The following is a 57475-nucleotide window of genomic DNA, read 5'->3' on the forward strand; positions in this document are numbered from 1 at the left end:
TTTTTTTTTTAAAACACAATGTTGCGGCGGGTGGGTTTATACCCGGCCGCCCCCCCCGCGCCCCGCCCCCCCCCGCCTGGCCCCCCCCGCCACGAGGGGAGACCAACGTGACACCGCCGGCCGCAGCCAGCGCCGCCGCCATCCGCACCGACGACCCGACCACCGACCCCGCCGCGGCCACTGCCGCGGCCGCCGACGCCCAGGCACCCGCCCCCACGGGGCTGCCCGGCAACGGCGACGACGACCCCGACGAACGCACCGCGGCGGACTCCGCCGCCCAGCGCCGCGCCCACGCGGCCTCCCACCCGTCGCCCGCCACCGCCCTTCCTGCGACGGGCTCCGCCCGGCCGCTCTCGTCGCCGACCGGCACCCGCTTCACCAGGCCCGGGGGGATGTTCTCCTCACTGCGCGTTCGCAACTACCGCTACTACTTCGCCGGCCAGGTGGTCTCCAACACCGGCACCTGGATGCAGCGCATCGCCCAGGACTGGCTGGTGCTGAGCCTCACCGGCAGCCCGCTCGCGGTCGGCATCACCACCGCCATGCAGTTCCTGCCGATGCTGCTGTTCGGCCTGTTCGGCGGCGTGCTCGCCGACCGGATGCCCAAGCGCCGGCTGCTGGTCTTCACCCAGGGCGCGATGGGCCTGCTGGCCGCCGGCCTCGCGGTGCTGACCGTCGGCGGCGTGGTGACGCCGTACTACGTGTACGCCTTCGCGCTGCTGCTCGGCCTGGTCACCGTGGTGGACAACCCGACCCGGCAGGCCTTCGTCTCCGAGATGGTCGGGCCCAAGGACCTCGCCAACGCCGTCAGCCTGAACGCCGCCAACTTCCAGACCGCCCGGCTGGTCGGCCCCGCCGTCGCGGGCCTGCTGATCGCCGCGGTCGGCAGCGGCTGGGCGTTCGCCGTCAACGCGCTGTCCTTCGCCGCCGTGATCGGCGGGCTGCTCGCGATGCGGGAGAGCGAACTGCGCCCGACCGAGCCGATCGCCCGCGAGAAGGGTCAGCTGCGCGAGGGGCTGCGGTACGTCAAGGAGCGGCCCGAGCTGCTCTGGCCGATGGTGCTGGCCGGGTTCATCGGCACCTTCGGCTTCAACTTCCCCACGCTGCTCTCCGGCTTCGCGTACGACACCTTCAAGGTCGGCGCCGGCCAGTACGGCCTGCTGAACACCGCGATGGCGATCGGCTCGCTGACCGGTGCGCTGCTCGCCGCCCGCCGGGGCGTGCCGCGGCTGCGCCGGCTGGTCGGCGCGGCGCTGGCCTTCGGAGCGCTGGAGGTGGTCGCCGCGTTCGCGCCCGACTACTGGACCTTCGCGCTGCTGCTGATGCTGGTCGGGGTCTTCGGGCTGAGCTTCAACACCTCGGTCAACTCCTCGCTGCAGCTGGCCACCGACCCCGCGATGCGCGGCCGGGTGATGGGCCTGCTGGTGCTGGTCTTCACCGGCGGCACGCCGATCGGCGCCCCGATCGTCGGTTGGGTGACCGCCTCGTACGGGCCCCGGCTCGGCCTGCTGGCCTGCGGACTGGTGTCCGCGGCGGCGGCCGGCACGGTCGGCCTGGTGCTGGCCCGCAGCGCGGACCTGCGGGTGCGGTTCGACCTGCACCCGGGCCGCGGCGGCCGGGTGGTGGCCTTCGTGCCGCGGACCGCGCCGGCGGCCAAGTCGGAGCTGGCCGCGGCCTGCTGACCGTCCGTCGGGCCCCCGGGAGGCGTCCCGGGGGCCCGTGGCGGTTCAGAGCCGGATGGCGAGGACCTGGCCCGGCCAGACGCCGTCCGGCCGCTCGACCTCGAAGCCCTCGGTCTCGGTGAAGCCGAGCGCGCGGTACTGGGCGACCAGCCCGCGGTCGGCGCCGGCGTAACAGTCCACCCGGAGCAGGCCGATGCCGCGGCGGCGGGCCTCCTCCACCGCGTCGGCGATCAGCGCGGCGCCGATGCCCGAGCCCTTGCGGGTGCGGTCGGTGACCAGGTTGCGGACGAACAGCTCGCGCTCGGCCACGGCGGGGACGTACGCGCCGCGCTCCTCGGACAGCACGCAGGAGCCGACCGTACGGCCCCGGTCGTCCACCGCGAGACGGATCAGGAACGGCTCGGCGCCGTACTTCGCGATGTGCTCCACCCGGGCCGGGTCGGTGCTGAAGGGCCGGTCGCCCCACTGGCCGGTGCGGCCGCGGCCGGCCAGCCAGGCCACGGCGCCGTCGAGCAGGGCGAGGACGTCGGGGATGTCCTCGCGGCCTCCGGTGCGGATCTTCACGCCGCTGGAATCGATCATGGATCCGTTCTATCCCGAACCGGGGTGCGCGGGAAGATTGATCCATGAGGTTGTTCGTGGCGGTGCTGCCGCCCGTCGAGGCGCTGCAGGGGCTCCTCGACGCGGTCGCGCCGCTGCGGGAGCTGCCCGGGGCGGAGCGGCTGCGCTGGACCGGCGTCGACGGCTGGCACCTGACCCTGGCCTTCCTGGGCGAGGTGCCGGCCGAGCGGCTGCCGGAGCTGGCGGCGGGCCTGGCCGCCGTCGCCGAGGTCCACCCGGTGCACCGGCTGCGGATCGCGGGCGCGGGGCGGTTCGGCGACCGGGTGCTCTGGGCCGGGGTCGAGGGCCGGACCTGGGCGCTGCGCCGGCTGGCCGACGCCGTCACCGCGGCCACCGCCGAGGTCACCGGTGCGACCGACGACTACGCCTTCCACCCGCACCTCACCCTCGCCCGGGCCGGCTCCTCGCGCGGCCACCGCAGGGCCGTGCGGCGGGTCGCGGCGGCCGAGCTGGACGGCCTGGTGGCGGCGCTGGCCGACTACCGGGGGCCGGAGTGGGACGCCACCGGGCTGCACCTGGTGCGCAGCGACCCGGGCGGCGGCTCCGTCCACTACGAGTCGCTGCGCACCTGGCCGCTGGCGGACTGGGGCTGAGGCCCCGGGGGCGGCTCCGGGACCGGGGTCGCGAGGCCCCGGCGGCGGGGCCGGGAAGGCCCGGGGCCAGGGCCCGGGAGGAGTCCGGGGCGGGGCCGGAGGTACGCTCGATGACCGTGGATCCCAAGACTCGTATGCGCATCGTCTCCGGCACCCTGGTGCTGATGCTGGTCGTCGTGCTGATCAGCTCGCTGGTCGGCCGCTAGGGCGGCCCCCGGCGGGAGGACCCCCGGCCCGGCCCCGGAACGGCGAGAGGGCCACCGCCCGTCGGCGGTGGCCCTCGGCCGTGTCCTCGGGGGACCGGTCAGACCTGCGCGAGCTGCTCGACCACGTGGTCGATGCAGTGGGTGAGCGCCTCGACGTCCGCCGGGTCGATCGCCGGGAACATCGCGATGCGCAGCTGGTTGCGGCCCAGCTTGCGGTACGGCTCGGTGTCCACGATGCCGTTGGCACGCAGTGCCTTGGCGACCGCGGCGGCGTCCACCGACTCGTCGAAGTCGATGGTGCCGACCACCTGGGAGCGCTCGGCCGGGTTCGCCACGAACGGGGTGGCGTAGGCGGACTTCTCGGCCCAGGAGTACAGCCGGGACGAGGAGTCCGCGGTGCGGGCGACCGCCCAGTCCAGCCCGCCGTTGCCGTTCAGCCACTCCAGCTGGTCGGCCAGCAGGAAGAGGGTGGAGAGCGACGGGGTGTTGTACGTCTGGTCCTTCGACGAGTTGTCGATGGCCGTCGGCAGCGAGAAGAACGGCGGGATGTAGCGGCCGGAGCCGGCGATCTCGGCGGCGCGCTCCAGCGCGGCCGGGGAGAAGGTCGCCAGCCACAGGCCGCCCTCGGAGGCGAAGGACTTCTGCGGGGCGAAGTAGTAGACGTCCGTCTCGGTGATGTCCACCGGCAGGCCGCCGGCGCCCGAGGTCGCGTCCACCAGGACCAGCGAGCCCTCGTCCGCGCCCACCGGACGCCGGATCGGCATCGCGACGCCGGTCGAGGTCTCGTTGTGGGTGAGCCCGTAGACGTCCACGCCGGCCTCGGCGACCGGCAGCGGGTGGGTGCCCGGGGCGGTCTTGATCACGGTCGGCTCGCCGAGCCACGGCGCGGCCTTGACCGAGGAGGCGAACTTCGAGGAGAACTCGCCGAAGTCCAGGTGCTGGGACTTCTCCCGCACCAGGCCGAAGGCGGCGATGTCCCAGAAGGCGGTGGAGCCGCCGTTGCCGAGGACGACCTCGTAGCCGTCCGGCAGCGAGAACAGGCTGCTCACGCCCTCGCGCACGCGCTTGACCAGGTCCTTGATCGGGGCCTGGCGGTGCGAGGTGCCGAGCAGGGAGGTCTGGGTCGCGGCGAGGGCACTCAGGGCCTCGGGGCGCACCTTGGACGGTCCGCAGCCGAAACGGCCGTCTGCGGGCTTGATGTCAGCGGGGATCTGGATCTGAGCCACGCGCGCAGCCTACCGGCCGGAGGGTTCGGCGGGGTACGGCCGTCCGCCCGCTGAGACCGTGATCACTGCTGCCCGGAGGCGGGCCGGAGAGCTGCGGCAGCGGGCCCGGCCGGAGCCGGACCCGCTGCTCAGGGGCACTGTCCGGACGCTCGTCCGGTATTCCCTGGGAGGGGATCAGTGGACGATGGCGTCCCAGCCCTCGATCTCCTCGGGGCGGCGCGGGCCGGGGCCGATGTAGCGCGCGGAGGGGCGCACGAGCCGGCCCGTGCGCTTCTGCTCCAGGATGTGCGCCGACCAGCCGGCAGTGCGCGCACAGGTGAACATCGAGGTGAACATGTGCGCCGGGACCTCGGCGAAGTCCAGCATGATGGCGGCCCAGAACTCGACGTTGGTGGCCAGCACGCGGTCGGGGCGACGGTTGTGCAGCTCCTCCAGCGCGGCCTTCTCCAGCGCCTCGGCGACCTCGAAGCGCGGCGCGCCGAGCTCCTTGGCGGTGCGGCGCAGCACCCGGGCGCGCGGGTCCTCGGCGCGGTAGACGCGGTGGCCGAAGCCCATCAGGCGCTCGCCCTTGTCCAGGGCGTTCTTGACCCAGGCGGTCGCGTCGCCGGTGCGCTCGATCTCCTCGATCATGCCGAGCACGCGCGACGGCGCGCCGCCGTGCAGCGGGCCGGACATCGCGCCGACCGCGCCGGAGAGGGCGGCCGCGACGTCGGCGCCGGTGGAGGCGATGACCCGGGCGGTGAAGGTGGAGGCGTTCATGCCGTGCTCGGCGGCCGAGGTCCAGTAGGCGTCGACGGCCTTGACGTGCTTCGGGTCCGGCTCGCCCCGCCAGCGGATCATGAACCGCTCGACGACCGTCTCGGCCTTGTCGATCTCGCTCTGCGGGACCATCGGCAGGCCCTGGCCGCGGGCCGACTGGGCGACGTAGGACAGGGCCATCACGGCGGCCCGGGCGAGGTCGTCGCGGGCCTGCTCGGCGTCGATGTCCAGCAGTGGCTTGAGGCCCCAGACCGGGGCGAGCATGGCGAGTGCGGACTGCACGTCGACCCGGATGTCGCCGGAGTGCACGGGGATCGGGAACGGCTCGGCGGCCGGCAGGCCGGGGTTGAACTTGCCGTCCACCAGCAGGCCCCAGACGTGGCCGAAGGAGACGTTGCCCACCAGGTCGTCGATGTCGACACCGCGGTACCGCAGGGCGCCGCCCTCACGGTCGGGTTCGGCGATCTCGCTCTCGAACGCGACGACTCCCTCAAGCCCGGGTACGAAATCGGACATGCGACGGCTCCCTCAGTTCTGTGATCGGCGCTCCGCCGTGGTGGGGCGGCGCACCAGTGACCGAATGGTGTTTGGCACTCGGTGCCAGAGTGACAGGCACGGGGTGCATTGCGCCATACACCACCGTGGTGATGTTTCCCGCGGGCCCGCTCGACCTGCCCGCCGGGCGGGCAAGTCGAGCCCGGGGGAGCCCCGGAACCCCCGCGATCCCGGGAACCAAACGCCTTGTTCCGGACAATTCCCCACGGGGCGGGCGGTCAAGCGGCGGCGGGTCACCTCATCTCCCACCGGGGTTTGTCCGGAGGTAGCGGCGCCCGTTGCTTGTCGTACGGGATGATGTTGGCGTGCAGACCCCGGATCGCGCCCAGTCGACGCCCCCGAGCCCCGCCAACCGGACCCTGGCCGACGAGGCCCGCCCCGGACCGGACCTCACCGTGATGCGCAAGCACTACAGCCACGAGGGCCTGGTCGAGGAGCGGCTCGCGCCCGAGCCGATCGGCCAGTTCACCCGCTGGTTCCACGAGGCGGACGACGCCGGGGTGGTGGAGCCCAACGCCATGGTGCTCTCCACCGCCGACGCCGAGGGGCGGCCCAGCTCGCGCACCGTCCTGCTCAAGGGCTACGACCTGCGCGGCTTCGTGTTCTTCACCAACTACGGCTCCCGCAAGGGCTCCGAGCTGGCCGCCAACCCGTACGCGGGGCTGCTCTTCCCGTGGATCGCGCTGGCCCGCCAGGTGATCGTCCAGGGCCGGGTGGAGAAGGTCGGCCGGGACGAGACCGCCGCCTACTTCCGCACCCGCCCGCACGGCTCCCAGCTGGGCGCCTGGGCCAGCGAGCAGTCCAGCCCGGTCGGCGGCCGGGAGGTCCTCGAACAGCGCTACGCCGAGCTGGAGCGGCGCTACCCGGAGGGCGAGGGCGTGCCCGTCCCGCCGTTCTGGGGCGGGTACCGGGTGGTCCCGCAGAGCGTCGAGTTCTGGCAGGGCCGGGAGAACCGGCTGCACGACCGGCTCCGCTACGTCGCCGACCCGTCCGGCCCGACGGGGTGGCGGGTGGAGCGGCTCTGCCCGTGATCCCTTCGGCCCAAAGGCTCCGCGCGGCGTCCGCGCGGAGCTGATGGACCGTCATCCGTCCGGTAGGATGCCCGTCGCGGACCTGGGCCGATGCAGCTCCGGCCGGCGGCCCGCCGTGCCGACACGATCGAGTGAGGGACTGAGTGAGGGACTGATGGGCGTCACCGGTGCGGGAACCGCCGCTGGACTCGGCTCTGACCTGGTCGACGTCGCCGCCCTGCCGCTCGACGAACTCGACGCCCTGCCCGACACCGTCCTCGGTGACCTGCTGCGCCGGGTGGTCGCGGACGCCCTGACCCCCGGCGCGGAGCCGCTCGCGGCCTTCCAGTCGGCGCTCGACCGGTAGCACCGCGGGAGCCCGCGCCCCCGCGCCCGGCGCGTCGAGCCCGACGGGCGCCCGCGCCCCCGCCGGTGCGCCCCCTGAGCGCCGGAGCGCCCCCGGCCGGGGAAATGCGCTTGACCACCGGCTAAACCCCACGAGGCGGCCGAATCCGCCAACTCGCCAGCGTGGACGGTGGAGTTCGGGACATGCTGGGGTATGAAACCAGCGCCGTCGCGGACCGTTGGGCACGGGGGGAACAGGTGATGGAGCAGGAACTACACCGGCCGTACTTCTTCTTCAGCTACGCGCGTCGGGACTTCGAGGCCGAGGACGCCTTCGTCAACCAGTTCTTCAACGACCTGCGGGACGAACTCGGGCGGCTGGTCGGCACCGGCGTGCGCAGCGAGGAACTGGCCTACCGGGACACCGAGCAGCTGCGCCTGGGCGACGACTGGGCCGAGCGGCTGGCCACGATGCTCGGCCGCAGCCGGACCATGATCGCGCTCTACTCCCCGGCCTACTTCACCAGCCTCTACTGCGGCAAGGAGTGGACCGCCTTCCGCGGCCGGGTCCGGCGCCACCACGAGGAGACCGGGGAACTCATCCCGGCGCTCGTCCCGGTGCTCTGGGAACCCGTCGAGTCGGGCGACCTGGCCGACGAGGTCAACAAGATCCAGTGGGCCCAGCCGGACATGGGCGAGGCCTACGCCCGGTACGGCCTGCGGGCACTGCTGCGCACCGCGCAGGGCGGGGCGTACGAGCAGGTCGTCCGGGTGGTCGCGGAGCGGGTCCGGGACGCGGCCGCGCGCCGGCTCGGCGAGCTGCCCGAGTTCGACCTCGGCGCCGTGCGCGGCTACTTCCCGCCCCCGGCGGCGCCGCCCGCGGCGTCCGCCCCCGGGATGGTGCGGCTGTTCATCGCGGCCGGGCGTGCCTCGGAGTCCGCCGCCGGGCGCGCCTCGGAGTCCGCCGCCGAGGGCGGCTGGTACGGCTCCAAGCCGTGGCACTGGGCGCCCTACCACCCGCCCGTCCAGCCGTCCCTGGCGGCCCGCGCCCAGCAGGTGATCACCGGCGCCGGGCACACCACCACGCTGGAGGAGGTCGACACCGCCCTCGCCGACAAGCTCGACCAGGCCCGTGAGGACAGCCAGGTCAGCATCCTGCTGGTGGACCCGTGGGTGGCCGGGGCCGAGCGCTACCGCTCCGCGCTGCGCGCGTACGACGAGCAGAACCACCCCGTCACCGGTGTGATGGTGCCCACCGGCAGCGGCGACCCGGCCGACGGGCCGGGGCGCGACGCGCTCTGGGCGGGCGTGCGCGACGTGTTCCGGCGCAACTGGCTGCGCCGGAGCGACCTGGAGCACTTGTTCCGGGTCAAAGTGAGCCGGGAGAGCTTCGACAACGACCTCACCATCATGGTGACGGTCGCTCAGAACAAGCTCATGGACGACAACCTGGATTGGGGGGACGATGGCGGCGACGCCTTCGGCCTCGGCCCCGGCGGCCCGGACACCGGCCCGGCGATGCCCGGGCTGACCATCCCGGCCGGCCCGCCGGGGCCCCGCCTGGGGCCCGCACGCGTCAACCGGGGCCTCCCGGGTTCCACCGACCTGCCGCACCAGAGCCGGGGCAAGGACACCGCTGTCCCGCTGAGGGGGGAGAAGAACGATGACCACTGAGCCCGGCGCGGATCCGGAGCGCGGCGGACCGGGATCGGTCGTCACGTTCTACTCCTTCAAGGGCGGCACCGGCCGCACCATGGCGCTCGCCAACGTCGGCTGGATCCTCGCCAGCCGCGGCCTGCGCGTCCTGGTCGTCGACTGGGACCTGGAGGCGCCCGGCCTCCACCGGTACTACCACCCGCTGCTGGTCGACCCGGAACTGCACTCCACCGACGGCCTGATCGACCTGCTGCGCTCCTACGTCAAGCAGGCGCTGCCCTCCACCACCGGGCCGGTCGGGCAGTCCCCGGCCGCCTGGCTGGACGAGCCCGGGCGCCTGGACGGCTACGTCTGCGGCCTCGCCCTCGACCTGCCGCCCGGCGGCCGGCTCGACTTCCTGCCCGCCGGCCGGCAGAACGCCGCCTACGCCGCCGCCGTCACCAGCTTCAACTGGCGCAGCTTCTACCACGGCCGGGACATCCGCGGCGGCGAGTTCCTGCGCGAGCTGCGCGACCGCTGGGCCCGCGGCTACGACTACGTGCTCATCGACAGCCGCACCGGCGTCAGCGACACCTCCGGCATCTGCACCGTCCTGATGCCCGACACCGTGGTGGACTGCTTCACCTTCAGCGTCCAGAACATCCGCGGCGGCGTCGACGCGGCCCGCGACATCGCCGCGGCCGAGGAGCGGGCGATCCGGGTCCTGCCGGTGCCGATGCGGGTCGAGGACGCCGAGCAGGAGCGCCTGGAAGCCGGCCGCGACTACGCCCGGGAGGCCTTCGCCCCCTACCTCGGCCGCTGGCTGGCCGGCGACCGCCGGGCCGGCTACTGGGCCGACGTCGAGGTGCCGTACAAGCCCTTCTACGCCTACGAGGAGGTGCCCGCCACCGTCGCCGACCGGCCGCAGGAGGCCCGCAGCCTGCTCAACGCCTTCGAGCGGCTGGCCGGCTGGATCACCGACGGCCGGGTCCGCGCCCTGCGCCCGCTCACCGCCGAGACCCGCCGCCGGCTCTACGGCGCCTACCTGCGCTCCGCCCGGGCGGTTCCGCGCCAGGTGTTCGTCAGCTACGCCCCCGAGGACCGGATGTGGGCCGAGTGGGCCGCCGGGACGCTCACCCGCTTCGGCTACCAGACCTCCCTGCACAGCGCCGCGGAGCCGTACAGCGGCCCCCGGCCGCCGGAGGTCGCCGGGCCGGTCGACGGCCAGGGCCGGCTGCTCGCGCTGCTCTCGCCCGAGTACACCGCGCTGCCCCGTGCGGCCGAGGTCTGGCAGCTCCTCCAGGGGCGCGAACTCGCCTCCGGATCACCGTCGTTGGTCGCCTTCCGGCTCCAGGACTCGGACGAGCCGGTGCCCCGCCCGTTCACCGGGCCGCCGGTGCCCGACCTGGTCCGCTCCTCCGCGGTCGGCGCCGAGTCCCAGCTCTACGCCGAACTCGGCCCGCCGCCCGGCAGCAGCCGTCAATCGGACACCGACAGCGGGGAGTTCGCCGCCCCCGCGCGGTTCCCCGGCACCGCCCCGCAGGTCCAGGAGGCGCCCTCGCGCAACGCCGCCTTCATCGGCCGCGGCAAGCTGCTCGAACTGCTCCGCAACCGCTTCACCGGCGGGCCCGCCGCCGTGCTCAGCCAGGTGCTCTACGGCTTCGGCGGCGCGGGCAAGTCCCAGATCGCCGCCGAGTACGCGCACCGCTTCAAGGCCGCCTACGACGTGGTCTGGTGGGTGCCCGCCGAGGAGCCCGCCAACATCCCGCAGAAGCTCGCCGAACTCGCGCCCCGGCTCGGCGTGCCCACCAGCGACGACGTCGCGCACACCGCCGCCGCCGTGCTCGACGCGCTGCGCCGCGGCCAGCCGTACCGCCGGTGGCTGCTCGTCTTCGACAACGCCGGCACCCCCGAGGAGCTCGCCCCCTGGCAGCCGGCCGGCTCCTCCGGCGGGCACGTGCTGATCACCTCCCGCAACCAGGGCTGGGCCCGGCACGCCGGCCTGGTGGAGGTCGACGTCTTCCTCCGCGAGGAGAGCGTCCGGCTGCTGCGCCGCTTCAACGGCGGGCTCTCCTCGGAGGACGCCGACCAGGTCGCGCAGCGCCTCGGCGACCTGCCGCTCGCCGTCGGCCAGGCCGCCGTCTGGCTCCAGGAGACGTCGATGCCGATCGCCACCTACCTCGAACTGCTCGACGAAGAGCTCACCGAGATGCTGGAGCGCACCCGGCTGCGCGCCGCCGACTACCCGCACTCGGCCGCCGCGACCTGGCGCATCTCGGTCGAGGAACTGCGCCGGATGAACGCCCCGGCCGCCCAGATCCTGGAGATCTGCGCCTTCTTCGGCCCGGACGCCATCCCGATGCGGCTGCTCTACAGCCGGGCCGTCACCCGCGCCCTGCGGCTGCCCCCGCGCGCGCCCCGCGACAAGCTCGCGATCGGCGAGTTCCTGCGCGCCATCAACCGCTTCGGGCTCGCCCGCACCGACCAGGGCAGCGAGACCATCACCGTGCACCGGCTGGTCCAGGCGGTGCTGCGGGACCAGGTCGAGGAGGAGCGGCGGGCCGAACTGCGCGGCGTCGTCCACGCCGCGCTCGCCACCGCCAACCCCGGCGACCCGGACGTGCCCGTGAACTGGGCCGAGTACGCCGAACTCCTGCCCCACCTCTGGCCGTCCGGAGCGCTCGACAGCGCCGACGAGGACGTCCGGCAGTGGATCATCGACTCGGTCCGCTACCAGTGGAAGCGCAGCCTGCACGAGTCCGGCCGGGAACTCGCCGAACGGACCCTGGAGCACTGGCGCCAGGACGGCTACGGCGGGCCCGGCTTCGACGTCGACAACGACGCCCAGACGCTCATGCTGCGCACCCAGCTGAGCAACATCCGCCGCTCCCAGGGCGCCCTCCAGGAGGCGTACGAGATGGACCGGGACATCCTGGAGCGCTTCACCGCGACCCTGGGCCCGGAGCACTCCCACACCCTCGCCGTCGCCAACAGCCTCGGCGCCGACCTGCGCTTCCTCGGCCGCTACGACGAGGCCCGGGCGCTCGACCGCCGCACCCTGGACGCCGCCCGGCGCACCCTCGGCCCGGACCACCCCCGCACCCTGATGATCACCAACAACCTCGCCGTCTCCGACTACCTGGCCGGCGACCGCCGGGCCGCCCTGGAACGGCACCGCAGCAACTACCTCCAGCAGCGCGACGCGCTCGGCGCGCACAGCCTCTACGCGCTCTCCTCGGCCTCCAACTACGCCCGCGACCTGCGCGAGACCGGGCGGCTGCGGGAGGCCCTGGACCTGCTGGAGGAGACCGTCCGGATCTACCAGCAGACCATCGGCGACAGCCACACCGACACCCTGCGCGCCCGCAAGAACCTGGCCGTGGCGCTGCGCCGGGCCGGCCGGTACCACGAGGCCCTGGAGATCGACGAGGACATCTACCAGCGCTACCTGGACATCAACGGCCCCGAGCACCCCGACACCCTGGCCGCCGCCACCAACCTGGCCAGCGACCTCAACGCGCTCGGCGACACCGGGCGGGCGATCCCGCTGGCCGAACGGGCGCTGGCGCGGTACCGCGACTACCTGGGCGAGAACCACCCGGTGACGCTGGCCGGCGCCAACAACCTCTCGGTGTACCTGCGGCTGGCGGGGCGCGCGACGGAGGCGCGCGAGCTGTCCGGCCGTACGCTGGCGCAGTTCCGCACCGTCCTCGGCGCGCACCACCTCTACATCCCGATCGCGATGATGAACCACGCCAACGACCTGTCGCTGGCCGGGGAGCTCCAGGACGCGCTCGACCTGGAACTGGAGGCCGCGCCGCTGATGACCGAGGCCCTCGGCCAGGACCACTACGACTCCATCGGCATCAACTCCAACCTCTCGCTGTCGATGGCCGCCCTCGGGTACGCCGAGCGGGCGGCGGAGCTGCGGGCGGACTGCATCCGGCGGGCCCGGATCACCCTGGGGGAGGAGCACCCGACGACGATCGCGGTGCGGGCCGGGACGCGGCTGGACTCCGACGTGGAGCCGCCGCACGTGTGACGGACGGTCGGCCGGCGTGGCCTAGGCTCACCGGCATGGTGCCGTTCCGGCAGTTCCTGCTGAAGATCCACAGTCGGTGCAACCTGGCCTGCGACTACTGCTACGTGTACGAGGGCGCGGACCAGAGCTGGCGCGGGCGGCCGCGGCGGATGGAACTCGCGACCGTCCGCCGCACCGCCCGGCGGATCGAGGAGCACGCGGCCGAGCACGGGCTGGACGAGGTGTCCGTGGTGCTGCACGGCGGCGAGCCGCTGCTCGTCGGCGCGGCCCATCTGGACGCGCTGCTGGCCGAGTTGGCGGCCGTCCGGCCCCGGACGCGGTTCACCGTGCAGACCAACGGGCTGCGGCTGCTGGACGAACCGGCCCTGCTCGACGTGCTGCACCGCCACCGGGTCGCGGTCGGGGTCTCGCTGGACGGCACCCGGGCCGACCACGACCGGCACCGCAGACTGCCCTCCGGCGCGGGCAGTTGGGCACGCACCGCCGAGGCGGTGCGGCTGCTCGGCTCGGACCGGCACCGGGACCTCTTCGCCGGCCTGCTGTGCGTCGTCGACCTGGAGTCGGACCCGGTGGCCACCTACGAGGCGCTGCTGGAGTTCGCGCCGCCCCGGATCGACCTGCTGCTGCCGCACGCGACCTGGCGGGAGCCGCCGCCCGGCGTCCGGCCGCGGCCGGTGCCGGACGCGCCGCCGTCGGGCGCGGAGCCGGCGCCGTACGGGCAGTGGCTGATCGCCGCCTTCGACCGCTGGTACGACGCGCCGCGCCGGGAGACCGGGGTGCGGCTGTTCGAGGAGCTGGCGGTGCTGCTGCTCGGCGGGCGGGCGGCCAGCGAGGCGGTCGGGCTGGCGCCCGTCGACCTGGTGGTGGTCGAGGCGGACGGGACGATCGAGCAGGCGGACAGCCTCAAGGTGGCCTACGACGGCGCCCCCGGGACCGGCCTGGACGTGTGGCGGCACGGCTTCGCGCGGGCGGGCGCGCACCCGGCCTTCCGGGCCCGCCAGCGCGGCCTCGCGGGCCTCGGGCCGGTCTGCGCCGGCTGCCCGCTGGCCCGGGTCTGCGGCGGGGGGCTGTACGCGCACCGGTACGCGGGGGACGGTTTCGGGCACCCGTCGGTGTACTGCGCGGACCTGGACCGGCTGGTCCGGCACATCGCGGGGCGCCTGCGGGCGGGGGTGGCGGGGCTGGCGGGGAGCTGAGGACCGGTGCGGGGCAGGCGTCGGGCGTCGGGCGGTGGGTTCCTGGTGGGCGTCGGGCGTCGGGCGTCGGCGGGCGGCGGTTCGGCTCACCCGTCCGGGTCATGCCCGGCCGCCGTCCGGCTGATCCGCCCCGGCGCGGGGAGACTGCGGGCGGACCCGGCGGGTTGGGCGATGGGCCGGCCGACCGGGCCGGGAGCCGAACGGACGAGGAGGAGGACCGGTGGCGGGTACGGGCGAGGTGGTGGCGGCCGGGGTACCGGGCGCCCGCGGGGCGGACGGGCTGCCCCGGCACGGCGTGGACCGGGAGACGTTCCGGGCGATCGCGGGCGCGCGCGGCGGGCCGCAGGCCGTCCGGCTGCTGCGCGGCGGGCAGTTGAGCAAACGGGCGCTGCTGCTGCTGGCGCTGCGTCGGGCGGTGCCGGAGCACGACGGCTACCGGGAGGCGTACGCCCGGGTCCGGGCGCTGCAGCGGGACGACCGGGACCAGTGGGAGGAGGTGCTGCTGCGGCCCGAGTTGGACGCCTGGGCGGCCGACTGCCTCCGCGGCGCGGCGGCGGGGGAGGACGTTCCGCTCGGCGGACTGGGCGAGTTCCTCCGCCCCGGCTCCGGCACGCCCCTCGCGCTGGAGTGCGACGGGCTGCGCTGGGCGCCGTCGATCGACCACGCCGGCCCGCGCCGGGTGGACTACGGACGTCCGCCGGCCGGTCCGCTCGCCGACGCCGAACTCGGGCTCTGGGAACAGCGGTTGTCCGAGGCCTGGGACATCCTGGCGCGCCGTCACCGCCGTCATGCGGCGGCCGTCGCGGCCTGCGTGACCACCGTCGTCCCGCTGCGGCCCGCCCCCGGCGGGGAGGCGGTGAGCGCCGCCGCCCGGCGGGCCTACGGCGCGGTGGCGGCCTCGCTGCCGGGCGATCCGGTGCTGCTGGCGCTGGCCCTGGTGCACGAGTTCCTCCACGTCCAACTCGGCGCCCTGCTGGACCTGGTGCCGCTGCACCGCCCCAACGGCCCGGCCGTCCACCACGCCCCCTGGCGGCCCGACCCGCGCCCGGCCGGGGCGCTGCTCCAGGGGGCGTACGCGCACCTGGGCGTGGCGGACTTCTGGCGGGCGGAGGCGGCCGCCGGGGCGGGCGACGCCGCCCGCGCGCACGGGGAGTTCGCGCGCTGGCGGACGCACACCCTGGCCGCCGGGCGGACGCTCCTGGGCTGCGGCGAACTGACGTCGAGCGGGCTGGAGTTCACCGAGGAGCTGGTGCGGACCGTCCGGGAGCTCGGCGAGCCGGGGGAATGAATCCCGGACATCGGACGCTTGGCCGGATGGCGTGCTTGTCGGAGGGTTTCCCCGGGCACTCCCGGGGTGTGCCCAGGTACTGCTTCAGGTGCTGGTCCCGGTACGGGTTCTCTTCCGGATGCGGGCCCGGGCGCTCGTCCGGGTGCTCGTCCCGGCGGTGCGCTTCGGCGTGCGCCAGGGCGAAGTGCGCGACCGCTGAACGGGTGAATTCTGGGGGCTCAGCGCGCTGTCGTACGACGTGGACCGCCTGGGGAGTTCAACGTGAGTCCGCAAGGTGCCGCGCGGAGTCTTCGCTGGCACTACATTGGTCGCAACCGGGTGGGCTTACCCACCCTCGGCAGGTCCTAACCGCGCCTAAGGAAACGAATATGACCCCGGTAACCAGCACCAGGCCGGCCGGCAAGCTCACTGACCCTCAGGAGACGCCGGAACGCCCCTCCCTCGCCGATCTCGCCGCGCTCGGCGCGGAAGAGCTCGCCTCCCGGCTCCAGCGCGCGCTCCCCGGCGCGGAATCCGGCCTCGTGCCGGTCGCTGCCTTCAACTCCTCGATCTGACCCGACCCGGACCTCCGAGCGGAACCCAGACCGAGCAGACCGAACCGAGCCGAACAGTTCCATGACGACGTCGATTCCGCTGCCGTTGACGCAGTTCGTGGTCAAGATGCACAGCAGGTGCGATCTGGCCTGCGACCACTGTTACGTCTACGAGCACGCGGACAGCAGCTGGCGCTCCCGGCCGAAGGTCATCGCGGACGGGATCATGGCCAAGGCCGCCGAGCGCATCGGTGAGCACGCGGCCGCCCACCGGCTGCCCGCCGTCCGGGTCGTCCTGCACGGGGGAGAACCCCTGCTCGCCGGCCCGGACCGCTTGCGCCGCGCCGCCGGGACGCTCCGGGCGGCACTCCCGCCCGGCTGCGTGCTCGACCTGCGCATCCACACCAACGGCGTGCTGTTGAGCCGCGACTTCTGCTCGCTGTTCGCGGAGCAGGACATCAAGGTCGGCATCTCGCTGGACGGCGACCGGGCCGCCAACGACCGCCACCGGCGGTTCGCCGACGGACGCAGCAGCCACCCGCAGGTGCTGCGGGCGGTCGCGCTGCTGAACGAGCCCGAGTACCGGCACCTGTTCGCCGGGCTGCTGTGCACGATGGACGTCGAGAACGACCCGGTGGCCGTGTACCGGGCGCTGGCCGAACTCCGCCCGCCCGCCGTGGACTTCCTGCTTCCGCACGCCACCTGGGACGATCCGCCCGCGCGCCCCGCCGGACCGGCCACCACCCCGTACGCCGACTGGCTGCTGACCGTCCACGGGCTGTGGGAAGCGGACGGACGGCCGTTCGCCGTACGGACCTTCGAGTCCGTGCACCGGACCCTGCGTGGACTCTCCAGCCTCACCGAGTCGCTCGGCCTGGAGCCCTCCGACCTGGCGGTCCTGGAGACGGACGGGACCTTCGAGCAGGCCGACAGCCTGAAGACCGCGTACGACGGCGCGCCCGTCACCGGCATGAACGTTTTCGCGCACAGCCTCGACGACCTGGCCCGCCACCCCGGCATCGCCGCCCGCCAGTCCGGCCTGGCCGGGCTGAGCGAGGCCTGCCGCGCCTGCTCCGTGGTCCGCTCCTGCGGTGGCGGGCTGTACGCCCACCGCTATCGGAGCGACGATGGAGGAGGCAGCTTCGACCATCCCTCCGTCTACTGCGGTGATCTCATGACGTTCATCAACGGCATTGCGGGGAACGGGAGTTCGACTGGTGTTCCGGTGCGGGCGGCCGAGGCCGCCCGGTCCGGCGCCGAGCCGCTGCCGCCCGGCGCCCTCACCCCGTCGCAACTCGACGAGCTGGCGCGCGGATACGGGAGCGCGGAGACCATCGCCGCGCTCGGCCGCTCCCAACTCGCCCTCACCCGGGCGATGCTGGCCGCCGCCTGGGACGCCTCCGGACAGGGGCGCGCCGAGGCGTGGGCCCTGCTGACGGAGCTCGACGCGGCGGCCCCCGCCGCCGTGGACACCGTGCTCGCCCACCCGTACGCCCGCTCCTGGGCGGCCCGCAGACTCGCCGGGGACCTGCCGGTCGGGCTCGGCCCGCTGGCCGCGCTCGCCGCGGCGGCCGCGGTGCGGGCCGGGCGGGGGGACGCGGTGGCGGTGCCCGTCCGCGGCGGGTGGCTGCACCTGCCGACGCTCGGCCGGATCGCCGTACCCGACGGCGAGGCCGTGGTCACCGGGCGGGCCGACGGCTTCGAGGTGCGGGCGTCCGACGGCTCGGTGCGCACCGTGCCGGACGAACCGCTGCGGCGGGTCCGGCTGGCCGGCGGCTGGACGGTCGCCCTGGAGGACACCGACCCGCTGCGCGACAGCCACGACCACCCGGTGGCGGACCGCCTGTCCGAGGGCGAACTGCTCGACTGGACGGGCGCGTTGCGCGAGGCCTGGGAGCTGCTCGGGCGGGACCTGCCCGGGTACGCGGAGGGCATCCGGGCCGGCCTGGCGACGGTCACCCCGTTGCGGCCCGGCCCGACCGGCCGGGACGTCAGCTCGGCGGCCCGACAGGCGTACGGCGCGGTCGGCATCGCCCGGCCCGCCACCGCGCCGACCCTCGCCCTGCTGCTCGCGCACGAGTTCCAGCACGTCAAGCTCGGCGCGGTGCTGGACCTGACGGACCTGTACGACCGCGCCGACACCACGCTGTACCTCGCCCCCTGGCGGCCCGACCCCCGGCCGCTCGAAGGGCTGCTCCAGGGCACGTACGCCCACCTGGCCGTCACCGAGTACTGGGGCACCCGCACCCGCGCGTACGACGGACTGCCGGGACCGGCCGCCGACCGGGCACGGGAGCAGTTCGCGCTCTGGCGGCGGTACACCGCCGAAGCCGTGGAGCGGCTGGCGTCGTCCGGGGCCCTGACCGGGACCGGCTCGCGCTTCGCCGACGGCATGCGTGCCACCGTGGCACCCTGGCTCGCCCTGCCGCTGCCCGCCGCCGCCGAGCAGGCGGCCGACCGGGTACGGCGCGAACGGGCCGGGGTCTGACCTCCCACTCCCGCCGCCCCGGGTCCTCCCTCGCCCGGGGCCATCAACCCCGGGGAAACGCCATCCTCACCGAACCCCGCGGCGGCGTCGCCGTCGCCTCCCCCGTCCATCCCCTCGTCCGCGACCTCGCCGACCTCGGGGTCCGTCCGGGCACGGTGCTGCACGTCCAGGCGTCCCTGCGCGCCCTCGGACCGGTGCCCGGAGGGGCGGCCGGTGTGGTCGAGGCCCTGCTCGAAGTCCTCGGCCCCGACGGCACCCTGGTCGCCTACACCGCCACGCCCGAGAACTCCGCCACCTCCCGCGTCCACCAGCGCGCCACCGCAGGTCTCTCCCCGGCGGCGGTGGCCGACTACCAGGCCCGGATGCCCCGCTTCGATCCGGCCACCACCCCGGCCTCGCCCTCCATGGGGGCGCTGTCGGAGGCGGTCCGCACCCACCCGGGCGCACTGCGCAGCCACCACCCGCAGACCTCCTGGGCGGCCGTGGGCCGGCTCGCCCGGGAGATCACCGGGCGCCACCCGCTGACCTCCCACCTCGGCCCGGAGTCGCCGCTCGGGCGGCTCTACGAACTGGACGCCCGGGTGCTGATGCTCGGCGTGCCGATGGGCCGGTTCACCGCCTTCCACCTGGCCGACCTGCGCATGCCCGACGTCACGGTGCGCGAGTACCGCTGCGTCGGCGCGGACGGCTGGACCACCTTCCGGGCCCCCGACCTCGACGACCTCCACTTCGACCGCCTCGGGGAGGAGGTCCTGCGCACCGCCCGCGGCATCACCACCGCCCGCATCGGCACCGCCGACTGCCGGCTCGTCCCGGTGCGGGAGGCCGTCGACCTCGCCGAGGCCGTCCTGCGCCGCGGCCGCCCCTGAACCCCGCTCCTCGTTCGCACCCCTCAACACCTGATCCCGCCCCTCCTCCTCGCCCCGCCCCTCCTCCTCGCCCCGCCCGTCCCCGTCGCGTGCGCGGGGAGTCGGCCCGGCCGACTTCCCGCGAGACTTCGGTGGTTGGTGTTTCGGCGGAGGGGCCGGCGGGTGCGGGACGTCCGGGCGGTGCGGGGAAAATCCAGCGGGTCGGGCGTCCGTGCGGTGCTACGGTCGGGCGCCATGAGCTGGCTTCCCGATGACTTCGTCCATCCCGTCCAGGTGCCGCTGCCGGGCGGGGCCCATCACCTGCGGCCGGTCCGGGAGGCGGATGCCCCGCTCGACTACCCGGCCGTGATGGGCTCGCGCGAACGGCTGTGGACCCTCTTCGGTCCGGCCTGGGGCTGGCCCGCGGCCACCATGACCTTCGAGGCCAACCAGGCCGACCTGCTGCGGCACGAGAAGGAGATCGCCGCACACCAGTCCTTCAACTACGCGCTGCTCGACGCGGCCGAGACGGCCCTGCTCGGCTGCGTCTACATCGACCCGCCCGCGAAGGCCGGTGCGGACGGCGAGATCGCCTGGTGGGTGGTGGACGAGCTGGTGGGCAGCGAGGTCGAGCGGGCCATGGACGCCCTGGTGCCGCGGTGGATCGCCGCCGACTGGCCGTTCGAGCGGCCCCGCTTCCTCGGCCGTGAGATCTCCTGGTCGGACTGGCTCGCCCTGCCCGCGCACGCCGGCGCGTGAGCCGACCTCGTCCCCCGTGCCCCGGCCCACGCCGGGGCGCGGGGGACGAGCGTCATGGGCCCCTGAGGGCGCGGGCGTACCGGGCACGCCGGCGTGCACCCGGCGGCTACGGCCCGACCGGTTCCAGCCGGAGCCGCCGGGACGGCCAGGGGGCCGGCTCGGCGGGGCCGAACCAGACGCGGACGTCCTCGCCGGTGCGGACGGGCAGTCGGGGGAAGTCGTTCTCGGCGTGCTCGGTGCGGTGCAACGCATGCTCCGGGAGCAAGTGTTCGGTGGCGAAGGAGTCGAAGGCGCCGCCGTGGACGGTCGCCGAGGCGGCCGGGTGGCAGACGGTGGCGAGGACCTCTCGGCCGCCCGCACGCGATGTGAATCCGGGGCCGCGCAGCAGCAGGACGTCGTCGCTGTCGACCATGGTGGCGTTGGCCGCATCGCGGTGCTCCTGCCAGACCGGGCCGCCGTAGAAGGCCTCCAGGGCGCGCCGCCGGTCGGCCATGTCGGGGAAGGCGCGCAGCCAGACGAAGCGGTCCGGATCGTCGAGGTCGCGGAAGCGGCCGCCGACGGTGATGCCGACCGCCTGCTGGCCGGTCACGAACTCGCGCTCGAACAGCTCGATCAGGGTCTCCCGGGCGCCGGGGTGCAGGGTGTACTGGCGGAGTTCGACGATGAGGTTCATGCCGTGGCCGCGCCGGTGCGGGTGAAGTCGTTCATGCGCCGCAGCGTAGGAGTGCTCTCCTGACACCACCTGTCAGTGAATACTGGGCGGCATGCGCGCGAGTCGGCTGGTCGCCCTGCTCCTGCTGCTCCAGAACCGGGGCCGGCTGACCGCCGAGCAGTTGGCGGGGGAGCTGGAGGTCTCCGTCCGTACGGTCTACCGGGACGTCCAGGCGCTCGCCGCCGCCGGAGTCCCGCTGTACGGCGACGCCGGACACGCCGGCGGGTACCGGCTGGTCGACGGCTACCGGACCCGCCTCACCGGGCTGACCGCCGACGAGGCCCAGGCCGCCTTCCTCGCCGCACTCCCGGGCGCCGCCGCCGAGTTGGGCCTCGGCGAGGCGCTCACCGCCGCCCAGCTCAAACTGCGGGCGGCCCTGCCGGCGGAGCTGCGCGAGCACGCCGGGCGGATCCAGGAGCGCTTCCTGCTCGACGCGCCCGGCTGGTACGGCGCGGCGGACGAGACCCCGCACCTGGCCGCCGTCGCCGCCGCGGTGTGGGAGCGGCGGGCGGTGGTGCTGCGGTACCGGCGCTGGCGGGCGCCGGAGGAGATCGAGCGGCGGGTGGAGCCGTACGGGCTGGTGCTCAAGGCCGGGCGCTGGTACCTGGTCGCGGCCGGTCCGGGCGGGATGCGTACGTACCGGGTCGATCAGGTCGTCGGACTGCGCGCGCTGGACGAGGAGTTCGCGGTGCCGGACGGCTTCGGCCTGGGCGCGTACTGGACGGGCTACCTCGCCGACTTCCGGGCCCGGCTGCACACCGGGGAGGCGCTGGTCCGGCTCACTCCGGCGGGCGCCCGGCGCCTCGGGGTCGCCGCCGCGGACGAGGGCTGGACGGAGGCCCGGGTGCCGATCGAGTCGCTGGACCACGCGCACGGGGAGTTCCTGCGGCTGGGTGCCGACGTCGAGGTGCTGGAACCGGCCGAACTCCGTGACCGCATCGCCAGGACGGTACGGGCCCTGGCCGCCCGCTACGGGGGGTGATCCGCGGGCTCGGACAGCCGAGCGCCCGGCCGGCGGGGTGCCGGTCGGGCGGGGTCGGGCGGGTCAGGCGACGAAGTGGTCGAACTCGCCGGCCTTGGCGCCGAGCACCCAGGCGTTGAACTTGATGCGGGTGGTGGTGACGACGAGGGTGGGGTCGTCGGACTGCCGGATGTAGACGTGGTCGCCCTCGGAGGCGATCTCGATCCAGTCATCCTTGTCGCTGCTGGTGCTGGACCTCTGCCAGTCGAGGTGGTCCACGAGTGCCCTCCTGGTGGTGCGTGGCGGCCGTATCGAGGGTACTGGTCCCAGTGCACGGATGGCGGCATCGTTTCGGTCATGTCAATTCGTGCGAGACGTTGTGCTATTCCATTGGGGTGTCAGTCGTTCCTACACTGAAGCCCCGCCGCACGGGGGCTGCGGGAGGCAGGTTTGCCGACGGGCCCGGGGGAGGCGCGTGTGACTGACCGGGGCTGGGACGAGGACGACGCCCGGCCGTACTTCTTCCTCTCCTACGCGCACACCCCCAAGGCCGGTGCGCGGGGCGCGAGCGACCCGAACCACTGGGTCAGGCAGTTGTACCGGGACCTCTGCGAGGCGGTGCTCCAGCTCACCACCGTCCCGGACGGGGCCGCGGTCGGCTTCATGGACGAGTCCATGCACCAGGGCGAGCTGTGGGCCGAACGGTTGTCCGACGAGCTGGCGACCTGTCGGGTGTTCGTGCCCCTGTACTCCCCGAGGTACTTCAACAGCGTTCCGTGCGGCCAGGAATGGCACGCCTTCACCCGCCGGCCGGTCTACCCGGCGAACCTCGACTCCGAGCGCACCAGCGGCATCGTCCCGGTGCTGTGGGCGCCGATGAGCCGCTACCGGCTGCCGAACGTGGCCAGTGAACTCCAGTTCAACCACGCGAGTTTCGGGCCCGAGTACGCCACCGAGGGCCTGTACGCCCTGATGAAGCTCAGCTACTTCCGCTCCTCCTACGAGCTGGCGGTGCACCGGCTGGCGGCCCGGATCGTGCAGGTCGCGGAGGAGACGGTGATCCCGGTCGGGCGGCGGCTGGGATTCAACGGCCTGCCGAGCGCGTTCAACGTCACCGCCCCGACCAAGCAGCTGCGGATCTCCGTACTCGCCTACCACCAGAACGAGTTGCCCGCCGACCGCAGCCCCGACTACTACGGCGAGCGGCGCACCGACTGGCACCCGTACCGGCCGGTCGGCTCGCCGATCGCCCAGCACGCGGCGCGCCTCGCCCGGCAGTTGGGGTTCCAGCCGACCGTGCACGAGTTCGACGAGGAGGTCGAGTCGATCATCGGGGGCAACGCCGAGGCGCCCGGCCTGCTGCTGCTCGACCGCTGGGCGCTGCGCGACCCGCGCCGGCGCGAGCTGGTCCGCCGCTTCGACCGCTCGGACGCCACCTGGGTGAGCATCCTGGAGCCGTTCAACGGCGACGACCCGGAGTGCGCCGACCGCGCCGACGAGCTGGGCGACCTGACCGACGAGACGCTGCGCATCACCCGGCGGGCGAGCCGGCCGAGCTTCCTCGGCGCGACCGGACCGACCGGGCTGCACTCCCTGGAGGACTTCGACGACGCGCTGCCCCGGGCGGCGATGAAGGCCAAGTACGCGTTCGAGGGCCGCACCCGGGCCGAGCCGGAGGAACCGCCGCCGCCCCGGCCGAGCCTGCGGGACGCGTTCCGGCGCGGCGCGGGCGGGTACGGACCGGACGGATCCCCGTCGGACCCCTTCGAGGACGACCGGGGCGACGACCGCGCCGACGGAGACGGCACCGGCCGCACCACCAGCACCACCCACCGACGTCGGGACAACGGCGACGACCCGCACCGTGAGCGCGACCCGCACCGTGAGCGCGACCCGCACCGCGAGCACGACCCGTACCGCGACGACGGCGATGAACCCGATGACGGGATGGCGCCCTTGGGAGGACGAGGACCGCGATGACTGACAACCGCACCAGGAACCTCCGTCTCGGCGGGCTCACCTCCGCCGACCTGGCCGCCCAGCGGGAGGCCGAGCGGCAGGCGGCGGAACAGGACCGCAACGGCCGGATCATCACCTTCTACTCGTACAAGGGCGGCACCGGCCGCACCATGGCGCTCGCCAACACCGCCTGGATCCTGGCCGCCAACGGCTTCCGCGTGCTCACCGTGGACTGGGACCTGGAGGCGCCCGGCCTCGCCAAGTTCTTCCACCCGTTCCTCGACCCGGCCTCGCTGGCCGGGACCACCGGGATGATGGACCTGATCGCCGAGTACCGCGAGGAGGCGCTGCGCCCGGTCGAGCACGCCGAGGGCTGGCACCTGGACTTCGCCCGGGTGCACCCGCACGCGCTCTCGCTCACCTGGCCGCACTTCCCGGCAGGCGGCAGCCTGGACTTCCTCTCCGCGGGCCAGTTCAACCGCGACTACTCCGAGGCCGTCACCCACCTCGACTGGGACATCTTCTACGACCGCTTCGACGGCGGGCAGTTCTTCGACGCCCTCAAGGCCGACATGGCCAAGCGCTACGACTACGTGCTGATCGACTCCCGCACCGGCCTCTCCGACATCGCCGAGATCTGCACCGTCCAGATGCCCGACGACCTGGTGGTCTGCTTCACCCTCAGCGACCAGTCCATCGACGGTGCCTCCCGGATCGCCCAGCACATCCACGACCGCTACCGCGAGCGCGGGATCCGGATCCTGCCCGTCCCGATGCGCATCGACGAGGGCGAGAAGGAGAAGGCCGACGCCGGCCGCGCCCTCGCCCGGGTCCGCTTCGACGGGCTGCCGGCCGGCTTCGACGGCGAGGAACTCGCCCAGTACTGGGGCTCGGTGGAGATCCCGTACCGGCCGTTCTACGCCTACGAGGAGATCCTCGCCACCTTCGGCGACCAGACCGGCACGCCCACCTCGATGCTGGCCGCCTGCGAGCGGCTCACCTCCATGATCACCGAGGGCCGGGCGGCCGGCCTGCCACCGGTGGACGAGGAGGTGCGGCTGCGCTTCGTGGACGCGTTCACCCGCCGCCGCCCGTCCGTGCCCGCCGACCTCTACCTCTCCTACGTCCCCGAGGACCGGATGTGGGCGGACTGGATCGAGTCCGTCCTGACCAGGGCCGGCTTCCGGGTGCTGCCGCGCGACCTCAGCGCCGGCACCGACCCGCGCGAGGAGACCGAGCGCGGCATCGACTCCGCGTACCGGACGGTCGCCGTGCTCTCGCCCGCCTACCAGCGCTCCCCGCAGGCGCGGGCGCTGTGGGAGTCGGTGGTCAGCTCCGACCCCTCCGGCACCCGGCGCCAGCTGCTGCCCGTCCGGGTCGGCGACGTGCGGCTCACCGCGCCGTTCAGCAACCGCAACCCGGTCGACCTGGTCGGCCGCGACGAGACGCAGTCGATCCAGAGCCTGCTGCGCGCGCTCGGCCGCGGCGACACCCCGCTCGACGACGCGCCCAGCGGCGGCCCGCGCTTCCCCGGCAGCAAGCCCTCGGTGTGGGACGTCCCGCCGCGCAACCCCTCCTTCACCGGCCGCTCCGCCGTCCTGGAGCAGCTGCGCAACCAGCTGCGCGGCGGCATGGCGGCCGTGCTGCCCACCCCGCAGACCCTGTACGGGCTCGGCGGCGTCGGCAAGACCCAGGTGGCGCTGGAGTACGCCCATCGCTTCATGTCCGACTACGACCTGGTCTGGTGGATCGACGCCGAGCAGACCGAGCTGGTCGCGCCGGCGCTGGCCGAACTCGCCCGCCGGCTGGGCCTGCGGGTCGGCGACTCGGTGACCGAGGCCGCCGAGGCGGCCAGGGAGGCGCTGCGGCGCGGCGTGCCCACCTCGCGCTGGCTGCTGATCTTCGACAACGCCGACGAGCCCGCCGAGATCCGCCGGTTCTTCCCCGGCGGCTCCGGCCACATCCTGGTCACCTCCCGCAACCAGGCCTGGACCGGGCACGCCGAGGCGCTGGAGGTCGACGTCTTCACCCGCGGCGAGAGCGTCGAGCACCTGTGCCGGCGCGCCCGCAGCCTCTCCCGCCCGGACGCCGACCGGGTCGCCGAGGCGGTCGGGGACCTGCCGCTGGCCGTCGAGGTGGCCGCCGCCTGGCTGGACACCACCGGCACCCCGGTGGAGACCTACGTCTCCCAACTGCACGCCGAGGCCGCCCGCGCGCTGGCCGTCGGCCGCCCGGCCGACTACCCGACGCCGGTCGCCGCGACCTGGAACGTGTCGATCGGACGGCTGCGCCAGCAGTCCCCGGCAGCCGTCCGGCTGCTCCAGCTGTGCGCGTTCTTCGCGCCCGAGCCGATCTCGATGAACCTCTTCTACAGCGACCAGATGATCCGGGCGCTGGTGAAGTTCGACGCCGACCTCAGCGACAAGTTCATGCTGGGCAAGGTGATCCAGGCGATCGGCCGGTACGCGCTGGCCAAGGTCGACGCCGGCAGCAACAGCTTCCAGGTGCACCGGCTCGTCCAGGCGGTGATCCGGGCCGGGATGACCGCCGACGAGCAGGAGATCGCCGTCCACGAGGTGCACCGCATCCTCACCGGCGCCCGGCCCGTCCTCGGCGACACCGACGACCCGGCCAACTGGCCCGCCTTCGACGAGATCTGGCCGCACCTGTCGCCGTCCAAGGCGCACAACTGCGACGAGGCGGACACCCGCCAGCTGCTCATCGACCGGGTCCGCTACCTGTGGAAGCGCGGCGAGCTCGACCGCGCCCGCGACCTCGGCCACGCCCTGGACGTGGAGTGGACCGGCAAGCTCGGCGAGAACGACCGGCAGACCCTGCTGCTGCGCTTCCAACTCGCCAACGTGCTGCGCTCCCAGGGCAACTACGGCGAGGCGCTGGCCCTGGACGAGGACACCCTGGAGCGCCAGCGGGGCCTGCTCGGCGAGCACCACCCGTACACCCTGATGACGGCCGGCTCACTCGGCGCCGACCGCCGGGCGCTCGGCCGGTTCCAGGCCGCGCTCGACCTCGACCGCGAAATCCTCGACCAGTTCCGCGAGTTGTTCGGCGACGACAACCCGCGCACGCTCTCCATGGCGAACAACCTGGCGATCGACTACCGGCTGGTCGGCGACAGCGAGGCGGCCCGCGAACTCGACCAGGAGACCCTCGACCGGCGCACCGCCGTCCTCGGCCCCAAGCACCCCTACACCCTGTCCACCAAGTCCAACCTGGCCCGCGACCTGCGCGAACTCGGCGACTACCGCGGCTCGGTGGACCTGCTCCAGGAGGTCACCTCCGACCTCGGCGACGTGCTCGACCCGGACCTGCCGGAGAACCTGCGCAACGCCAAGTCGCTGGCCGTCTCGCTGCGCCGGATCGGCCAGCTCGCCGAGGCCCGCCGGATCACCAAGGAGACCTACGAGCGCTACCTGGAGCGCTACGGCGCCGACGCCCCCGACGCGCTCGCCTGCGCGCTCAACCTGGCCGCCGACCACAGCGCCTCCGGCGACAAGGAGGCCGCCCGCGACCTCTGCTCCACCGTCTTCGAGGGCCACCGGCGGCTGTTCGGCGACGAGCACCCGTTCACCCTGGCCTGCGCCAACAACCTCGGCATCTACCTGCGGGGCAGCGGCGACGTCCCGGGCGCCATCGAGCGCGGCCGGCTCACCGTCGAGGGGCTGACCCGCTCGGTCGGGCCGGAGCACCCGTACACCCTCAACGCGATGATCAACCTGGCCAACGCCTACGGCGACGACGGGCAGCTGGACCGCGCCGAGCGGCTCGGCCGGGCCGCGTACCAGGGGCTGTGCGACCGCTACAGCGCCCAGCACCCGGACGCGGTGGCCTGCGAGGCCAACCTGGCGATCACCCTGCGGTCCGGCGGGCGGCACACCCAGGCGGCCGAGCTGAGGGCGCGGGCTATCTCCGAGCTGATCCGGCAGGTCGGCGAGGAGCACCCCAACACGGTCTCCGCGCGGGGCTGGAAGCGGATCAACCGCGACCTGGAGCCGCAGCCGGTCTGACCGGGAAGGGGGCGGGGTGCGCACCCGAACCAGGGGTGCGCACCCGGCGAGGGATGCGCCGCCGGACGAGGGTGCGCAGCCGGACCGGGGGTACGCTCCCTGACCATGAGCACCCCGCCCCCGGTCCTGGTCACCCGGCGCCTCGCCCCCGGCGTCGTCGAACGGCTCACCGCGCACCACGCCGCCACCTGTCACGACTCCGACCTGGCGATGGACCGGGCCGCGCTGCTGGACGCCGTCCGCGGCCGGCGGGCCGTGATCACCACCCTGGACGACCGGGTGGACGCCGGGTTCCTCGACGCGGCCGGCCCGCAGCTGGCCGTCGTCGCCAACCACGCCGTCGGCTACCACAACGTGGACGTGGCCGCCTGCGCCGAACGCGGCGTCCTGGTCACCAACACCCCGGGCGTGCTCACCACCGCCACCGCCGACATGGCCTGGGCGCTGCTGCTGGCCGCCACCCGCCGGCTCGGCGAGGGCGAACGGCTGCTGCGCTCCGGCGCGTCCTGGGCCTGGGCGCCGAACTTCCTGCTCGGCCTGGAGCTGGCCGGCACCCCGCTGGGCGTGCTCGGCATGGGCCGGATCGGCCGGGCGGTGGCCCGCCGGGCCCGCGCCTTCGACATGCCGGTCAGCTACCACAACCGCCGCGAACTGCCGATCGGTCAGGCCGAGGGCGCCGACTGGAAGCCGCTGGAGGAACTGCTCGCCACCTCCACCGTGCTGGTCGTCACCTGCCCGTTCACCGAGGGGACCCGGCACCTGCTGGACGCCCGCCGCCTCGCCCTGCTGCCGCGCGGCGCGGTGGTGGTCAGCATGACCGCGGGCGTGGTGGACGAGGAGGCGCTGGCCGCCGCGCTGGAGTCCGGCGCGCTGTTCGCCGCCGCCGTGGACAACTTCGAGCACGAGCCGGCCGTCCCGTCCGCGCTGCTCGCCCAGGAGCGCGCGGTGCTCGCCCCGCACCTGGGCAGCGCCACCGTCCGCACCCGGCAGGCGATGGGCGGCCTGGCGGTGGACAACGTGCTGGCGGTGCTCGGCGGCTCAGCGCCCCTGACGCCGGTGGAGGTCTGAGCCCGGGCCGCCCCAGCCCGCGGCCCAGGCCAGCGCGGTGGTCATCACCCGGAACGCCCCGAAGTGCGCGGCGCCGGGCTCCAGGAACAGTTCGGCGTCCGGGATGTGGTCGGCCAGCCAGCGGGAGTGGTCGACCGGCGAGAACTGGTCGTCCGCGCCGTGCCAGAGCCAGGTCGGCACCCGGACCGACCCGACCTCGAACCCCCAGTCGGCGGTGAAGGCCAGCACGTCGTCGATCCAGCCGTCGGCGCCGTGCCGGAACGCCTCCCGGTAGTTGCTCTGGAGCATCCGCCGCAGTCCGCTGTCGGCCACCACCTCCCGGTCGGCGGCGGAGAGTTCGGTGCGCAGCCCGTTCAGCAGCCGGACCGGGTCGTCCTTGATCTGCCGGGAGCGGAACTCCATCGCGTCGGCGATCCGGCCGTGCCCGCGCTCGGCCTCCTGGTAGGCGCGGACGTTGGACGGCGTCATCCCCGCGTACCAGTCCAGGCCGGCCGCGTTGCGCGGCGCGAGGCCGACCAGCACCGCCGCCCGGCTGACCCGCCCCGGCAGCAGCGCCGCGCAGGCCAGCGCGTGCGGGCCGCCGCCGGAGCGGCCGAGCACCGCGAAGCTGTCCAGCCCGAACTCGTCCGCGATGGTCCGCACGTCCGCGGCCGCCGCGCTCACCCGGCGGCCGAACAGTCGGGTCGAGTCGCCGTAGCCCGGCCGGTCGTACGAGATCAGCCGCACGCCCAGCCGGTACAGCACGGTGCTGCGCGGGTGCGGGCCGACCCGGCTGCCGGGCATGCCGTGCAGCAGGAACACCGGACGGCCGCGCGGGTCGCCGAGGGACTCGACGGCGAGCGCGCGGTCGTCCGCCGTTTTGATCATCCGTAACGACACCTGCGGCCTCCTCAGTGCTCCGGGTCGGTTGCGTGCTCCCGGTCGGTGGTGGTGCGTACCTCCCGGCGGGCCTGCCAGGTGGTGTGCTCGCGGGAGATCGCGTCCTCGGCGTCCCGGGCCAGGCGGGCCCAGATCTCCTCGGCCTCCATCGACTCCAGGTCCAGCTGGGCGAGTTGGCGCTGGATCTGTGCCAGCTCCTCGGCGGCCAGGGCGTACGCGGCGGCCAGCGGCCGGTACTGGCGCAGCTGCGCCCAGGCGGTGACCGAGGCGGCCACCGCCGAGACCGTGCCCAGCGCGTCGTAGCTGAACGCGCCGAGCGCCCGCAGCAGGGCGAGCACCAGGCCGAGCGCGGGCAGCAGCACGCCCAGCACCCCGGCCCAGTGCCCGGCGCGGGCGCAGTAGCGGGCCTTGGCGCGGTACCAGTCGTGCTGCAGCTGGATCCGCTCGGCCAGGTACACCTCGCGGCGCACCGCCAGCGGCTGGCCGCGCAGGTCGTGCATGGCCGGGGTGATCTCCACCCCGGCGTCCGGGACGGCCACCGGGCTGTCCCGGAACGCGCCGAGCACCCCGGAGAGCTGGAAGCGGTACAGGCCCTCGGCGTCCGGCAGGGCGCGCGGCGGGGGCTGGTAGGCGTCGGCCCGGACGGCGTACTTCCAGGCCAGCGTCTTCACCGACTCGGCGGCGGCCCGCCCCTCGTACCAGAGGCCCTGCGGGTTCTGCTGGCTGATCACCACCGCCAGCACGATCGCGCCGAGGTAGGCGGCCGCCGCCGGCCAGGCCCAGGGCTCGCCGTCGGCCGAGCCGGTCGCCGCGGCGGCCACCAGCAGGACCAGTTCCCAGGCGGAGAGCAGCACCGAGCGCCGCTGCCCGCGCAGCGACGCCGAGTCGGCGGCCCAGAAGAACTCGGGCAGCAGGTCCCGCTCACGCACCCACCCGGTCCGTCCCGCAACAGACGCCATGTTCGGCCCCCACCAGTCGCTCCGGTCGCACCGCTCTCCTGCCCCGGGGGACTCGCCGGTACGCCTGGTGACGGCCGGGGCGGCCGGATGTGGCCGGGAAGCCCCGGTGGTTGTCCGGTACTCCCCGTGTTCGGGTCGGCACCCAGCGTGCGGGAGGTGGTGGGGGCGCGCACCGGCCGGCGGATGTGCGCGGGCGACCTGCCGGTGCGGCCCGGCGGAGTGCGGGCCGGTGCGTGCGGTCGGCGGGTGCGGCCCGGCGGGTGCCGCTCAGTAGGTGTAGAAGACCCGCTCGGTGTTCTCGGCCATCTGCTCGGCGTTCCACTCGGTGCCGCCCGGGACGTTGCCGGAGCGGAACAGCGGCGGCGCGGGGCACTCCCCGGCGGCCGCCCGGTCGGCCAGCCGGCCGACCGCCGAGGCGACCACGGCCTGCATCAGCGCGCTGGTCACGATGGTGGAGACCGGGCCGAAGGTGGTCTCGGCGCCCGGGTGGGTCAGCTCGCCGTCGCCGACCGCGATCTTGCTGTCCAGCACCACGTCGCAGTGGTCCTTCAGGTAGGTGCCGCTCGGGTGCGCCGAGGGCACCTCCCGCGGGTACGCCAGCGAGGTCACACCGACCACCTTGAGGCCGCGGTCCCGGGCGTAGCGGGCCAGCTCGACCGGCATCACCTGGCGGCCGGAGAGCGAGATCACGAACAGCAGGTCCCCGGCGGTCGCCGGGGTCAGGTCCAGGGTGGCGGTGGCCAGTCCGGAGACCCGCTCCAGCGCGCTGGACAGCGGCGCGGGCATCACCGTCACCCCGGCCGTCCCGGGCACGTTCAGCAGGTTCACCGGGACCAGTCCGCCGGCCCGGTAGACCACGTCCTGGGCCGGCAGCGCGGAGTGCCCGGCACCGAAGGTGAAGACCCGGCGACCCTCGGTCATCGCCTCCGCCAGCAGCGCGGCGGCGGCCTCGATGGTGTCGGCCTCCTCCTCGCGGACCCGCTGGAGGTGGGAGATCGCGGCGTCGAAGTACCGGCCGACCAGGTCGTTCATCTGCTGCCTTCGCTCTCTGCCGGTGGGGGATTCCGGCCGGGTGGGGTGGTCCGGGTGGTCCAGACCGCCGGTGGAGAAAGCTTCGGCGAGCACGGTCGCGCCCCGGTGGCATCGTTGTCAACAGGAACAAAACGGGCCTCCGGAGCCCCGGGGCGGGCCCGGTTGTCGGTCCGGTACGTCAGAATTGGCGGTGAGGACACCGAAGAACGGAGCCAGCGGCGATGTCTGGGCTGATCGACACCACTGAGATGTACCTTCGCACCATCCTGGAGCTGGAGGAGGAGGGCATCGTCCCGATGCGTGCCCGGATCGCGGAGCGCTTGGAACAGAGCGGCCCCACCGTCAGCCAGACGGTCGGCCGGATGGAGCGTGACGGGCTGCTCCAGGTCGCCGGGGACCGCCACCTCGAACTGACCGAGGAGGGCCGCCGGCTCGCGGTGCGCGTCATGCGCAAGCACCGCATCGCCGAGTGCCTGCTCGTCGACGTGATCGGCCTGGAGTGGGAGCAGGTGCACGAGGAGGCCTGCCGCTGGGAGCACGTGATGAGCGAGACGGTCGAGCGCAAGGTGCTCGCCATGCTCGGCCACCCCACCCAGTCGCCGTACGGGAACCCGATCCCGGGCCTGGACGAGCTGGGCGACACCAAGGCGGAGGGTGAGGGCTTCGACGCCGGACTCGTCCCGCTGGACACCGTCAAGCCGGGCGAGGCCGGGGCCGACGTGGTGGTCCGCCGGATCGGCGAGCCGATCCAGACGGACAGCGCGCTGATGAGCACCCTGCGCCGGGCCGGTGTCCGGCCGGGCTCCACGGTCAAGGTGAGCGCCGGCGTCGGCGGCGTGCTGGTCGGCACCGGGGACAACGCGGCGGAGCTGGGCAAGGACATCGCCCAGCACGTCTTCGTCGCCCAGGCCTGAGGCACCGGACGCGAACAGCCGAGCGGGCCCGCTGCTCCACGTGCAGCGGGCCCGCTCGCCTCCCCGTTCCCTCCCGTTCCCTCCCGTCCCCTCCTGTTCCCCTCCGTCGCCGCCGCCCGGCTTCCCCGTCCGAGCGCCCCTGCCGGCGTCCCCACACACCGCAATTCCTCCCCTCGGCCGATCATGGCAATCCTTGAGTGCCGTCACTCGTACGAGGGGCTTCTCCCGTTGACCAGCGGGTACACGGAAGCCTTATCCGGACATGCGTATGACGGGCCCCGTCCCCGGTGGGAGACAAGGCCCGTCACTCGCGCGCGTTGTGTCGCGCGGTGCGCACCCTCACCCGATCGGCGGAGGGCGGCCGTTGAAGGGGCCGGGCGGAACGGCGGAACTCAGCCCACCGGCGCCGGCCGGGCGGCCCGGCCGGCGCGGACCGAGGGCGTCTCTCGGGCGCAGGCGTACGCGAGCGGGCCGATCACTTCTGCGGCGTCCGGCAGCCAGCGGTTGAGCGCGGAGGGGGAGCGGGCCCACTGGGCGTACCCGAGGGAGCCGATCCGGGACGGCGGGGCGACCGTCCAGTCCCCCTCGCCCCGGGCGACCAGGTCCAGCCGGCCCGGCGGCCGGCCGAGCCGGCGGAGCATCTCCGGGAGCCTGGCCGCGGCCCCGGGCAGTACCAGGAAGTGCAGCCGCCGCCCGATCCGCCCGGACGCGGCGGGCTGGACCACCACCGGGCCGAGCTGGAGGTCCATCCGCTCCATCCGGGCGAGCGCCAGGCAGCCGGCCGTCTCCGGGACGTCCAGCACGTCGAACGAGCGCCCGGTGGGCAGCAGGATCGACGCCCGGGGCCGGTCGGTCCACCAGCTCCGCACCGCGCCGGGGCCGGCGCTCGCCGTCCGCGCCCAGTCCGCGTCCAGCGGGTGGGCGCCCGGCAGCGTGCAGCGGCGGTCCCCGCAGGAGCAGCGGACACCGCCGCCGCCGTCGTCGATCAGCCAGGCGCCCGGGGCCACCTCCCAGTGGCGGTTCTCGGCGTAGCCGACGGCTTCGACGAGCAAGGGGGGTGGAGCGGCCTTCTCGTTCCGGTCCGAGGCGTCGGGGATGTCTTCCACGGGGTACTCAACTACCGTGTGTGAGGCTGGTTACGGCCCGATGGCGCCCGGTTGGGTGCATCCCGGCAATGTCACCCGTTCCGGTTAGTCGACCGAGTTGGTGGGGCCGAGGGCAGGCGCAGTGGGGGCGCACAGGAGCATTTCCCAGGGCGCAAGGGGGGTGCGGTTCGTCACCGTGGGTATCCCGCTGGCGTTGCTGATCGCTAACCTGGTGTCAGATTCCTTGGACGGTCGGACAGTCGGCAACAGATCAGCAGAATCGTCGCCCGCCGGCCGGGACCGGAGGGTGTGGGGAGGCGAAGCCCAATGGCCGCGAGACCACTCGTCGCACGACAGCCCAACGAGCGTCTGCAGCAACTGATCCAGGAGGCCAGCTGCTCCAACGCCGGCCTGGCCCGGAGGGTCAACCTCTGCGGCGCCGAGCACGGGCTGGACCTTCGGTACGACAAGACCTCCGTGGCCCGCTGGCTGCGCGGGCAGCAGCCGCGCGGGCAGGCGCCGGCCGTGATCGCCGAGGCCCTGGGCCGCAAGCTCGGCCGCAGCGTGTCGGTCGAGGAGATCGGCATGGCGGACGGCAAGAACCTGAGCTCCGGCATCGGGCTCCAGTTCGCGCCGACCATCGGTGCCGCCCTGGAGCAGGTCTGCGAACTCTGGCGCAGCGACGTCGGCCGGCGGGACTTCCTGACCGGCGCGACGGTCGCCGCCTCCGCGCTGGTGGAACCCAGCCGGGACTGGCTGATCACCCCGCCGGACCCGGTGGTGGCGCGGGCCGGCGGCCCCCGGGTCGGCCCGACCGACGTGGCCGCGATCAGGGCGACCACCACGATGCTGGTCGACCTGGACCACCGCTTCGGCAGCGGCCATGTGCGCCCGGTGGTGGTGCACTACCTCAACTCGGTGGTCTCCGGCCTGCTCGGCGGCGCCTACCGGGAGGAGACCGGTCGCCAACTCTTCGCCGCCGTGGCCCGGTTGACCGAACTGGCCGGCTACATGGCGGTGGACACCGGGCAGCCCGGCCTCGCCCAGCGCTACTACATCCAGGCGCTGCGGCTGGCCCAGGCGGCCGACGACCGCGGCTACGGCGGCTACGTGCTGGCCGCCTCGATGAGCCACCTGGCGGCGACCCTCGGCAACCCGCGGGAGATCGCCCAACTCGCCCGCGCCGCCCAGGAGGGCGCCCGCTCGGTGGCCACCCCGACGGCGATGGCGATGTTCTACGCCGCCGAGGCCCGCGGCCACGCCCTGCTCGGCGACGCCCGCTCCTGCGAGACGGTGTCGGCCAGGGCCCTGGAGATGATGGAGCGGCGCCGCCCGGAGGACGACCCGGACTGGATCGCCCACTTCGACGACGCCTACCTCGCCGACGAGTTGGCCCACTGCCACCGGGACCTGGAGCAGGCCGGCCAGGCCGAGCACTACGCCCGCCGGGCGCTCGACCTGCACCCGCCGACCCGGGTCCGGCGCCGTGCGGTGGACCTCGTCCTGCTGGCCACCGCCCAGCTCCAGCAGCGGGACCTGGAACGCGCCTGCGAGACGGGCGCCCAGGCGGTCCGGCTGCTGAGCGGGCTGCGGTCCAACCGGGGCGTGGAGTACCTGGACGAGTTCCGGCGCAGGCTGGAGCCGTACCGGGAGCAGCGGGTGGTCCGGGAGTTCCACGCCCGCGCGGACGCCGAGGCGGCCTAGCGGGTGCCGGGCCGGTCTCCGTGCCCCGGGCGCGGGCCCGCCTCCGCGCCTCGGGCCCGGGGGCGGCCCGGGCCCTGGGCGGTCGCGGATCGTCTGTGCAGGGAGCGTGATGGATGTCCCGCCCACGTGGTCACCCGGTGAGGCGAACCGGTAGCGTGGGCGCGACGTCCAAGGAACTGTGATGCTCCCAAGAACCGACGAGATGTGGTCCGCCGTCAGTGCGCGGTCCTGCACAGGTGAGGAATCGCGTTGAGTCAGCGCCGCTCGTACCCGAACTCCGGTGACTTCAACCTGGACGACCTGTTCCGCCCCGAGCCCGGCCAGCCGCAGGGGCAGCCGGGCCAGCCGCAGGCCCACTCGGCCGTGCCGCCGGTGGGACAGCCGTCCGGGCAGCCGGAGTACCTCGGCGAGGGCGCGCACGCGCTGCCGACCCAGGCGATGCCCGCGCAGCCGGTGCCGGGCCAGTCGATGCCCGGGCACTCGCTGCCGGGCCGGCCGATGCCGGGGCAGGGGGCCCCGTGGGGCGCGCCGCAGCCCGGGTACGGTGCCCCGCAGCCCGATCCGGCTCCGGAGACCCAGTACCTGCCGCCGTACCCCGCCGGCGACCCGCAGGCGGCCGGCTACCCGGCGGCGCAGGCCCAGCCCGGTTACCCGCAGCCGCAGCCCGCGCCGGGGTACCAGGCCTATCCGCCGGCCGCCCAGCCGCAGCCGGCCTACCCGGCCCAGGACCACCACCAGGGCTACGCCCCGGAGCAGGGGCAGGACTACGGCCAGGGGTACGACCAGGGGCACGACGCGACCCGGGCGGGCGGCTCGGGACGCGGCGGACGTTCGTCCAACAAGCTGATCATCGGCGGCGTGGTGGCGGGCTGCGCGGCGGCCGGCATCCTGGTCGCCGTCCTGATGAGCGGCGGCGACGAGCCCAAGGACGACAAGAAGACCACCCCGGCGGCCGCCACCGCCGGCGCCACCACCACCCCCGGGGCGCCGAGTGCGAGCGGCTCCGGCGCGGCCGTCGACCCGGAGGTCAAGGCCCAGGCGCAGCCGCTGTCGGACCTGCTGGGCACCGCGAGCGACAGCCGCAGCTCGGTGGTCTCCGCGGTCGCCTCGGTGCAGAAGTGCGACAAGCTGCCCGAGTCCCAGCAGGCGCTGACGGCCGCGGCCGGCAAGCGGCGCGAGCTCCAGAGCAAGCTCGGCCAGCTGAAGGCCGACAAGCTGCCCGGCGGTCAGCAGCTGGTCGACCAGCTCAACGCGGCCTGGACGGCCTCGGCCCAGGCCGACGACGAGTACGCGCTCTGGGCGCAGGACGCGCAGGGCTCCTGCGACGCGAAGAAGCAGGACAACCAGCACTACAAGAACGCCGTCCAGGCGAGCGGCACCGCGACCACCGCGAAGAAGCAGGCCGCCACGCTCTGGAACGCGATCGCCGCCCAGACCGGACTGCCCAACCGGAGCGACGGCGACCTCTGAGCGACGGCGGTCGACGAGGGACGGCGGCCCGTGAACGACGGCGGCTCCTGAACGACGGCGGCCCGTGAACGACGGCGGGTGAACGACGAGGGGGGACGGGCCGCAAAGGCCCGTCCCCCTCTCTCTCGCCCCGGGCGGTCCGCGTCAGGCCGGCGGACGGCCCCCGGTGAGCGCCCAGCGGATGTCCACGAAGCCCGGCTGCTGCAGGGTCATCCGGCCGTTCTTGACCACCTGGTAGGTGACCCAGGTGTTCACCAGCCGCGGCGACCCGCCGCTGGGCAGCATGTTGGTGGTGCCCCAGTTGAGCGGCGGGGTGATCCCGACGTCGATGCCCTCCCCGCTGTCCAGCAGCGAGGAGACCGTCTTCGGGGTGACCGTCCGGCCGCCCTCCGCCAGCTTCTGCACCGCCGTCCGGAACACCTCGTACGCGACCCAGGTGGTCTGCACGCCCGGGTCGGAGACGTCGATGGGGTGCCCGCCGGTGGTGTCGGTGCGCACCACCGCGCGCAGCCCGTCCCAGATCTTCGCCGACTCCGGCGGGTACCAGCTGGTGACGTAGGCGCCGCCGAGCGGGCCGGAGTCGCCGCCGGTGGAGTCCACCACCGACTGCTGGACGCTGCCGATCACCGAGGCGATCCGGGTGTTCTTCGCGTTCAGCCGCCGGTAGGAGTCCAGCAGGTTGCCGGTCGGCTCGGCGGCCAGGGCACTGGTGATGCAGTTGCCCGGCTCGTCCTTGCCGATCGCCTTGCGGATCACCGGGGTGTAGTCGGAGGACTGCTCGGGCGCCTTGACGTCCGTCAGCCTGATCCCGGCCGGCCGCAGGGCGGTGCCCAGGTAGCCGAGCAGGTTGTCGCCGGCCGGGGTGTCCGGGCGGACCAGGGAGACGGTCCGGCAGCCGGCGTCCACCAGCTGGCGGCCGTTGCCCGCGATCAGCGCCGGCATGCCGCCGTCCACCGGGTAGGACAGCGGGCTGGAGAACTCCGGCTGGGAGAGCCCGTAGCCGCCGATCAGCGGGATGCCGGCGCGCTCCAGCACCGGCATGAACGCCTCGCCCCACTGGCTGTAGGAGCCGATCACGGCGACCACCTTGGCGTCCACCGCCTGCTGGGCACAGGCGCGGGCACCGTCCGCGGTGTTGTGCTCGTTGCAGGTGATCACGCGCAGCCGGTGGCCGTTCACGCCGCCCTTGGCGTTGACGTCCTGGCCGATGGCGGAGGCGAGCGCCGTCATGCCCGGGCGGTCGGCGGAGCCCGTGCCGGCCGGGGCCCAGGTCATCACGGTCAGGTCGTCGCCGGTGGTCGAGGCATCGGCCGGTCCGCCGCACGCGGAGGCCGAGAAGAGGGTGGGGAGCAGGGCCGCGGCGGTGGCGGCGGCTGCGATCGGGCGTCGGCGTCGGCGCCGCACGATCGGGGGACGGGCCTGGAAGGAGTCCCTTCGGCTGGTCATCGCTTTTCCCTCTCTGGGGCGCACTCCGGCGCACCGGAGCAAGCCAAGCCCCGGCGTCACAAGCCGAGAGGGCAGAAATGCGAACGGATGGCGAACGGCCGCCGAAATCCGGAGTGGTACGCGTGTAGATCGCGAGTGGAGCACGAACAGAGGGGGAACGTACGATCGTTCACCATGTCCGCCAGCACAGATTCTTCGTATCGGTCCGCCCGAAACCCTTCTCGTCCGGGCCACCGCTCCAGCACGATGGGCGGCATGCCGCTCAACGACCTGCCCTGGTGGCGCTGGCGAGCCCGACTGCGCTCGGCGCTGCACATGCTGTCCGACCCCGGGTTCCAGCAGGAGACCTGGCTGACCGGCCGGGAGGGGTACGGCGACGTGACCGACGCCGTCTACCGCCTCGTCGAGGACACCTGGCTGGACCGCTGGTCGGCCGAGAAGTACATCGGGACGATCCTCCGCGACTCCGCCGAGGCCGCGCTGGTGGACGTCGCGGTGCTGCGGGCCGTGCAGATGCTGCACGAGGTCGGTGCGGACGCGCCGGCCTCCGCCTACCTCGGCCACCCCGGCTGGCCGGAGACCGTCCGGGCCGCCCGCGAGGCGCACGTCGTGCTGGCCTCGGGCGACGGGGACGACCCGGACGCGTCGCCCAAGTCGCTGGACGTGCTGCGCATCCTCACCCAGCTCTGACCCGCCGGACCGCCGCCGTCCCGCAGTACGGGCAGCGGGGCGGCGGGTGTCCGGGATGTGACACGCTGGACCATCCACGCACGTCACGACCTCAGAACGGGAAACTCCCAGTGGAACAGCAGCCGGTCAGCGCCCAGTACGTCCTCACGCTGTCCTGCCCCGACAAGCAGGGCATCGTCCACGCTGTCTCCAGCTACCTCTTCATGACCGGCTGCAACATCATCGACAGCCAGCAGTTCGGGGACGGTGACAGCGGGCTCTTCTTCATGCGGGTGCACTTCTCCGCCCCCGAGCCGGTCACCGCCGACAGGCTGCGGGCCAGCTTCGCCGCGATCGGCGCCTCCTTCGGGATGGACTGGCAGATCCACCCGACCGAGCAGCGGATGCGGATCGTGCTCATGGTCAGCAAGTTCGGGCACTGCCTGAACGACCTGCTCTACCGCACCCGGATCGGCGCCCTGCCGGTGGAGATCGCCGCGGTCGTCTCCAACCACACCGACCTGCGGGACCTGACCGAGAGCTACGGCATCCCGTTCCACCACATCCCGGTCACCAAGGACACCAAGGCCGAGGCCGAGCAGCGGCTGCTCGACCTGGTCGCCGAGGAGAACGTCGAACTGGTCGTGCTGGCCCGCTACATGCAGGTGCTCTCCGACCGGCTGTGCACCGAACTGTCCGGCCGGGTGATCAACATCCACCACTCCTTCCTGCCGAGCTTCAAGGGCGCCAAGCCGTACCACCAGGCGCACGCGCGCGGCGTGAAGCTGATCGGCGCCACCGCGCACTACGTCACCGCCGACCTGGACGAGGGCCCGATCATCGAGCAGGAGGTGGCCCGGGTCACCCACGACGTCAGCCCCGACCAGCTGGTCGCGCTCGGCCGGGACGTCGAGTGCCAGGCGCTGGCCCGCGCGGTGAAGTGGCACAGCGAGCACCGGGTGCTCCTGGACGGGACCCGTACGGTCGTCTTCGCGTGACCGCTCCGCGCAGGCGTTCCGCGTAGGCGTTCGCGCGGACGGCGGGCCGCTACGGCCGGGAGAGCAGCGGAAGCGCGTGCAGCACCTCGCGGACCGCGGCCCGGTCGCCGTGCTCGCCGACCGGCAGCCGGTCCGGGTCGCGGTGCGCGGCGGCCAGCTGGCACAGCTCCAGGCCGTCCAGCACCATCGACGCCACCGGCTCCCCGCCGGGCGGGCCGCCGCTGCCGACGGCGGCGCCGTCGCCGTCCAGGGCGATCAGCCACTCGCCGCCCGCCGGGCCGTCGACCATCAGCCGCACCCGCCGGGCCGTCCGGGCCCCGCCCTCCGGCGCACCCGGCGCCCCGGCATGCTCGGGCCGGGCCGCGCGCAGCCCGGCCAGCGCCCGGGGGAGCAGCCGGACCACCAGCTCCACCATCTGCCGCAGGTGCTGCGGCGTCGGCGGGTCGTACGGGTAGGCGACCGCCCGGGCCACGTCCTCGCCGTGCACGAAGCACTCGAAGGCGCGGTCCACGAAGGCGTCGCGCAGCGGCAGCACCGCGAAGCCGTAGTCGACCGGGGTGTTGCCCTGCGGCACGAGCGCGGCGCTGCGCACCAGGTCGTGGGCCTGCCGCCGCCAGCGGGAGCGTACCGACTGCGGCGCCAGGCCGGCCTGGTCGGCGATCAGCCGGGCGGTACGCGCGGTGACCCCGGCGTACCGGCCGCCCTGCGGCGGGACGCGTGGCACGGACGGTCCGGCGGCCGGCTCCTGCGGGGGCACCCGCCGCCCGGCCGGTGCGGCGGGCGGACCCGGAGCGGCCGGCACCGGGTCGGGCAGGCCGAGTGCCAGCGCCAGGAAGCCGTCCACCGCGGTCAGGTGGCCCAGCACCTCGGCCGGGCGCAGCCGCTCGGTGCCGCCGTGCCACGGCAGTTCCGCCACCTCCTGCCACTCCTCCGGGCCGAGGTCGCGCAGCAGCGCGTCGAGCTTGGCGGTCTCCGCCGTGTACGGCATGCCCCAGGCGGGGACGGGCAGTTGGGCCGGCCGACGGGCCAGGCACCAGTCGAGCACCTGCTGGCGCAGCGAGCCGGGCTGGTCCAGCGGCTCGTCCAGGGAGAGCCAGCCGGCCGCCTCGCGCAGCCGGGCCGCCTCCTCGGCGCACTCCCGGCAGTCGCGCAGGTGCTGCTCCAACTCGGCGGCCTCGCGGGCCGGGCAGGCGCCGAGGGCCCACGCGCCGAGCATCGAGCGCAGGGCGTCGTGTCGCTCCTCAGTGCTGCTCACGTCTCCCCGTTCCCGTCCCCGATGCCGTCCCCGGTGCCGTCCTGGCGGGCGCGTTCGTCGGCCAGTTCGGTGGCCAGCAGCTCCAGACCGAGCCGCATCCGCTGCTTGGCGGCCTGCTCGCTGATGCCGAGCAGTCGGGCCGTCTCGCGGTAGGTGCGGCCGTCGTAGTAGGTCACCGCGATGGTCTCACGCAGGGGTTGGGGCAGGGAGTCGACCACGTACTGCATCCTCGCGGCGGTGGCCACGGCGCGGATCTCGGCCTCCGCGCCCGGTGCGAGTTCGGCGGCCCGCCGGGCCCGCAGCCGTTCGACCGCGCGGTGGTGGGTCAGCGCGCCGAGCCAGGAGCGCAGGGTGCCCCGGTCGGGGTCGAAGTCCTCGGGGTGCTCCCAGACGTGGGCGAAGACCTCCCGGGTGAGCTGGGTGGCGGCGGCCTGGTCGGTGAGTATCCGTCCGGCCAGGCCGTGCACCATCGGTGCGAGCTGGTCGTAGAGTTCGCCGAGCGCCGTCTCCTCGCCGCGGGCGAGGCGGCGCTGCAACTGCTCGTCCCAGCGCGGGGTCCGCTCCGGGGTGGCCATCGGGAACCACCCTCCTGACCGGGTTCGCTGGCTTACCCAACGGTATCTTGCGGCCGGGCGGCGCCGGGGGCGATTGCGGCAAGAACGGAACCGTTCCCGGCGGATCACCCCTCCTCATGGATGTGCCTCCCGGCCCGGATCCCTCGCCCGGATCCCCGGCCCGGATCCCTCGCTCGGATCCCCGGTCCGGATCCCTCCGGGTTCCTCGCCGGGGTCCCTCGCCCGGGCCGGGTCGTCCTCCCGCGGCCGGATCGTCGGACGGTACGACGGTCGGCCGGTGGGACCCGTCCGCCGATGCCACTGTTCGAGGGCCGTCGGACATATGTCGCACGGGTGGTTCGCGAGTGGCGGGCGGGGTGAGCGGGGCGCGCGGCGGTAGGTTCCCGACTGCGGGACCGGCGGGTCGGCCCGGGACGGACGATCACCGGTACGAGCCTCGCGAGAGTGAGCGGGACAGTATGCACCGCGCTGTCGCCCGATCGCCGGAATATGCCCGAAGCGCTTGCTGCGGTCCGTCCCCCCGCCCATCCTGAGGCGTATTCGTGTCGCGGCCGGGTGCCCGACCGACGAGACGGCGCGGGCGAGTGGGCGCGGACGGACAGACCGGGCGGGCGCCCGGGCACGGCTCGGGTGGCGCCGGGCGACGTGCGAGGGCCCGCCGGCCGATCCGGCCCGATCGGGACTATGGCCGAACTGCGAATGCGGGTGGTGGAGCGGTGCAGGTTCTTCAGGTACAGCTGGCGGTGCAGGCTGACCCCGCCGAGGTCGGCCGGGCCCGCCGGTGGGTGCGCTCGCGGCTGCTGAACCACGGGGTGGACCCGGACGCGCCGATGGCCGAGACGGTGGTGCTGGTGGTCTCGGAGCTGGTGACCAACGCCGTGGTGCACACCGGCTGTCCGGCCGTGCTGAGGCTCTGTCTGCCGGTGGCCGACGGCCCGCAGGAGGGCGGACCGGCCGCCCCGCTGCGGGTGGAGGTCGCCGACGCGAGTCGGGCCGCGCCGACGCCGCGGCACGCGGGCGCGGACGAGGACGCGACCAACGGGCGCGGTCTGGAGCTGGTCGAACTGCTCTGCGAGCGCTGGGGCTGGTACCCGGAGGACTCGGGCAAGCGGGTCTGGTGCGAGATCGGCAGCGACGCCCGTCCCGCGGATCCGCTGGCCGACGTGGACTGGGCGGCTTTGGCGCAATAGCGGCTTTCGCGGCGGCCGTCGGACCGTGCCGATCACGGTGCTGATCACCGGCCGAAAGGTGACGCAACCATTCCGAATTTCGGACTACCCATTGACGTGACGTATCCGACTGATCACGCTTGGGTGCGGCGCTCCGTCGCGAGGGGACGCCGAGGGGACGTCCGTCCACCGCCGCGGTGCCGCTGTCCAGGGGATTCGTGCCGGCAGGGCGGACCGCGGACGGCCGGTCACGGGCCGCTCCTCGGCGAGTGCGGAGGGTGTGGCGCGGGATCAGGGCTCGCGCGCCGGGGTTGGATGGCGGCCTGCCGTACCGTGCTCGGGGTGGGCGCGGCCTGCCGCCATCCGATCCGCCGCCGGGGTGCGACGGGATCCGGCCACCGGTCGGGCGGTCGCCGGGCCGCGCTCAGGACGCGCGGCCTTCCGGGAGGGAGCGGAAGGTGCGCCGGTAGGCGCTCGGTGCGACGTCGAGCCGGCCGCGCAGCTGAAGTCGCAGCGAGGCGGCGGTGCCGAAGCCGGACTCCCGGGCGACCTGGTCGATCGTCAGATCGGTCCGTTCCAGCAACTGGCGGGCCCGCTCGGTGCGCTGGGTGGTGATCCACTGGCCGGGGCTGGCGCCGGTCTCCTCGCGGAAGCGCCGGGTGAAGGTCCGTACGCTCATCCCCGCCCGGTCGGCGAGCTGCCGCAGCGCCAGTGGCCGGTCCAGGTGCTCCAGCGCCCAGGCGCGCACCGCGGCGGTGCCGCTGCCGCCGGAGTCCACCGGGCTCGGGGCCTCCACGTACTGCTTCTGCCCGCCCTCGCGCCACGGCGGCACCAGGCAGTTGCGGGCCACCGCGTTGGCCACCGCGCTGCCGTGGTCGCGGCGCACCACGTGCAGGCACAGGTCCACCCCGGCGGCCACCCCGCCGGAGGTGAGGATGTCGCCGTCGTCGGTGTAGAGCACGTCGGGGTCCAGCCGCACCTTGGGGAACAGCCGGGCGAAGCGCTCGGTGTAGCGCCAGTGGGTGGTGGCCGGGCGGCCGTCCAGCAGGCCGGCGGCGGCCAGGATGAAGGAGCCGGTGCAGATCGACATCAGCCGGGTGCCGGGCCGGATCCGGGCCAGCGCGGCGGCCAGGGGCGGGGTGAAGCAGGCGTCGGCGACGGCCGGCGCGGAGTCGGCGGAGGCCGGGATCAGTACGGTGTCCGCCCGTTCCAGCAGTTCGGGTCCGTGGTCGACCATGACCCGGAAGTCGGCGCTGGTGGTGACCGGCCGTCCGTCCAGGGTGCAGGTGGCCACCTCGTACAGCGGCCGTCCGGCCGGGTCCTTGGCGCCGCCGAAGATGCGGGCGGGGATGCCGAGTTCGAAGGCGATCACGCCCTCCAGGGCGAGTACCGCGACCAGGTGTGCCATGCCGTCCCCTCGGGCGTCGGTGGGTCCGGGCCAGGGTACTGCGGGCCATGGCCCGAATCTTGCGAAAGCTGTCATTCAGGCCACTCGTCCGGCCCCGGGCGGCCCGGAACACTCGTTCGCGTGACCGAACGCAGCGCCCTCGCCCCCGCATCCCGCTCCGAACCGCCCGACCCGGCCAAGCGCCCCCGGGTGCACTACGCCTGGGTGGTGGCCGGCGTCTCCCTGCTCGTCCTGCTCGGCTCGGCCGGCTTCCGCTCCACGCCGAGCCTGATGATGGACGCCCTGCACAACGAGTTCGGCTGGTCGCTCGGGACGATCTCCAGCGCCACCTCCGTCAACCTGACGCTCTACGGCCTCACCGCCCCCTTCGCCGCCGCCCTGATGGACCGGTTCGGGGTGCGCCTGGTGGTGGTCTGCGCGCTGCTGACCATCTCGGTCGGCTCCGGGCTGACCATGCTGATGCGCGAGCCCTGGCAACTGGTGCTCTGCTGGGGCGTGCTGGTCGGCCTCGGCAGCGGCTCGATGGCCGGAGCCTTCGCCACCACCATCACCGGGCGCTGGTTCCGGGCCCGCCAGGGCCTGGTCACCGGGGTGCTGACGGCCGCCGGAGCGGCGGGGAACCTGGTCTTCCTGCCGATCGGCGCCTGGCTGGTCGAGCAGCACGGCTGGCGTTCGGCCGTGGTCGTGGTCTCGCTCGCCGCCAGCGCCGTCGCCGTCCCGGTGCTGCTGCTGATGCGCGAGCGCCCCGCCGACCTCGGCCTGCTCCCGTACGGTGCGACCGAGGCCCCGGCCGCGACGGTCACCGACGGCCGCGCCCTGGCCCGCTCGCTGCGGGTGCTGCGGAACGCCGCGCGCGTCCGGGCGTTCTGGCTGCTGGCCGGCTCCTTCGCGATCTGCGGCGCCACCACCGCCGGCCTGGTCGGCACCCACTTCATCCCGGCCGCGCACGACCACGGCATGCCGGTCACCACCGCCGCGAGCCTGCTCGCGCTGATCGGCGTGTTCGACGTGCTCGGCACCGTCTTCAGCGGCTGGCTCACCGACCGGGTCGACTCCCGGGTGCTGCTGACGGTCTACTACGGGCTGCGCGGCCTGTCCCTGCTCCTGCTGCCGCAGCTGCTGGCCGGATCGCTCCAGCCGCCGATCCTCGCCTTCGTGATCTTCTACGGCCTGGACTGGGTGGCCACCGTGCCGCCGACCGTCGCGCTGTGCCGCCGGCACTTCGGCGAGGACGCCCCGATCGTCTTCGGCTGGGTGCTCGCCGCCCACCAGATCGGCGCGGCCGTCGTCGCCGGGCTGGCGGGCCTGGCCCGTGACGCCCTCGGCAACTACGACCTCACCTGGTACGGCGCCGGCGCGCTGTGCGCGGTCGCGGTCGGGCTCTGCCTGGCGCTGCGCGGCGGGCGGGCCGACCGGGCGGTGCCGGCCCTCCCGTGACGGGCGGTCCGCGCGCCCGGGGCGGCGCCGGACCTCCCGGTAGGACCGTCGTACCGGACGTCTAGGCTCCGCTCCATGGCGCTCACCTTCACCCTGGACCCCGAGCTCGACCCCGATCTGCGGACGGAGATCGTCCGGCTGTGGGCCGACGTCACCAACGCCGGCGGGGCGGTCGGCTTCGTGGCGCCGGTCACCGAGGAGGAGGTCCGGGACACCGCCGAACGCCAGTTCGCCGGGGTCGGACCGGACGGCCCGGACCGGTTGCTCGTCGCGCACGAGAGCGCGACGGGCCGGCTGGTCGGCGTGCTGTTCTTCGAGTCGATGCGCTTCGACCTCATGGAGCACTGGCGGATGCTCAAGCGGGTCATGGTGCACCCCGACTTCCAGGGCCTGGGCCACGGCGCCCGACTGCTCGCCGAGGCCGAGCGGGCGGCCCGGGAGTGGGGCCTGGAGTCGCTGCGGCTCACCGCGCGCGGCGGCCTCGGGCTGGAGCGGTTCTACGCCCGCAGCGGCTACCGGGAGGTCGGCCGGGTGCCGGCCGCGATCCGGGTCGCCCCAGGGGACGACCGGGACGACATCACCCTCTGGCTCGACCTGCGCTGACGACCGCCCGCCGGGCCGCGGGCCGGATCGGGTGCCCCGTGCCCCGCTCCGGCCGTCAGGCATGCTTGACTGGAGAACCCGCCCCAGCGCAACGAAGAAGGACGTGTCGAGTGACCAGCAACGGCCCGGAGAAGTCGCACGCCACGCTCCGCTACACCTCGCTGCGGGTCAGCATCTTCCTCGGCTGCCTGCTGGTGGCCCTGCTGCTCGGACACTTCGGCGTCATCCCGGTCAGCGGTGAGGCCGGCATGATCTTCCTGTTCCTGCTGGCCGCGATCGCCTCCGCGCCGCTCAGCTACGCGCTGCTGAGCAGGCAGCGCGACGAGATGTCCACGCAGATCAGCAGCAAGGTCTCCGGGATGCGCAGCCGTACCGCCGACCGGATCGCCGCGCAGAACGCCGAGGAGGACGCCGCCGACGACGCCGCCCGCTCGGCCACCGCCGGCCAGAACTGACCCGGGCCCGGCCCCGGAGCGCAGCCGCCGTGCCCGCCACCCGAGACTCCGAGCCGTCCGAGCCGCCCGTCGGGCAGCCGTCCGCCGAGGGGGCGTCCGTCGAGACGGCGTCCGCCGGGCAACCGTCCTCCGAGGGGGCGCTCGGCACCTGGCCGGCCCCCGTCCGCCGCCCCACCGGGCGGGACGTGGCGCGGCTCGCCGGGGTCTCCCAGGCCACCGTCTCCCTGGTCTTCTCCGGCGCCGAGGCCGGCCGGCGGGTCTCCGAGGCCACCCGGGAGCGGGTCCGGGAGGCCGCCCGCAGCCTCGGCTACCGCCCGCAGGCGGCCGGGCGGCAGCTGCGGCTCGGCCGCAGCGGGATGATCCTGCTGGCCGTGCCGAACCTCCAGGGTCCGTTCTTCGGCCGGGTGCTGGAGGGCGTCCACGAGGAGGCCGGCCGCAACGGCCTGGCCGTCGTGGTCAGCTCCGGCTGGGGCAGCGCCACCCTGGCCGAGGCCGCCACCGCCGGCCGCTTCGACGGCCTGCTGATCTGCTCCCCGGACGACAGCCAGCTCGGTGAGCTGCCCGTCGACACCCCCGCCGTCTTCCTGGACGCCGACCCCGGCACCGACCGGGCGCGTCCGACCGTCGAGCTCGACGTGGCCGGCGGGATGCGTGCCGCGGTCGAGCACCTGGCCGCGCTCGGCCACCGCCGGATCGGCCGGCTGCGCTCCAGCCACTCCGCCTACACCTTCCGGGTCCGGCAGGCCGCCTTCGAGCAGGCCGTCCGTGAACTCGACCTGGACGTCGTGGAGTTGGGCGTGAGTCTGAATGACGGCCACCGGGCCGCGCGGACCGTCGCGGGCCGGCTGCTGGAGCGGGCGGACCGGCCGCGGGCGGTGATCTGCGACGACGACGTGGTCGCCTCCGGCGTCTACCAGGCCGCCGCCGAGCGGGGGCTGCGGGTGCCGGAGGACCTGTCGGTGGTCGGCATGGACAATGTCGCGGTGGCCGCGCTGCTCGCCCCGCCGCTGACCACCGTCGACCTGCCGGGCGAGGAGCTGGGCCGGGCGGGCGCGGCCGCGCTGGCGGCCCTGCTGCGCGGGGAGCGGGTGGCGCCGGTCGCTCCGCTGGCCACCTCGCTGGTGCTGCGCTCCTCCACGGCGCCGGCCGGTACGGCCCCGACCGGGCGGTGACGGCCCGTCACCGGTCACAGGACTGCGCCCGTCGGCCAGACCACCGGCGGGCGCAGTCGTTCGTGGGGGTGGGTCAGCCCACCGGGACGGGCCGGGCGGCCGGGGCGAGCGGCACCGGGTGGAACCAGCGCCGGGCGCCGAACAGCACCAGCCCGCCGAGTGCGATCCCGCCCACCGCACACAGCGCCACCGGGCGCAGCGAGTCCTCGGCGAGCTTGCCGGAGACGGCGTAGCCGAGCGAGTTGCCGGTGGCGAACAGCGTCACCAGCCAGGCGAAGGCCTCGGTGACGGTGCCGGTCGGCGCCAGTTCGGCGACCAGGACGAACGCCGCCGCCAGCAGCGGGGCCAGCATGACCCCGGAGAGGAAGGCCAGCGCGGCCATCGGGTACGGCCCGGGCAGGGTGACCAGCGGCAGGTAGGAGGCGGCCATCGCGAGGGCCATCACCCAGGTGCGGGTGGCCGTGGTCTGCCGCCAGGTGACCGCGCCGTAGGCGAGCGCGCCGAGCAGGCCGCCGAGCGCGGCCAGTGCCAGCAGGGTGCCTCCGCCGCCGGGCAGCGTACCGACGTGCTGTTCGGCGTAGGCGATGAACAGCACGTTCTGCGCGCCGACCGCCCAGCCGGCCCCGGCCAGTCCGACCAGCAGCAGCACCAGTCCGGGGGAGCGCAGCGGCCCGAGCAGTCCGGCGGACCGTTCCTGCGCCGGGGCGCGCCAGGCCCGGGCGGGCCCGGCGGTGGCGACGATCAGTGCGCCGGCCAGTCCGAGCCCGGCGGCCACCCAGAGTGCGGCGACCGGGCTGAACAGCCCGGAGATGGTGGCGACGGCCAGCGGACCGGCCACGTAGAGGATCTGCTGGGCGGCCGAGTCGAAGGCGTACGCGGTGTCGAGCTGCTTCTCCTCGACCACGTCCGGCCAGAGCGAGCGCAGGCAGGGCTCCAGCGGGGGCATGGCGAGGCCGGCGATCGCGGCCCCGATCGGCGCACCGAGCGCGGAGCCGGGGGCGAGGGCGAGCAGCGCGTACCCGCCGCCGGCCACCACGGCGGAGGCGAGCAGGACGCGCGGCTGTCCGGTGCGGTCCACGATCCGGCCGAGCACCGGGCCGCCGACGGCGGCGGCGATCGCGTAGGCGGAGGTGGCCAGTCCGACCCGGCCGTACGTCACCCCGGCGTCGCGCAGGGCGAGGGCGATGACGAGGGCGGTCATGCCGGCGGGCAGGCGGCCGAGCAGGGTGCCGAGCAGCAGGCGGGTGACGTGCGGGGCACGGAGCAGGGCGAGGTAGCCCATCGGCCGTCCTCTCCGGTTGGGCAGGCAGGGGCAGGGACGCCGTCAAAGTTATACGTATAACTGCTCGGCGGTCAATCGGGTCGCCGAGCAGGCCTGATGGGGCGTCAGCTTCGTTCGTGTCCGGAGTTCGGGTTGGAGGCGGGCCTCGGGCGGCGTGTGCGCTGCGTGACCTCAAACAAGTACTTTGAACATCTCAAACCTTTACTGCTAACGTATCGGCCATGACAGCCTCAGACGCACTGCGGATGCACGGCCCGGGCCCCCTGCCCGGCGCCGCCCGCCCGTGTGCTCTGACCGGTGCTGTGGACAGCCCGCGCCGTTGTCGCGCCATGCGCTGTGCTGCCCTGAGCTGTACCGCGGCGGCACGCCCCTGACCGGGGGCCCGACCCCTCCCGTCCGGCCCCGCGCCGTGCCGCCCGCTCCGCCCCCACCTCACCGTCAGCAACGCCCTCCCCCGGAGACGCTCCCCCATGTCCACAGCGCCCGAGGCGACCTCGTCGCCGTCCGTGCTCGCCCGCATCCGCAAGACGCCCTTCTGGGTGCAGATCGTCGCCGGCCTCGTGCTCGGCGTCGGCCTCGGCTACCTGGCCCGCGCCGCCGACATCTCCTGGCTGGCCACCACCCTGGAGACCATCGGCAAGATCTTCGTCCAGCTGCTCAAGCTGGCCGTCCCGCCGCTGGTGTTCACCGCGATCGTGGTGAGCGTCGCCAACCTGCGCAACGTCACCAACGCGGCCCGCCTGGCCACCCGCACGCTGCTCTGGTTCATGATCACCTCGCTGATCTCGGTCGGCATCGGCATCGGCCTGGGTCTGCTGACCAACCCGGGCGAGGGCACCAACCTGAAGACCGAGGGCCTCAAGGCGCTCGACTCCAAGGGCACCTGGATCGACTTCCTGACCGGGATCTTCCCGACCAACATCGTCGACTCCTTCACCAAGGTGAACGTGCTCCAGATCGTCTTCCTGGCGGTCGTGGTCGGCGCGGCGATCCTCAAGCTCGGCGCCAAGGCCGAGCCGGTCCTCAAGCTCAGCGAGTCCGTGCTGGAGCTGACCCAGACCGCGCTGTGGTGGGTCATCCGGCTCTCCCCGCTCGGCACCCTCGGCCTGATCGGCAAGTCCGTCGCCAAGTACGGCTGGGACCTGCTGAAGCCCTTCGCCACGCTGACCCTGGACATCTACCTCGGCTGCGCGCTGGTGCTGTTCGTCGTCTACTCGCTGGTGCTGCGCTTCGCCGCCGGGCTCAACCCGCTGCACTTCTTCAAGGGCGCCTGGCCCGCGATCCAGCTGGCCTTCGTCTCCCGCTCCTCGGTCGGCACCCTGCCGGTCACCCGCCGCGTCACCGAGCGCCTCGGCGTTCCGAGCGAGTACGCGTCCTTCTCCGTGCCGTTCGGCGCCACCACCAAGATGGACGGCTGCGCCTCGATCTACCCGGCCGTCGCCGCGATCTTCGTCGCCCAGGTCTTCAACATCGAGCTGGGCATCAAGGACTACATCCTGATCGCCTTCGTCTCGGTGGTCGGCTCGGCCGCCACCGCGGGCCTCACCGGCGCGATCATCATGCTGACGCTGACCCTGTCCACGCTGGGCCTGCCGCTGGAGGGCGTCGGCCTGCTGCTCGCCATCGACCCGATCCTGGACATGATGCGCACCGCGACCAACGTCGCCGGCCAGGTCGTCGTGCCGATCGTGGTCGCCGCCCGGGAGAGGATCCTGGACGTCGCCGCGTACAACAACCCGTCCGGGGACCTGTACGACGAGGCCCCGGAGCCGGCCGTCGCCGCAGGCCAGGGCGGCGCGGCCCCGGTCGCGGCCTGAGGCGGAACGTGCGGTCGAACGCCAGAGGGGACGTTCGACCGGCATGACGGAAAGGGCCCTCTCCCGGTGACGGGAGAGGGCCCTTTCCGCATTCCTTCGCTCCGTGCCCGAACTTCCGCTCCGGGACGGGCTTTCGAAAAGGCAGGGGGCCCGCCGACCGGCGGGCCCCCTTGGGTACTGCTCTTGTGCTCATGGTGGCGGCTGTCGGGAGCCGCCGGCGGACCCGTACGGGTCCCGAGCGATCAGAACATCAGAGGATGGTCAGACAGCGGTGACGTTCTCCGCCTGCGGGCCCTTCGGGCCCTGGGTGACGTCGAAGGTGACCGTCTGGTTCTCCTCCAGCGAACGGAAGCCGTTCGCGTTGATGGCGGAGTAGTGAACGAAGACGTCGGGGCCGCCGCCATCCTGGGCGATGAAGCCGAAGCCCTTCTCAGCGTTGAACCACTTGACGGTTCCCTGAGCCATGCCGTTCTCCTTGCGATGCGTGTCGGGGGCCACACCGTGTGACACCCGGTCCGCTGCGCTGATCGCCCTGCCTCCGGACGTGTCCGAAATTTTTCGATATTGCTGAAAAACTACAAAAAGCCTGCGGTTACATGCTCCGCAGGCTTCAAGTACTGCAAGGGGAATCAAACTGCAACTGAGGGCAACGCTAGCATGCGGCCGCTGTGACGACCAGAGGTCACTTGCGGCGTGGAAGGCGCGTGTCGTAAGGGCCGGAGCGGGCGTGGAAAGGAGCGTCGACGCCGCGTCGACGGTGCGTCGACAGCGCGGGAGGGCGTGTCGGACGGCCGGTGCGATCCGCCGCGAACAGCAGGCATACGCTGCGGGGAAGCACGAACAGCAAGGGAGCGGCGCAGTGGCAGCACCGGAGGCACGGACACCGGACGCGCGGACGCGGGAGCCCCAGGAGAACACACCGGTCAGGCCCCGGGTCGGCCACATTCAGTTCCTGAACTGCGTACCCCTCTACTGGGGACTCGCCAGGACCGGCAACCTGCTCGATCTGGACCTCACCAAGGACACCCCGGAGAAGCTGAGCGACCAGCTCGTCGACGGCACCCTGGACATCGGCCCGATCACCTGCGTGGAGTACCTGCGCAACGCGGACGACCTGCTGGTCCTGCCGGACATCGCGGTCGGCAGCGACGGCCCGGTGATGTCCTGCCTGATCGTGAGCAAGGTGCCGCTCGCCGACCTCGACGGCCGCCGGGTCGCCCTCGGCTCCACCAGCCGCACCTCCGTACGGCTCGCCCGGCTGCTCCTGGAGGAGCGCGAGGGCGTGCGCCCGGACTACTTCAGCTGCCCGCCGGACCTCAGCGCGATGCTCGCCGAGGCCGACGCCGCCGTCCTGATCGGCGACCCGGCCCTGCGCGCCTACCTCGGGCAGGCCGCCGACCTCGGGCTGACCGTCCACGACCTCGGTGAGATGTGGAAGGAGTGGACCGGCCTGCCCTTCGTCTTCGCGGTCTGGGCGGTGCGGCGCGAGTTCGCCGAGCGCGCCCCGGAACTGACCGCCGCGGTGCACCGGGCCTTCCTGGAGTCCCGCGACCTGTCGCTGGTGGAGGCCGGCAAGGTCGCCGAACAGGCCGCCCGCTGGGAGGCCTTCGGGGCGGACGTACTGGAGCGGTACTTCAGCGAGGCGCTCGACTTCTCGCTCGGCGAGCGGCAGCTGGCCGGCGTCACCGAGTTCGCCCGGCGGGTCGCGCACGACAGCGGGTTCGCCCCCGACGTCGCGGTGCGGCTGCTGGAGCCGGCGGCGTTGCCGCTGGGGATGCAGCAGGGGCTGTAGGGGGAGGCAGGGGATGTAGGGGCGCCGTCCGGCTGCGGGTTCCCGCACCTGTTCCCGGGCCCCTGCCCGTCTTCGTACGACCGGCGCCGCCGCGCGGGCGGAAGGGTGAAGACAGGCCCGAGGGCCGGGCGGAGCACCGCCCGGCCCGGTACGGTCTGCACCCGAGGCGCGTCCGATGGGCGGTCGGCGGAGCGCGCGTGCGAGGCGAGGGGAGCGTGCGGGATGCGGGCACTGGGGTCGGACGATCCGCGCCAGGTGGGCGGCTACCGGCTGCTGCGGCGGCTCGGCTCGGGCGGAATGGGCCGGGTCTACCTCGGCCGGACGGCCGGCGGGCGCACCGTCGCCGTCAAGGTGGTGCGGTCGGAGCTCACCGACGACGCCGAGTTCCGCGCCCGCTTCCGCCAGGAGGTCGCCGCCGCCCGCCGGGTCGGCGGCGCCTGGACCGCGCCCGTGCTGGACGCCGACACCGAGGGCGCACGCCCCTGGGTCGCCACCGGCTACGTGGCGGGCCCCGCGCTCGGCGACGCCGTCCGGACGTACGGGCCGCTGCCCGAGCCGGCCGTGCGCTCGCTCGGCGTCGGGCTCGCCGAGGCCCTGGCCCACGTCCACGGCCTCGGCCTGGTGCACCGGGACGTCAAACCGTCCAACGTGCTGCTCACCCTGGACGGACCGCGGCTGATCGACTTCGGGATCGCCCGGGCCCTGGACGCCGCGGGCGGCCTCACCCGTTCCGGTTATGTGGTCGGGTCGCCCGGCTTCATGTCACCCGAACAGGCGAACGGGCAGGCGGTCGGGCCGGCCGGGGACGTCTTCTCGCTCGGCGCCGTCCTCGCCTTCGCCGCCACCGGCGTCCACCCCTTCGGCGAAGGGGTCAGCGCGGCCGTACTGCTCTACCGGGTGCTGCACGAGGAGCCGGACGTGGCCGGGCTGCCCGAGCCGCTGCGCGGGATCGTCCTCGGCTGCCTGGCCAAGGACCCGGCCGCCCGGCCCGCCCCGCGGCAGCTGCGCGCCCGGCTGGACCCGGACGGCACGGCCGCCGCCCGGCTGGCGCAGGGCGGCTGGCTGCCGGGGGAGCTGGCGGCGGGGGTGGGACGCAGCGCGGTGGAGCTGCTGGACCTGGACCTGGACCTGGACGGGGAGACGGGGGAGCCGGGGGAGGCGGGGAAAGCAGGGGAAGCGGTTCCGGGCGGGGTGGGCGCGGACACGGGTGCCTCCGGTGCCTCGGCCGAGGCGGTGCGGACACCGACCTTCGTGTCCGCGGGCGGGCCGCAGGGCGCGGGGGAGCACCCGCCGCTGAGCGGGGCCGTCCGGGACGGGACCGCGCAGGGGGCGCGGCCGCGGCGGGCCCGGAACGCGGCGGCGGTCGCGGCGGTGCTCGTGCTGCTCGGGGGCGGCGGGTACGGGTTGTACGGGTGGCTGCACCGGGCCGAACCGGCGGTGTCGGGGCCCACGGCGGCGCCGCTGCCGGAAGCGTCCGCCGACCCGGGCCGGGCCGTCCCGCCGAGCGGCGCCGTCACCTCCGGGTCCACCTCGGCCTCCGGCGCTCCGGGGAGCGCGACGGCGTCCGCCCCGGGTGCGGTGCCGCCCGGGACGGGCGGGCCGAGCGTGGTTCCCGCCGCCTTCCTGGGCACCTGGAGCGGGGACATGGTCACCGACAAGGGGCTGCCCGGCGGGACCACCACGCTCACCGTCCGTCCGTCGGCGATCGGCCAGGAGAGCACCACCAGCCGCAACGCCGTCTCCGGGCTGCTCTCGATCAGCTGCGAGGGCGCCTGGACCCTCAAGTCGGCCTCCGCCACCAGGCTGGTGTTCCAGTCCCGACTGGTCCGCTCCTCGATCCCCGGCGCCTGCACCGGCGGTTCCAACGCGGAGACGCTCACCCTGCAGTCCGACGGGACGATCCGTTTCGCCTCCGCCGACCCGCCGGCCGGGAACCCGGCCGGCACGATGCGCAGGGCCGACGGGGCCGACGGGGCCGGCGGGGCTGGTGGGGCTGGCGGCTGAGGGTTGCGGCGGGGACCGGCCGGGGCGTGGTCCGGTCGTGTTCCCGGCGTGGTCCGGTCGCGGTACAGGGGTGGCCCGGACGCGGCCCGGGGCGGCCCGAGCGCAGTTCAGCGGGCTGACGCGGGCGGCGGAATGTGCTGGCGTAGGCTGGTTCGGCCGTACCCGAGTAGCACTTGAGAGAGAGAAGGCCGCCAGGTGACCGAGCTCGCAGCGACCACCCTCGATGCGTCCAGCACCGACCTGAAGGCCGTGCTCGACCGCGCCACCGCCGGTGACCGGATCACCCCGGAGGAGGCGCTGGAGCTCTACCGCTCGGCGCCGCTGCACGCGCTCGGCTCCGCCGCCGACGCGGTGCGCCGCCGTCGCTACGCGGGTACCGAGCACATCGCGACGTACATCATCGAGCGCAACATCAACTACACCAACGTCTGCGTGACGGCGTGCAAGTTCTGCGCCTTCTACGTGCCGCCGAAGAGCGACAAGGGCTGGTCCCGCGAGCTCGACGAGATCCTGCGCCGCTGCGCCGAGACGGTCGAGCTCGGCGGCACCCAGATCATGTTCCAGGGCGGCCACCACCCGGACTACGGCGTGGAGTACTACGAGCGGGCGTTCTCGGCGATCAAGGCCGACTTCCCGCAGCTGGTGATCCACTCGCTGGGCGCCTCCGAGGTCGAGCACATGGCGCGGATCTCGGGCGTCTCCGTCGAGGAGGCCATCACCCGGATCCACAAGGCCGGCCTGGACTCCTTCGCCGGCGCCGGCGCCGAGCTGCTGCCGGAGCGGCCGCGCAAGGCGATCGCCCCGCTGAAGGAGTCCGGCGAGCGCTGGCTGGAGATCATGGAGATCGCCCACGGCCTCGGCGTGGAGTCCACCTCCACCATGCTGATGGGCACCGGCGAGACCAACGCCGAGCGGATCGAGCACCTGCGGATGATCCGCGACGTGCAGGACCGCACCGGCGGCTTCCGGGCCTTCATCCCGTACACCTACCAGCCGCAGAACAACCACCTGAAGGGTTCGACCCAGGCCACCGTCTTCGAGTACCTGCGGATGATCGCGATCGCCCGCCTGTTCCTCGACAACGTCGCCCACATCCAGGGCTCCTGGCTCACCACCGGCAAGGAGGCCGGCCAGCTGTCGCTGCACTACGGTGCGGACGACCTCGGGTCCGTCATGCTGGAGGAGAACGTCGTCTCGGCGGCGGGTGCCAAGCACCGCTCCAACCTCACCGAGTTGATCCACCTCATCCGGGCCGCCGACCGCGTCCCGGCGCAGCGCTCGACCACCTACGAGCACCTGCGGGTGCTGGACGACCCGGCGAACGACCCGGTCGACCCGCGCGTCGCCTCGCACATCGCCTCCACGGCGATCGAGGGCGGCACCGCGCACCCCGAGCTGAAGATCCTGGACAACTGAGTCCCCTTCTCCTCCTGGCCCCTCCTCCTGGCCCTTCCCGTGCCGGTGTCGTTGATGCCGGTGTCCCTGTCCCTGTTGCCGTTGCCGTTGCCGTTGCCGCTGGCGTTGGCATGGCCGCCGGCGTTGCTGTCGAAGTCGAAGGCGCTGTTGTGCTGACTCTGCACCGGGCGGCGTTCGTGCTGCCCGACCCGGCCGATCCCACCGCCCCGTCCATCGCCGACGGGGCGGTGGTGGTGCGTGGCGAGCTGGTGGAGGCGGTCGGGCCGTACGGGGAGCTGGCGGCAGCCCACCCGGGCGCGCGGGTACGGGACTGGGGCGCGGCCGTGCTCACCCCCGGGCTGCGCAATCCGTACGGGCACCGGCTGCTGGAACGGGCGTACCACCCCGATCCCCGGGAGGAGGTCGGCGTCGAGCCGGTGGCGGACGGCCTGGCCGGGTCCACGGACGAGGCGCGGTGCGGGGCCAGCGCACGGCGGGGGCTGCAGCGGATGCTCGGGTACGGGGTGACGGCGGTGGCCGGGCCCTTCGAGCGGGCCTCGGTGCGGACGGCGGTGGCGCGGTCGGGGGTCGTGGGACTGCCCGGGGCGTCCGCTTCCGCCGGTTCGCCTGCTTCTGCCGGTCCTGCCGGTCCTGCCGGTTCGTCAGGAGGGCCGGGCGACGAGGGCGCGGGGTCGCTGGACCCGCTGGCCGCCCTGCCGCTCGCGGAGGCCGTGTACGGGCGGGTGGCGGCCGGGCGGCGGGCGGACTTCGCGGTGTTCGCGGTCGCAGGGGGCGGGATCGGGGGCGGGGGGGCGGAAGCCGTGTCGGGTGCGGACGTGGGCGCTGGTACGGGTGCGGGCGCGGCGGCAGGCGCGGAGCCGGCGGCGGGTGGGTGCCTGGCCACGGTGCTGGGCGGGCGGTTGGTGTACCGCCGACGGTGAGACGGTCGTCACGGCGGGTGTGACGTACTCGTCAGTAGCCGGATTTCCTTGTGGCGAACGGGACTTCCTTCGTGTGCACCCGAACTCCGGTGCCGGTGCCGGAGAGTGATTGTCCCTTCATCGTGACCTGAGGGCCCGCCAGCGGATACGATCCCGGACAGCTCACTCCGTACCCTCACCACACCACTGCCCGCGCCCGCGGGCGGCGGGGCCGTGTCCCCGGCCCCGAAGGCAAGCCAGGACAGGAACCATGCAAACCGCGACCGTTCCCCCGCCGCGCACCCCGCGGATGGGCCGTGGTTGGTACCTCGCCGCCGTGCTCAGCGCCGTGCTGGCCGTCGGCATGTGCCTGCTCGGTTGGCGCCAGGCCGACCAGGCCGACCGGATCGAGGCGCACCCGGTGAGAGTCGAGGGGGTCGTCACCCAGCTCCCGACCGGCGGCGGCACCTACAGCGCCGTCAGCTACCGGGCCGGCGGGGAGCCGCACACCGCGGCCGCGCTGC

The 57475-nt window shown here is 74.2% G+C and carries 47 protein-coding genes (1 of these 47 cut by a window edge); 32 read left to right on the forward strand and 15 right to left on the reverse strand.

Translation table 11 applies throughout. From position 1 onward, the window contains the following. The first annotated feature begins 107 nt into the window (after positions 1-107). On the forward strand, positions 108-1682 hold the full coding sequence (locus tag ACFWJ4_RS02150) for an MFS transporter (protein WP_380538359.1): 1575 nt from the start codon (positions 108-110) through the stop codon (positions 1680-1682). Positions 1683-1727: 45 nt separating this feature from the next. On the opposite strand, the gene ACFWJ4_RS02155 is transcribed toward ACFWJ4_RS02150, so the two are convergent. Continuing rightward, a complete protein-coding gene (locus ACFWJ4_RS02155) occupies positions 1728-2264 on the reverse strand; it encodes a GNAT family N-acetyltransferase (protein WP_380538361.1) in 537 nt (178 codons plus the stop codon). A 44-nt stretch (positions 2265-2308) separates the two neighbouring features. On the opposite strand from ACFWJ4_RS02155, the gene thpR reads away from it, so the two are divergent. Continuing rightward, on the forward strand, positions 2309-2896 hold the full coding sequence (gene thpR / locus ACFWJ4_RS02160; protein WP_380538363.1) for an RNA 2',3'-cyclic phosphodiesterase: 588 nt from the start codon (positions 2309-2311) through the stop codon (positions 2894-2896). A gap of 304 nt (positions 2897-3200) precedes the next feature. Here the strand turns inward: thpR and serC are convergent, their stop codons facing one another. Both serC and ACFWJ4_RS02170 read right to left on the reverse strand, forming a co-directional pair. Then, a complete protein-coding gene (gene serC, locus ACFWJ4_RS02165) occupies positions 3201-4328 on the reverse strand; it encodes a phosphoserine transaminase (RefSeq protein WP_380538364.1) in 1128 nt (375 codons plus the stop codon). Between the two features lie 174 nt (positions 4329-4502). Next, positions 4503-5603, reverse strand: a complete 1101-nt coding sequence (locus ACFWJ4_RS02170; RefSeq protein ID WP_359913858.1) for a citrate synthase 2 — start codon at positions 5601-5603, stop codon at positions 4503-4505. Positions 5604-6040: 437 nt separating this feature from the next. On the opposite strand from ACFWJ4_RS02170, the gene pdxH reads away from it, so the two are divergent. The 10 genes from pdxH to ACFWJ4_RS02220 all read left to right on the forward strand — a co-directional run bounded on the left by pdxH (position 6041) and on the right by ACFWJ4_RS02220 (position 19786). Beyond that, positions 6041-6673 carry a pyridoxamine 5'-phosphate oxidase gene (gene pdxH, locus ACFWJ4_RS02175; RefSeq protein ID WP_380538477.1) on the forward strand — a complete coding sequence of 211 codons (633 nt, stop codon included), beginning with the start codon at positions 6041-6043 and terminating at the stop codon, positions 6671-6673. A 154-nt stretch (positions 6674-6827) separates the two neighbouring features. Then, entirely contained in the window at positions 6828-7019 is a 192-nt protein-coding gene (gene fxsA / locus ACFWJ4_RS02180; protein WP_359913861.1) for an FxSxx-COOH cyclophane-containing RiPP peptide, read from the forward strand. Positions 7020-7258: 239 nt separating this feature from the next. Beyond that, a complete protein-coding gene (locus ACFWJ4_RS02185) occupies positions 7259-8671 on the forward strand; it encodes a TIR-like protein FxsC (protein WP_380538365.1) in 1413 nt (470 codons plus the stop codon). Then, positions 8661-12674 (forward strand): FxSxx-COOH system tetratricopeptide repeat protein, encoded by a 4014-nt coding sequence (gene fxsT, locus ACFWJ4_RS02190; RefSeq protein WP_359913866.1) that lies wholly within the window; start codon positions 8661-8663, stop codon positions 12672-12674. Before ACFWJ4_RS02185 ends, fxsT (ACFWJ4_RS02190) begins: the two co-directional genes overlap by 11 nt. Before the next feature lie 35 nt (positions 12675-12709). Next, positions 12710-13870 (forward strand): FxsB family cyclophane-forming radical SAM/SPASM peptide maturase, encoded by a 1161-nt coding sequence (locus tag ACFWJ4_RS02195; RefSeq protein ID WP_380538367.1) that lies wholly within the window; start codon positions 12710-12712, stop codon positions 13868-13870. A 220-nt stretch (positions 13871-14090) separates the two neighbouring features. Then, a complete protein-coding gene (locus ACFWJ4_RS02200; protein ID WP_380538369.1) occupies positions 14091-15158 on the forward strand; it encodes an aKG-HExxH-type peptide beta-hydroxylase in 1068 nt (355 codons plus the stop codon). A gap of 368 nt (positions 15159-15526) precedes the next feature. Continuing rightward, entirely contained in the window at positions 15527-15712 is a 186-nt protein-coding gene (locus tag ACFWJ4_RS02205; RefSeq protein WP_355268748.1) for a hypothetical protein, read from the forward strand. 61 nt (positions 15713-15773) lie between these two features. After that, the gene (locus tag ACFWJ4_RS02210) at positions 15774-18179 is read left to right on the forward strand and encodes an FxsB family cyclophane-forming radical SAM/SPASM peptide maturase (protein WP_380538371.1); all 2406 of its coding nucleotides are present in this window, start codon (positions 15774-15776) and stop codon (positions 18177-18179) included. 155 nt (positions 18180-18334) lie between these two features. Continuing rightward, entirely contained in the window at positions 18335-19048 is a 714-nt protein-coding gene (locus tag ACFWJ4_RS02215; protein ID WP_380538373.1) for an aminoglycoside N(3)-acetyltransferase, read from the forward strand. 234 nt (positions 19049-19282) lie between these two features. Further along, positions 19283-19786: an N-acetyltransferase gene (locus tag ACFWJ4_RS02220; protein WP_380538375.1), complete on the forward strand. Its 504-nt coding sequence runs from the start codon at positions 19283-19285 to the stop codon at positions 19784-19786. A 106-nt stretch (positions 19787-19892) separates the two neighbouring features. On the opposite strand, the gene ACFWJ4_RS02225 is transcribed toward ACFWJ4_RS02220, so the two are convergent. Further along, positions 19893-20459 (reverse strand): NIPSNAP family protein, encoded by a 567-nt coding sequence (locus ACFWJ4_RS02225; protein ID WP_380538377.1) that lies wholly within the window; start codon positions 20457-20459, stop codon positions 19893-19895. 91 nt (positions 20460-20550) lie between these two features. On the opposite strand from ACFWJ4_RS02225, the gene ACFWJ4_RS02230 reads away from it, so the two are divergent. Next, positions 20551-21480: a helix-turn-helix transcriptional regulator gene (locus tag ACFWJ4_RS02230; protein ID WP_380538379.1), complete on the forward strand. Its 930-nt coding sequence runs from the start codon at positions 20551-20553 to the stop codon at positions 21478-21480. Between the two features lie 63 nt (positions 21481-21543). Here ACFWJ4_RS02230 and ACFWJ4_RS02235 read toward each other — a convergent pair whose 3' ends face one another. After that, a complete protein-coding gene (locus tag ACFWJ4_RS02235) occupies positions 21544-21738 on the reverse strand; it encodes a DUF397 domain-containing protein (protein WP_359902156.1) in 195 nt (64 codons plus the stop codon). A gap of 198 nt (positions 21739-21936) precedes the next feature. Between ACFWJ4_RS02235 and ACFWJ4_RS02240 the strand changes: the two genes are divergently transcribed. The 3 genes from ACFWJ4_RS02240 (at position 21937) to ACFWJ4_RS02250 (ending at position 28511) form a co-directional block, all read left to right on the forward strand. Beyond that, the gene (locus ACFWJ4_RS02240) at positions 21937-23439 is read left to right on the forward strand and encodes a TIR-like protein FxsC (RefSeq protein WP_380538381.1); all 1503 of its coding nucleotides are present in this window, start codon (positions 21937-21939) and stop codon (positions 23437-23439) included. Next, entirely contained in the window at positions 23436-27443 is a 4008-nt protein-coding gene (gene fxsT / locus ACFWJ4_RS02245) for an FxSxx-COOH system tetratricopeptide repeat protein (RefSeq protein WP_380351892.1), read from the forward strand. Before ACFWJ4_RS02240 ends, fxsT (ACFWJ4_RS02245) begins: the two co-directional genes overlap by 4 nt. 105 nt (positions 27444-27548) lie before the next feature. Next, positions 27549-28511 carry a 2-hydroxyacid dehydrogenase gene (locus ACFWJ4_RS02250; protein ID WP_380538383.1) on the forward strand — a complete coding sequence of 321 codons (963 nt, stop codon included), beginning with the start codon at positions 27549-27551 and terminating at the stop codon, positions 28509-28511. On the opposite strand, the gene ACFWJ4_RS02255 is transcribed toward ACFWJ4_RS02250, so the two are convergent. The 3 genes from ACFWJ4_RS02255 to ACFWJ4_RS02265 form a co-directional block, all read right to left on the reverse strand. Next, entirely contained in the window at positions 28482-29378 is an 897-nt protein-coding gene (locus tag ACFWJ4_RS02255) for an alpha/beta fold hydrolase (protein WP_359902164.1), read from the reverse strand. The two genes, ACFWJ4_RS02250 and ACFWJ4_RS02255, sit on opposite strands and share 30 nt — an antisense overlap. Positions 29379-29401: 23 nt before the next feature. Continuing rightward, positions 29402-30319 carry a DUF4231 domain-containing protein gene (locus tag ACFWJ4_RS02260; RefSeq protein WP_380538385.1) on the reverse strand — a complete coding sequence of 306 codons (918 nt, stop codon included), beginning with the start codon at positions 30317-30319 and terminating at the stop codon, positions 29402-29404. A gap of 297 nt (positions 30320-30616) precedes the next feature. Continuing rightward, entirely contained in the window at positions 30617-31381 is a 765-nt protein-coding gene (locus ACFWJ4_RS02265) for a sugar isomerase domain-containing protein (RefSeq protein ID WP_380538479.1), read from the reverse strand. A 221-nt stretch (positions 31382-31602) separates the two neighbouring features. Between ACFWJ4_RS02265 and ACFWJ4_RS02270 the strand changes: the two genes are divergently transcribed. Continuing rightward, positions 31603-32295, forward strand: coding sequence for a metal-dependent transcriptional regulator (locus ACFWJ4_RS02270; RefSeq protein WP_049649967.1), 693 nt, complete (start codon positions 31603-31605; stop codon positions 32293-32295). A gap of 392 nt (positions 32296-32687) precedes the next feature. Here ACFWJ4_RS02270 and ACFWJ4_RS02275 read toward each other — a convergent pair whose 3' ends face one another. Next, on the reverse strand, positions 32688-33401 hold the full coding sequence (locus ACFWJ4_RS02275; protein ID WP_380538387.1) for a bifunctional DNA primase/polymerase: 714 nt from the start codon (positions 33399-33401) through the stop codon (positions 32688-32690). A gap of 306 nt (positions 33402-33707) precedes the next feature. On the opposite strand from ACFWJ4_RS02275, the gene ACFWJ4_RS02280 reads away from it, so the two are divergent. Together ACFWJ4_RS02280 and ACFWJ4_RS02285 are read left to right on the forward strand one after the other, a co-directional pair. After that, a complete protein-coding gene (locus ACFWJ4_RS02280) occupies positions 33708-35084 on the forward strand; it encodes a transcriptional regulator (protein WP_359902173.1) in 1377 nt (458 codons plus the stop codon). A gap of 249 nt (positions 35085-35333) precedes the next feature. Then, positions 35334-36554, forward strand: a complete 1221-nt coding sequence (locus ACFWJ4_RS02285; RefSeq protein ID WP_380538389.1) for a hypothetical protein — start codon at positions 35334-35336, stop codon at positions 36552-36554. A gap of 144 nt (positions 36555-36698) precedes the next feature. Here the strand turns inward: ACFWJ4_RS02285 and ACFWJ4_RS02290 are convergent, their stop codons facing one another. Beyond that, the gene (locus ACFWJ4_RS02290) at positions 36699-38000 is read right to left on the reverse strand and encodes an ABC transporter substrate-binding protein (protein WP_380538391.1); all 1302 of its coding nucleotides are present in this window, start codon (positions 37998-38000) and stop codon (positions 36699-36701) included. Positions 38001-38174: 174 nt separating this feature from the next. Between ACFWJ4_RS02290 and ACFWJ4_RS02295 the strand changes: the two genes are divergently transcribed. Beyond that, positions 38175-38690 carry a hypothetical protein gene (locus ACFWJ4_RS02295; protein ID WP_380538392.1) on the forward strand — a complete coding sequence of 172 codons (516 nt, stop codon included), beginning with the start codon at positions 38175-38177 and terminating at the stop codon, positions 38688-38690. Between the two features lie 110 nt (positions 38691-38800). Then, positions 38801-39667 carry a formyltetrahydrofolate deformylase gene (gene purU / locus ACFWJ4_RS02300; protein WP_380538394.1) on the forward strand — a complete coding sequence of 289 codons (867 nt, stop codon included), beginning with the start codon at positions 38801-38803 and terminating at the stop codon, positions 39665-39667. A 49-nt stretch (positions 39668-39716) separates the two neighbouring features. Here purU and ACFWJ4_RS02305 read toward each other — a convergent pair whose 3' ends face one another. Both ACFWJ4_RS02305 and ACFWJ4_RS02310 read right to left on the reverse strand, forming a co-directional pair. Continuing rightward, positions 39717-40922, reverse strand: coding sequence for a zf-HC2 domain-containing protein (locus tag ACFWJ4_RS02305; RefSeq protein WP_380538396.1), 1206 nt, complete (start codon positions 40920-40922; stop codon positions 39717-39719). Next, positions 40919-41497 carry a sigma-70 family RNA polymerase sigma factor gene (locus ACFWJ4_RS02310; RefSeq protein ID WP_380538398.1) on the reverse strand — a complete coding sequence of 193 codons (579 nt, stop codon included), beginning with the start codon at positions 41495-41497 and terminating at the stop codon, positions 40919-40921. Before ACFWJ4_RS02310 ends, ACFWJ4_RS02305 begins: the two co-directional genes overlap by 4 nt. Positions 41498-42213: 716 nt before the next feature. On the opposite strand from ACFWJ4_RS02310, the gene ACFWJ4_RS02315 reads away from it, so the two are divergent. After that, the gene (locus ACFWJ4_RS02315; protein WP_359902194.1) at positions 42214-42687 is read left to right on the forward strand and encodes an ATP-binding protein; all 474 of its coding nucleotides are present in this window, start codon (positions 42214-42216) and stop codon (positions 42685-42687) included. A 403-nt stretch (positions 42688-43090) separates the two neighbouring features. Here the strand turns inward: ACFWJ4_RS02315 and ACFWJ4_RS02320 are convergent, their stop codons facing one another. Then, positions 43091-44074 carry a GlxA family transcriptional regulator gene (locus ACFWJ4_RS02320; protein ID WP_380538400.1) on the reverse strand — a complete coding sequence of 328 codons (984 nt, stop codon included), beginning with the start codon at positions 44072-44074 and terminating at the stop codon, positions 43091-43093. 120 nt (positions 44075-44194) lie between these two features. On the opposite strand from ACFWJ4_RS02320, the gene ACFWJ4_RS02325 reads away from it, so the two are divergent. The 4 genes from ACFWJ4_RS02325 (at position 44195) to ACFWJ4_RS02340 (ending at position 47741) form a co-directional block, all read left to right on the forward strand. Continuing rightward, the gene (locus ACFWJ4_RS02325; protein WP_380538402.1) at positions 44195-45511 is read left to right on the forward strand and encodes an MFS transporter; all 1317 of its coding nucleotides are present in this window, start codon (positions 44195-44197) and stop codon (positions 45509-45511) included. A 75-nt stretch (positions 45512-45586) separates the two neighbouring features. Beyond that, positions 45587-46114, forward strand: coding sequence for a GNAT family N-acetyltransferase (locus tag ACFWJ4_RS02330; protein ID WP_380538404.1), 528 nt, complete (start codon positions 45587-45589; stop codon positions 46112-46114). 110 nt (positions 46115-46224) lie between these two features. After that, positions 46225-46569 carry a DUF4229 domain-containing protein gene (locus ACFWJ4_RS02335; protein ID WP_380538406.1) on the forward strand — a complete coding sequence of 115 codons (345 nt, stop codon included), beginning with the start codon at positions 46225-46227 and terminating at the stop codon, positions 46567-46569. A 29-nt stretch (positions 46570-46598) separates the two neighbouring features. Further along, positions 46599-47741, forward strand: a complete 1143-nt coding sequence (locus tag ACFWJ4_RS02340; RefSeq protein WP_380538408.1) for a LacI family DNA-binding transcriptional regulator — start codon at positions 46599-46601, stop codon at positions 47739-47741. Positions 47742-47814: 73 nt separating this feature from the next. On the opposite strand, the gene ACFWJ4_RS02345 is transcribed toward ACFWJ4_RS02340, so the two are convergent. After that, positions 47815-49023: an MFS transporter gene (locus tag ACFWJ4_RS02345; RefSeq protein WP_380538410.1), complete on the reverse strand. Its 1209-nt coding sequence runs from the start codon at positions 49021-49023 to the stop codon at positions 47815-47817. A gap of 470 nt (positions 49024-49493) precedes the next feature. Between ACFWJ4_RS02345 and ACFWJ4_RS02350 the strand changes: the two genes are divergently transcribed. After that, positions 49494-50840, forward strand: a complete 1347-nt coding sequence (locus ACFWJ4_RS02350; RefSeq protein ID WP_380538412.1) for a dicarboxylate/amino acid:cation symporter — start codon at positions 49494-49496, stop codon at positions 50838-50840. Positions 50841-51101: 261 nt separating this feature from the next. Here the strand turns inward: ACFWJ4_RS02350 and ACFWJ4_RS02355 are convergent, their stop codons facing one another. Beyond that, a complete protein-coding gene (locus ACFWJ4_RS02355) occupies positions 51102-51305 on the reverse strand; it encodes a cold-shock protein (protein WP_188301247.1) in 204 nt (67 codons plus the stop codon). A 394-nt stretch (positions 51306-51699) separates the two neighbouring features. Between ACFWJ4_RS02355 and ACFWJ4_RS02360 the strand changes: the two genes are divergently transcribed. From ACFWJ4_RS02360 to ACFWJ4_RS02380, 5 genes are all read left to right on the forward strand, one after another. Continuing rightward, positions 51700-52632, forward strand: coding sequence for a menaquinone biosynthetic enzyme MqnA/MqnD family protein (locus ACFWJ4_RS02360; RefSeq protein WP_380538414.1), 933 nt, complete (start codon positions 51700-51702; stop codon positions 52630-52632). Positions 52633-52854: 222 nt separating this feature from the next. Then, positions 52855-54636 carry a protein kinase gene (locus tag ACFWJ4_RS02365; RefSeq protein WP_380538416.1) on the forward strand — a complete coding sequence of 594 codons (1782 nt, stop codon included), beginning with the start codon at positions 52855-52857 and terminating at the stop codon, positions 54634-54636. Between the two features lie 195 nt (positions 54637-54831). Beyond that, complete coding sequence (gene mqnC / locus ACFWJ4_RS02370) at positions 54832-56052, forward strand: cyclic dehypoxanthinyl futalosine synthase (protein ID WP_359902223.1); 1221 nt, start codon at positions 54832-54834, stop codon at positions 56050-56052. A gap of 149 nt (positions 56053-56201) precedes the next feature. Next, positions 56202-56972 carry a hypothetical protein gene (locus ACFWJ4_RS02375; RefSeq protein WP_380538418.1) on the forward strand — a complete coding sequence of 257 codons (771 nt, stop codon included), beginning with the start codon at positions 56202-56204 and terminating at the stop codon, positions 56970-56972. 250 nt (positions 56973-57222) lie between these two features. Further along, on the forward strand, positions 57223-57475 hold the 5' portion of the coding sequence (locus tag ACFWJ4_RS02380) for a hypothetical protein (RefSeq protein WP_359902229.1). It continues 335 nt past the right edge of the window; the window shows 253 of its 588 coding nt (coding positions 1-253); its start codon is at positions 57223-57225; its stop codon lies beyond the right edge, outside the window.

This window comes from Kitasatospora sp. NPDC127067 (genome assembly GCF_042724755.1).
GTDB lineage: Bacteria > Actinomycetota > Actinomycetes > Streptomycetales > Streptomycetaceae > Kitasatospora > Kitasatospora lactacystinica.

Excerpts from the sequence above, each read along its gene's own strand:
- ACFWJ4_RS02155 (WP_380538361.1), bottom strand. The coding sequence starts at position 2,264 with ATGATCGATTCCAGCGGCGTGAAGATCCGCACCGGAGGCCGCGAGGAC.
- thpR (WP_380538363.1), top strand. The coding sequence starts at position 2,309 with ATGAGGTTGTTCGTGGCGGTGCTGCCGCCCGTCGAGGCGCTGCAGGGG.
- ACFWJ4_RS02170 (WP_359913858.1), bottom strand. The coding sequence starts at position 5,603 with ATGTCCGATTTCGTACCCGGGCTTGAGGGAGTCGTCGCGTTCGAGAGC.
- pdxH (WP_380538477.1), top strand. The coding sequence starts at position 6,041 with ATGCGCAAGCACTACAGCCACGAGGGCCTGGTCGAGGAGCGGCTCGCG.
- fxsA (WP_359913861.1), top strand. The coding sequence starts at position 6,828 with ATGGGCGTCACCGGTGCGGGAACCGCCGCTGGACTCGGCTCTGACCTG.
- ACFWJ4_RS02185 (WP_380538365.1), top strand. The coding sequence starts at position 7,259 with ATGGAGCAGGAACTACACCGGCCGTACTTCTTCTTCAGCTACGCGCGT.
- fxsT (WP_359913866.1), top strand. The coding sequence starts at position 8,661 with ATGACCACTGAGCCCGGCGCGGATCCGGAGCGCGGCGGACCGGGATCG.
- ACFWJ4_RS02195 (WP_380538367.1), top strand. The coding sequence starts at position 12,710 with ATGGTGCCGTTCCGGCAGTTCCTGCTGAAGATCCACAGTCGGTGCAAC.
- ACFWJ4_RS02205 (WP_355268748.1), top strand. The coding sequence starts at position 15,527 with ATGACCCCGGTAACCAGCACCAGGCCGGCCGGCAAGCTCACTGACCCT.
- ACFWJ4_RS02210 (WP_380538371.1), top strand. The coding sequence starts at position 15,774 with ATGACGACGTCGATTCCGCTGCCGTTGACGCAGTTCGTGGTCAAGATG.
- ACFWJ4_RS02220 (WP_380538375.1), top strand. The coding sequence starts at position 19,283 with ATGAGCTGGCTTCCCGATGACTTCGTCCATCCCGTCCAGGTGCCGCTG.
- ACFWJ4_RS02225 (WP_380538377.1), bottom strand. The coding sequence starts at position 20,459 with ATGAACCTCATCGTCGAACTCCGCCAGTACACCCTGCACCCCGGCGCC.
- ACFWJ4_RS02230 (WP_380538379.1), top strand. The coding sequence starts at position 20,551 with ATGCGCGCGAGTCGGCTGGTCGCCCTGCTCCTGCTGCTCCAGAACCGG.
- fxsT (WP_380351892.1), top strand. The coding sequence starts at position 23,436 with ATGACTGACAACCGCACCAGGAACCTCCGTCTCGGCGGGCTCACCTCC.
- ACFWJ4_RS02250 (WP_380538383.1), top strand. The coding sequence starts at position 27,549 with ATGAGCACCCCGCCCCCGGTCCTGGTCACCCGGCGCCTCGCCCCCGGC.
- ACFWJ4_RS02255 (WP_359902164.1), bottom strand. The coding sequence starts at position 29,378 with ATGATCAAAACGGCGGACGACCGCGCGCTCGCCGTCGAGTCCCTCGGC.
- ACFWJ4_RS02265 (WP_380538479.1), bottom strand. The coding sequence starts at position 31,381 with ATGAACGACCTGGTCGGCCGGTACTTCGACGCCGCGATCTCCCACCTC.
- ACFWJ4_RS02270 (WP_049649967.1), top strand. The coding sequence starts at position 31,603 with ATGTCTGGGCTGATCGACACCACTGAGATGTACCTTCGCACCATCCTG.
- ACFWJ4_RS02280 (WP_359902173.1), top strand. The coding sequence starts at position 33,708 with ATGGCCGCGAGACCACTCGTCGCACGACAGCCCAACGAGCGTCTGCAG.
- ACFWJ4_RS02290 (WP_380538391.1), bottom strand. The coding sequence starts at position 38,000 with ATGACCAGCCGAAGGGACTCCTTCCAGGCCCGTCCCCCGATCGTGCGG.
- ACFWJ4_RS02295 (WP_380538392.1), top strand. The coding sequence starts at position 38,175 with ATGTCCGCCAGCACAGATTCTTCGTATCGGTCCGCCCGAAACCCTTCT.
- ACFWJ4_RS02310 (WP_380538398.1), bottom strand. The coding sequence starts at position 41,497 with ATGGCCACCCCGGAGCGGACCCCGCGCTGGGACGAGCAGTTGCAGCGC.
- ACFWJ4_RS02320 (WP_380538400.1), bottom strand. The coding sequence starts at position 44,074 with ATGGCACACCTGGTCGCGGTACTCGCCCTGGAGGGCGTGATCGCCTTC.
- ACFWJ4_RS02330 (WP_380538404.1), top strand. The coding sequence starts at position 45,587 with ATGGCGCTCACCTTCACCCTGGACCCCGAGCTCGACCCCGATCTGCGG.
- ACFWJ4_RS02345 (WP_380538410.1), bottom strand. The coding sequence starts at position 49,023 with ATGGGCTACCTCGCCCTGCTCCGTGCCCCGCACGTCACCCGCCTGCTG.
- ACFWJ4_RS02350 (WP_380538412.1), top strand. The coding sequence starts at position 49,494 with ATGTCCACAGCGCCCGAGGCGACCTCGTCGCCGTCCGTGCTCGCCCGC.
- ACFWJ4_RS02355 (WP_188301247.1), bottom strand. The coding sequence starts at position 51,305 with ATGGCTCAGGGAACCGTCAAGTGGTTCAACGCTGAGAAGGGCTTCGGC.
- ACFWJ4_RS02365 (WP_380538416.1), top strand. The coding sequence starts at position 52,855 with ATGCGGGCACTGGGGTCGGACGATCCGCGCCAGGTGGGCGGCTACCGG.